The organism is Brasilonema octagenarum UFV-OR1, from assembly GCF_963888615.1.
GTDB classification, from domain to species: Bacteria; Cyanobacteriota; Cyanobacteriia; order Cyanobacteriales; family Nostocaceae; genus Brasilonema; species Brasilonema sennae.
Genome location: NZ_CAWPKW010000261.1, coordinates 1 through 47926 on the forward strand (window position 1 = coordinate 1; position 47926 = coordinate 47926).

The 47926-nt window shown below is 41.7% G+C and carries 36 protein-coding genes and 3 pseudogenes; 15 read left to right on the forward strand and 24 right to left on the reverse strand.

All coding sequences use genetic code 11. The annotated features are described in order from the left end of the window. The first annotated feature begins 261 nt into the window (after positions 1-261). Entirely contained in the window at positions 262-1092 is an 831-nt protein-coding gene (locus AC5590_RS21340) for a carbohydrate ABC transporter permease (protein WP_169265433.1), read from the forward strand. Positions 1093-1115: 23 nt separating this feature from the next. On the opposite strand, the gene AC5590_RS21345 is transcribed toward AC5590_RS21340, so the two are convergent. From AC5590_RS21345 to AC5590_RS21360, 4 genes are all read right to left on the reverse strand, one after another. Then, a complete protein-coding gene (locus tag AC5590_RS21345; RefSeq protein ID WP_169265434.1) occupies positions 1116-2012 on the reverse strand; it encodes a hypothetical protein in 897 nt (298 codons plus the stop codon). Positions 2013-2121: 109 nt separating this feature from the next. Continuing rightward, complete coding sequence (locus AC5590_RS21350) at positions 2122-3228, reverse strand: PstS family phosphate ABC transporter substrate-binding protein (RefSeq protein ID WP_169265435.1); 1107 nt, start codon at positions 3226-3228, stop codon at positions 2122-2124. Positions 3229-3267: 39 nt separating this feature from the next. Continuing rightward, the gene (locus AC5590_RS21355; RefSeq protein WP_169265436.1) at positions 3268-3642 is read right to left on the reverse strand and encodes a hypothetical protein; all 375 of its coding nucleotides are present in this window, start codon (positions 3640-3642) and stop codon (positions 3268-3270) included. A gap of 351 nt (positions 3643-3993) precedes the next feature. Further along, positions 3994-8259 carry a hypothetical protein gene (locus AC5590_RS21360; protein ID WP_348982711.1) on the reverse strand — a complete coding sequence of 1422 codons (4266 nt, stop codon included), beginning with the start codon at positions 8257-8259 and terminating at the stop codon, positions 3994-3996. A 442-nt stretch (positions 8260-8701) separates the two neighbouring features. Between AC5590_RS21360 and AC5590_RS21365 the strand changes: the two genes are divergently transcribed. From AC5590_RS21365 to AC5590_RS21380, 4 genes are all read left to right on the forward strand, one after another. Next, positions 8702-9400 (forward strand): Crp/Fnr family transcriptional regulator, encoded by a 699-nt coding sequence (locus AC5590_RS21365; protein ID WP_169265437.1) that lies wholly within the window; start codon positions 8702-8704, stop codon positions 9398-9400. 39 nt (positions 9401-9439) lie between these two features. Next, positions 9440-10099 (forward strand): DUF2232 domain-containing protein, encoded by a 660-nt coding sequence (locus tag AC5590_RS21370; RefSeq protein ID WP_169265438.1) that lies wholly within the window; start codon positions 9440-9442, stop codon positions 10097-10099. A 139-nt stretch (positions 10100-10238) separates the two neighbouring features. Beyond that, entirely contained in the window at positions 10239-11615 is a 1377-nt protein-coding gene (locus AC5590_RS21375) for a nicotinate-nucleotide--dimethylbenzimidazole phosphoribosyltransferase (protein ID WP_169265439.1), read from the forward strand. 379 nt (positions 11616-11994) lie between these two features. Beyond that, positions 11995-13236 (forward strand): RNA-guided endonuclease InsQ/TnpB family protein, encoded by a 1242-nt coding sequence (locus tag AC5590_RS21380; protein WP_169265440.1) that lies wholly within the window; start codon positions 11995-11997, stop codon positions 13234-13236. A gap of 80 nt (positions 13237-13316) precedes the next feature. Here AC5590_RS21380 and AC5590_RS21385 read toward each other — a convergent pair whose 3' ends face one another. Then, entirely contained in the window at positions 13317-13700 is a 384-nt protein-coding gene (locus AC5590_RS21385; RefSeq protein WP_169265441.1) for a hypothetical protein, read from the reverse strand. A 677-nt stretch (positions 13701-14377) separates the two neighbouring features. Here AC5590_RS21385 and AC5590_RS21390 point away from each other — a divergent pair. Continuing rightward, a complete protein-coding gene (locus AC5590_RS21390; RefSeq protein ID WP_169265442.1) occupies positions 14378-15523 on the forward strand; it encodes an extracellular solute-binding protein in 1146 nt (381 codons plus the stop codon). A 26-nt stretch (positions 15524-15549) separates the two neighbouring features. Here AC5590_RS21390 and AC5590_RS21395 read toward each other — a convergent pair whose 3' ends face one another. Further along, positions 15550-19182 carry a response regulator gene (locus AC5590_RS21395; RefSeq protein ID WP_169265443.1) on the reverse strand — a complete coding sequence of 1211 codons (3633 nt, stop codon included), beginning with the start codon at positions 19180-19182 and terminating at the stop codon, positions 15550-15552. A 160-nt stretch (positions 19183-19342) separates the two neighbouring features. On the opposite strand from AC5590_RS21395, the gene AC5590_RS21400 reads away from it, so the two are divergent. Together AC5590_RS21400 and AC5590_RS21405 are read left to right on the forward strand one after the other, a co-directional pair. Beyond that, positions 19343-20068, forward strand: a complete 726-nt coding sequence (locus AC5590_RS21400; RefSeq protein ID WP_169265444.1) for a Nif3-like dinuclear metal center hexameric protein — start codon at positions 19343-19345, stop codon at positions 20066-20068. 439 nt (positions 20069-20507) lie between these two features. After that, positions 20508-21773 (forward strand): NAD(P)/FAD-dependent oxidoreductase, encoded by a 1266-nt coding sequence (locus tag AC5590_RS21405; RefSeq protein WP_169265445.1) that lies wholly within the window; start codon positions 20508-20510, stop codon positions 21771-21773. Positions 21774-21868: 95 nt separating this feature from the next. Here AC5590_RS21405 and AC5590_RS21410 read toward each other — a convergent pair whose 3' ends face one another. From AC5590_RS21410 to AC5590_RS21420, 3 genes are read right to left on the reverse strand one after another with little or no spacing between them, the layout of a single operon-like run. Continuing rightward, entirely contained in the window at positions 21869-22588 is a 720-nt protein-coding gene (locus AC5590_RS21410) for a DevA family ABC transporter ATP-binding protein (RefSeq protein ID WP_211178467.1), read from the reverse strand. 8 nt (positions 22589-22596) lie between these two features. Next, on the reverse strand, positions 22597-23835 hold the full coding sequence (devC, locus tag AC5590_RS21415) for an ABC transporter permease DevC (RefSeq protein WP_169265446.1): 1239 nt from the start codon (positions 23833-23835) through the stop codon (positions 22597-22599). Continuing rightward, a complete protein-coding gene (locus tag AC5590_RS21420) occupies positions 23832-25019 on the reverse strand; it encodes an HlyD family efflux transporter periplasmic adaptor subunit (protein ID WP_169265447.1) in 1188 nt (395 codons plus the stop codon). Before AC5590_RS21420 ends, devC begins: the two co-directional genes overlap by 4 nt. Positions 25020-25689: 670 nt before the next feature. Between AC5590_RS21420 and AC5590_RS21425 the strand changes: the two genes are divergently transcribed. Then, positions 25690-26322 (forward strand): TetR/AcrR family transcriptional regulator, encoded by a 633-nt coding sequence (locus AC5590_RS21425; protein WP_169265448.1) that lies wholly within the window; start codon positions 25690-25692, stop codon positions 26320-26322. A gap of 366 nt (positions 26323-26688) precedes the next feature. Here the strand turns inward: AC5590_RS21425 and AC5590_RS21430 are convergent, their stop codons facing one another. Further along, positions 26689-26949 (reverse strand): hypothetical protein, encoded by a 261-nt coding sequence (locus AC5590_RS21430; RefSeq protein WP_169265449.1) that lies wholly within the window; start codon positions 26947-26949, stop codon positions 26689-26691. 84 nt (positions 26950-27033) lie between these two features. On the opposite strand from AC5590_RS21430, the gene AC5590_RS21435 reads away from it, so the two are divergent. After that, on the forward strand, positions 27034-28173 hold the full coding sequence (locus tag AC5590_RS21435; protein WP_370460795.1) for an IS4 family transposase: 1140 nt from the start codon (positions 27034-27036) through the stop codon (positions 28171-28173). A 179-nt stretch (positions 28174-28352) separates the two neighbouring features. On the opposite strand, the pseudogene AC5590_RS21440 reads toward AC5590_RS21435, so the two are convergent. From AC5590_RS21440 to AC5590_RS21480, 9 genes and pseudogenes are all read right to left on the reverse strand, one after another. Continuing rightward, positions 28353-28613: pseudogene (locus AC5590_RS21440) on the reverse strand (transposase domain-containing protein); the annotation flags it as partial. Between the two features lie 49 nt (positions 28614-28662). After that, the gene (locus AC5590_RS21445; RefSeq protein ID WP_169265451.1) at positions 28663-28899 is read right to left on the reverse strand and encodes a hypothetical protein; all 237 of its coding nucleotides are present in this window, start codon (positions 28897-28899) and stop codon (positions 28663-28665) included. 263 nt (positions 28900-29162) lie between these two features. Then, complete coding sequence (locus AC5590_RS21450) at positions 29163-31703, reverse strand: U32 family peptidase (protein ID WP_169265452.1); 2541 nt, start codon at positions 31701-31703, stop codon at positions 29163-29165. 92 nt (positions 31704-31795) lie between these two features. Next, on the reverse strand, positions 31796-32179 hold the full coding sequence (locus tag AC5590_RS21455) for a DUF1634 domain-containing protein (protein ID WP_169265453.1): 384 nt from the start codon (positions 32177-32179) through the stop codon (positions 31796-31798). Between the two features lies 1 nt (position 32180). Next, complete coding sequence (locus AC5590_RS21460; RefSeq protein WP_169265454.1) at positions 32181-33017, reverse strand: sulfite exporter TauE/SafE family protein; 837 nt, start codon at positions 33015-33017, stop codon at positions 32181-32183. 120 nt (positions 33018-33137) lie between these two features. Next, positions 33138-33515 (reverse strand): sulfite exporter TauE/SafE family protein, encoded by a 378-nt coding sequence (locus tag AC5590_RS21465; protein WP_169265455.1) that lies wholly within the window; start codon positions 33513-33515, stop codon positions 33138-33140. A 105-nt stretch (positions 33516-33620) separates the two neighbouring features. Then, positions 33621-34619, reverse strand: coding sequence for an RNA polymerase sigma factor, RpoD/SigA family (locus AC5590_RS21470; protein ID WP_169265456.1), 999 nt, complete (start codon positions 34617-34619; stop codon positions 33621-33623). 235 nt (positions 34620-34854) lie between these two features. Further along, the gene (lepB, locus tag AC5590_RS21475; RefSeq protein ID WP_169265457.1) at positions 34855-35409 is read right to left on the reverse strand and encodes a signal peptidase I; all 555 of its coding nucleotides are present in this window, start codon (positions 35407-35409) and stop codon (positions 34855-34857) included. A gap of 677 nt (positions 35410-36086) precedes the next feature. Beyond that, on the reverse strand, positions 36087-36800 hold the full coding sequence (locus AC5590_RS21480; protein WP_169265458.1) for a biliverdin-producing heme oxygenase: 714 nt from the start codon (positions 36798-36800) through the stop codon (positions 36087-36089). 366 nt (positions 36801-37166) lie between these two features. On the opposite strand from AC5590_RS21480, the gene glmM reads away from it, so the two are divergent. After that, entirely contained in the window at positions 37167-38639 is a 1473-nt protein-coding gene (gene glmM / locus AC5590_RS21485) for a phosphoglucosamine mutase (protein WP_169265459.1), read from the forward strand. Here glmM and AC5590_RS21490 read toward each other — a convergent pair. Next, positions 38632-38871, reverse strand: a complete 240-nt coding sequence (locus tag AC5590_RS21490; RefSeq protein ID WP_169265460.1) for a hypothetical protein — start codon at positions 38869-38871, stop codon at positions 38632-38634. The two genes, glmM and AC5590_RS21490, sit on opposite strands and share 8 nt — an antisense overlap. An 857-nt stretch (positions 38872-39728) precedes the next feature. On the opposite strand from AC5590_RS21490, the pseudogene AC5590_RS21495 reads away from it, so the two are divergent. From AC5590_RS21495 to AC5590_RS21510, 4 genes and pseudogenes are all read left to right on the forward strand, one after another. After that, positions 39729-41235: pseudogene (locus AC5590_RS21495) on the forward strand (SulP family inorganic anion transporter). A 229-nt stretch (positions 41236-41464) separates the two neighbouring features. Beyond that, positions 41465-41596: a hypothetical protein gene (locus AC5590_RS21500; protein ID WP_256379316.1), complete on the forward strand. Its 132-nt coding sequence runs from the start codon at positions 41465-41467 to the stop codon at positions 41594-41596. A 613-nt stretch (positions 41597-42209) separates the two neighbouring features. Further along, complete coding sequence (locus AC5590_RS21505; protein ID WP_169265461.1) at positions 42210-43379, forward strand: acyltransferase family protein; 1170 nt, start codon at positions 42210-42212, stop codon at positions 43377-43379. A 3-nt stretch (positions 43380-43382) separates the two neighbouring features. After that, a complete protein-coding gene (locus AC5590_RS21510) occupies positions 43383-44834 on the forward strand; it encodes a VanZ family protein (RefSeq protein ID WP_169265462.1) in 1452 nt (483 codons plus the stop codon). A gap of 131 nt (positions 44835-44965) precedes the next feature. Here AC5590_RS21510 and AC5590_RS21515 read toward each other — a convergent pair. The 4 genes and pseudogenes from AC5590_RS21515 to AC5590_RS21530 form a co-directional block, all read right to left on the reverse strand. Next, a pseudogene (locus AC5590_RS21515) lies at positions 44966-45193 on the reverse strand (DapH/DapD/GlmU-related protein); the annotation flags it as partial. Between the two features lie 249 nt (positions 45194-45442). Continuing rightward, entirely contained in the window at positions 45443-45658 is a 216-nt protein-coding gene (locus AC5590_RS21520) for a hypothetical protein (RefSeq protein ID WP_248277243.1), read from the reverse strand. A gap of 443 nt (positions 45659-46101) precedes the next feature. Beyond that, a complete protein-coding gene (locus AC5590_RS21525) occupies positions 46102-46230 on the reverse strand; it encodes a hypothetical protein (protein WP_256379315.1) in 129 nt (42 codons plus the stop codon). A 267-nt stretch (positions 46231-46497) separates the two neighbouring features. Next, on the reverse strand, positions 46498-47730 hold the full coding sequence (locus AC5590_RS21530; protein WP_171978080.1) for a DUF445 domain-containing protein: 1233 nt from the start codon (positions 47728-47730) through the stop codon (positions 46498-46500). Between the last annotated feature and the right edge of the window lie 196 nt (positions 47731-47926).

The following is a 47926-nucleotide window of genomic DNA, read 5'->3' on the forward strand; positions in this document are numbered from 1 at the left end:
CGTCTCCGTAGGAGATACGCGTAAGCGTGTCCCTTTGGGACTTACAAAGTAGCGTCTGTGCAGGAGATACCCGAAGGGGGAAGTGAAATGTATCAGGATTTTCGTGAAAGGGTATAACTTTTTGTGTTGAGGCTGCAATCCATGAATTGGATTCTCATCGCCGAAGACGATCCCCGTATTACTTGCCTTTGCGGGAAACGAGAAATTGGTTGCCGTCTGCGAACATGAGAATAGAACCAACAGACATGAAATTCTTGGCAGATGACTAATTTAAAAATCCAAAATCGTTTATTAATCTACGTACCATTGGTGGTTATAGCAGTATTAACGCTATTTCCCCTGTTTTGGCTAATCAGTACAGCGTTAAAATCATCAACAGAAAATATATTTCAATCCCCCCTGCAGTTATTGCCAAGTCAACCAACCATCGAGAATTTTGTCAATGTTTGGCAAACAAATCCCTTTGGGCAATACTTATTTAACAGTACCTTGGTGGCGGTGCTGACTGTATGCTTAAATCTAATTTTTTGCGCTTTAGCTGCTTACCCGCTGGCAAGATTGTCTTTTCCAGGCAGAGACTGGATTTTTCTTGCCATTGTTTGCACGATTATGATTCCTTTTCAAATCGTGATGATTCCGCTGTACATTTTGACAGTCCAGTTGGGTTTAAGAAATACTTATTTGGGAATCATTTTTCCTGATTTAGCTTCTGCTTTTGGGATTTTTCTGTTGCGACAAGCTTTTATGAGTGTCCCCAAAGAGATGGAAGAAGCAGCACGTATGGATGGCTGTTCGGAGTTAGGCATCTGGTGGCATGTTATGATTCCGGCAATTCGTCCAGCACTCGTCACTCTGTCAATTTTTGTATTTATTGCTTCTTGGAGCGACTTTCTATGGCCTTTAATAGTTATTCAAGATGAAAACTTATACACTCTTCCTTTAGGAGTTGCCAAGCTTGCGGGTACATTTTCCTTGAACTGGCGGTTAGTCGCCGCAGGCTCAGTCATTTCTATCGCTCCAGTACTATTACTATTTCTGTTTTTACAACGCTACATTGTCCCCACAGAAACTGCTAGCGGTGTCAAAGGTTGACGCTCCTTGTGGCACAAAAATGATTAACGTACAAAATTGCCAAAATGCTCTGGTTGTGGAGTCGTTGGAGGTGAAGTATTTTGCCAGAGTGATTTATTTGGTTGGTTCTGAGAGGATGTCATCTGAAAAAATACGTAGATGAAAACTATCACTGCCAAACTCGTTATTACACCAAAGCCTATTCCCAACAGCAAAATAAAATTTCTACGAAGTACCAAAAGATCATTCTCAGCGCTTTTGTCAGCAGTAAATAGTTCTTGAGATTCGACTGGTAACGACACTTCGCTAATCCTTCGTTTTTCTGTGACTGGAATCAAAGGAAGCAAAGTAGGGTTAAGAGCGCTTTTGTCAGCAGTAAATAGTTCTTGAGATTCGACTGGTAACGATAGTTCGATAACCCCTTCGTGTTCCTTCGCCGGGATAAATAAATCTATGAATTTTCCCTGCTTAAGGTTCATATGAATTTGCTGACGGGTTTCCCAGGAAATCAACACTCCTGGCTTCGCCTCCTGATAACTACTCACGTCTTTTAGAATCAGGGGTTTTAAAGAATTTGAAAACTTGTGGCGTTCCACCAGTGTTAATGGTCCCTTTTGCAGGCAAGCACAAACTTTTTCAACCTGGAAAGAGTGTAGTGGTTTGGTTAGGTGGTAGCAAATAAAGTACGGTATGTGACTGTAATTAGTGTTATCCCACTCATCGTTGTACAGCCAGCCAAACAACCAATCCTCTAGAGTAACCTGAAGAAGATAAGCAGCTCTGTCACTATGGTTTCTACACTCAAAAGCCTTCCAGTAGCGGAAAACCACCTTTTTAAGAAACGTTTGCTGAATGTCCAAGGGAACCTGCTCACTGGTAAGCAGCTCAAAGCCCACATTAGTAAAGCTAGTATAAACTAGTAAATTGAGAGGCAAATCCATGTTTAATAGGATTCATTGCGGAGGTTTATATATTCTTCCTTTGTGTCTTGTGAAGTATGCATGCTGCTTTCATCTAATGTAACTGTATACACAAAGGAATCATACAAATTTAAGGAACTCTAACGAATCCAGCCTGCTCAATTGCCTTTTGCCCTTGCTCAGTTAGTAAAAGTTTGGCATAGGCTTCTCCTGCTCGCTCTTCGGGACCATTGTTATGCTTAATAATCACAAACAGGTTTGTGGTGAGTGGATAGCTGCCATTTTTGATTGCTTGAGTATTGAGCTGATTACGCTTGCGTATGCACTGCTCGTTTGGCACTTTGGGTTGGCGGTAGGGGGGAATGAGCGAAGTAGGAGTCTGACCAAGTGGCAAAGACCTCACACTACATTGAGGGACTAGTGTACGAGCAGAAGCGTAATACAAACCGCCTGGAATTTTATTGAGTTGGCGCAGCGCTTGTGTAGTAGAGTGGACATACTCGACGTTAGAGCTAAATCCTTGATTATTTAAGTCTTTGTTGGTTGATGTGCCGCTTGATTTGTTGGTTGAAAATATTAGTGTATCTGCGTCTTCTGGATGTTGGGCAAAAGGAGTGATGGGTAAGTCTGGTCCATCAACTTGTTTCCAGTTTGTAATTTCTCCATGATAAATTTGTTGCAATTGGTCAACTGTTAAACCGGGCACCGTGAGTGATGGGTTCACCACTACGGCTATTCCATCAATACCAACTTGACGTTGTTCAAGCGTGAAGCCTCGCTGCTTGGCTGTGTTCAACTCTTCAACTGTTACCGGACGAGAAGACTGTGCAAAATCCAATTGCCCGTTAAGCAACATACGAATGCCTGAACCGGAACCAGGACTGCCGTTTGTCGGTCTTACGTAATTTAACTGCAATTCTGGATGAGCATTTTGAATTTGAGAATCTATTAATTGTCGAATAGGTGCCCAGGCTGTACTGCCACCGTATTTGAATGAACCGATAGGAATATCAGCAGTTGTCTCAAAGGCTAATTTAGGACTAGAGCTAGAGATAGTGTTTGTACTTTGACTAGGCAAAGAGTCAATGCTGTTGGTAATCAACAAGCGTGGGCGCACTAGCCACCAGAACAGTCCACCAATAACCACAAGTGTCAATATTTTACCAATAATTAAGCCTCGTAGAAGGAGTGCCATTTCTCCTTGAATGACGATTTTTTTTCGGTTTGTATTGTCCATAATTTTTTATAGACCCTCCTAGAGAGAATCTGAGAGTATTCAATAGCCATCATGTACTTGTGTACACCAGAAGGAATGAAAAAACTTTTCTTCCCTTCTGCCATCTGCCACGGCAGTTACTAACTCCTGCACGCCTACGCTGCTTTGTATGTCTACGAGACGCCTTACGGAAGAGCGCATGATTGCGTGCGCTTTGCGCTTACAAGTCGGGCATTGCCCACTGTTAGCACCTGCCTCCTCTGCCTTTTTCAAGTCGAGCTTGCAGACTGTTGTTTCTCCTTGGCTGAAAATGTCAAGCAGAATGAATTGGTTACCCTGAATCGTTGTAAATATTTCTGTATTAATATGGCTGTTATTTATAAGATTAGTATTTTTCGCCCAGATCCATACAGAAATATTTTTTGTAAAAAACAAAATTTAGGTAAAGTTGAAAACTATGATTTTTGTCCGAAAAGCCACTCTCCAGAGAGAGGTATATGCACACTTTTTTGTTCTGAGACTTTGATTTGGTAGATGCTTTCGAGGTGATTGGCAATTAGCCTACTTTGATTTGCTATAGATATACGAGATTATCACATCTTGCTTTCAGGAACCAGAAATGATACAAAAAAATGTGGAAAATGACAAAACTGTCTACCGTTCGCCTAAAAGTTCATTTTTCGTTGTCGACACTGCCAGTCCTGTTGCAGGAAGCAAACTGGGCAGTGTCTAACAAAGTTCAACTTTGTCTAACGGTTGTCCAAGTGTTGTGGAACGGACAAAGTGCTAATCAACAACTCCCAACGCGAAATTAACTGTGTAAGGTTCCTCTAGGGATTGCTGAATACTAGGTTTAATGGCGTCGAGATAACGAGCAACAGCCTGGAGTCGTTCGGTATTGGGACGAAAAGTGAGACTTCCTTGTTTTTCAAAAAGTGGTGCGCCTGTGATCGCCTTATAGTTAGAATTTTCACACGAACCTTGGGTGAGCCAGATGGCATCTATGCTGGTGGGGACTAAGCCAGAAGGTAACTCACCTTCCAAGAAAGCCAGCAGACGTTGCTCACAACTGCGGGTATTAATGCCACGATTCTCTAATAACTGGATAACTTCGCTAAAGGATATGGCTCTTGATGGCAAAATTCGCAGCAATTCTGTGAACAGGAAATAGTCGGTGTACTGTTGTCTGGGAACGTCTAAGACTTGAGGATGCAGCGGGAGTACTGCTAAACCATATGCAACCCGACTGCAATTGGGAGAGCCATTTTCACCAAGATACAAATCTTGGATAATTTTAGCGTTGGGCAGTTTCTGCCGCAGCCAACGACTCACCGCCGCAACACAAGCAACCCCACCTGTGAGGATAGCTTGATTTATTGCTTCTGTTGGTATGCCTTTGGCAACAAGTAACCGATTAATTTCTCGGTTGAGGCGTCGAACAAATGGCACAAACACCTGGCTTTCTAAGTCTCGTCGCTGCAAAACCCATTGCTGATCTGCCAGTTCTAGAGTAAAAGATTCTTGGTGTTGCAAAATCAGCTTGAGAGCGATCGCCGCCTCAATAATCGCCTTTCCTAAAAGTGAACTTTCTAAGCGTTGCTGTAGGCGAATGCGTTCTCCAACATCTGGTTCCCCAGCCCGAGGCAAATTCAATTCTTCCAAGCTTAAACTAGAAAACGACATCTGATCTAAACCAGGAATTGATGGTTGCCAATTATTGGATTTTGTGGTATATGTTTTGGTATCTTCTTGAGAAATCGTGCGTAGTTGTCGCCATTTAGATGGCAATAGCAATTGACAAATAATGTCTTGCTCTAATTCTTTGCCAGCATAAGCAAAACCGTGAAGCATAAAATCACTATGGGTGAGGTATTCTAAGTTTTGCGGCAAATCAACTAACGCCATTTCTGTTGCAGCATCACCGATATTAAGGACGAAAGTATTACCCACAACAGGGCGATCGCTGCTTCTTGCAGAACGAGTCCCCTGATGATCTGTAATTTTGACGATTTCACCTTCAGCGCCATCAAGTTCTGACAGCAAACAAGCAATCCCTTCCTCCAAGAAAAAGACTTGTTCCGGATGCTGCACTAATTTGCTGATAAGTATAGCTTCTCGGATGTTAAAGCGATATTGTTCCGACCAGTTGGATGGGCAAGTGCAAATAACACCAGTAATTTCATTGATAATACCACGGAAGGTTTCTTGCTCTAGACCAACAGCGGCTGCAGTTAAACCCAACGTCGTGCTGCTGCGATCCGAGGTGAATGTTAACAGCAATTTCGAGAGCGATCGCACAACCCAAACCAATGGAACAGTATAAGATTCGTTTAATTGCAAAACTGGTTCCCATTTTTGTCCTTCACTCTTGTAAGGTAAGGCAATTTGCAGATAGGGTTTCAACTGCGCTGAGAATAAGTTATCCGTTGCAGCACCTAACTGAGGTGATCCAGAACCCGTAGCCATATTCTCAGGTACTTTTTCTTCAGCTACAGCCCCTGGTGGTGTCGCATCTTGTGCAAAAGAGTTTTCTGTTTCGCCGCCACTCACCGAAGCAGTTGGCAGATAAACTTCTGCTGGTAAACGAAACGACCGTTTTATAGAAGTTGCTTCCTCTTGGGTTTGTGCTGCTGACCAGTACAGAGGATACACCTGTGTTGTGGAACGATTTAACAAAGCAGCAGAAATTCCGCTTGTACCCAAATCAATTCCTAAATACCAAACAGATTTACGAGCTTCGTTATTTCTTGAACCATAGATCTTAACAGAAGAAGCTTCGATTTCTTCTGTTACCACATTTTTTTTGAGTTCCGCTTGTGGTTCTATTGTGGTTGAGTTTGACTCAGTCTCTGCTTGTTCTTGATTTTCGCTTTGAGTTAAAGGGTGCAACAGAGCATTTATCTCCCCATCAAAACTTGCTAAATCCAGTTCCAACTGCTCCAACTGCGCTTCTTCCAAGGAAATATCAACCATTTCTGTAGATTGATTTTCTTCTTGAAATAGCACATTCTCTTGTGGCGAACCAGGAACGTTGTTATCTGACGACTCTTGTACATCACGATTTTGAATCTCAGCGGTTGTTGATTCAACAACATTGTGTGGAGGAGTTTCTAGGGTTTCTGAAGTGATAGGTGCTGTGCTTACTGTAAGTGACTGCTCGCGGTTTATATCAGCCAATAAATCAGTCAACACTGTAATTATATTTTCAGTTGTTGGACTAACTGGGCTGGTACTGTCAAAAGAAACAACTTGAGTGTACTCTTCCACAGACGGTAATTCTGGCAATATATTTTCCCGAGGAATGGATGATTGTTCTGTAGTTTCCAAGTTCAGACCTTGTGTCTGTTTTGGCTCATCGGTACTGAGTTTTACAAGATCCGCTTCTAGTTCCTCCAACCAGGGATCTGGAATTTCAACAACAGAATCAACTTGTTGTTCTTGATTTGTTGCAGCGTTTGGATAAGTTTGTGAGAGATTCGACACTGGTGAAGCTGGTACTTGCGGTGCTTCAAAAGTTATCTCATACAGGAACTCTGATTGTGGTTGAGGAGTTACAGTTGGTGGCGAAGTGTTGGCAGATGAGATAAGTGTTGGTTGGTCAGATGATAACTCATTTGTGACATTTGTGTCGGTCTGCGTCACATCTTTGTCATCATCAGTTGTTACCGCCGGTCTAGTTGTTGTTTGTCCCTCAAAAAATTCATCTATAAAAGTTGTCAAATCAATGGCATCAAGTTCAGATAATTTATTTGTGATATCTATAACATTTGTAACTTGACTTTCAGCAGGTGTGGTTGTGGTTTGCTCAAATAACTCATCTGTAAATTCAGGGAATGTAGGAGTAGATGATTTTTCTGTGATATCCGTGACTTCACTGGGCGCTGATACAGTTGGCGTTGGCTGAGCAAAGAAGTCATCCGTGATATCAGTGACTTGAGGTGTTGGCACATCTATGACGTCAACACCAAACAGACTGGCATATAGTTGGTCTACTTGATCACGAATCAATGGAGAACTACCCTGGTGTACAGCACTAATATCAGCAGTCTCTACAAAGCTTTGTGTGTCTTGCCTGTCCAGAAAAACGACTGCATTTAAATCTGATGCATTCGCACTGCCCTGTTGTCCTTCCAAGCTAAGTACTTGGTTATTTGGTGTTACTTCAGATAGTTCTGAAGCTAACTGATTAGATTCTACTAACTGTGTTGTTTCATCTTTTATATTCTCAACAGACGGTTGGTTGATGGAAGTTTGTTGTTGCAACTGCTGCGTAAAATTGGTGATTAAACTTGCCAGTAACTGTTCCCCTTGCACTCCTTTGCTGTGCATTCTCGCCAGCGCCTGGGACAAAGACTCGTGATAAGTGTGAATATTGCCTTGTAATGCCTCAAAAACAACATTCACAGTTCCATCAAGAGCGAGTAACTTTTGATCTAATTTGTTTGTAAGTCTTGATAATCGTTCCACTTGCTCTGGTGACTCAACTACAGGTAGAGTCGAAGAAGTTGCAGGTTCTGTATGATCTTGATGAGTTGTCACCAAATGCTGGATTTGAGAATTGACTCCAGTTTCTGTCGTTGATAGTGTAACATCAGACACAACGCGGCTTTTTAGCACCTGCAAAAATTCGGAAATCATCCGCTCCTGATTCGCCAATTGCTGTGCTAAGGAGTAGTTATGCAGGCGTTTTTGTTCTAATTGCCTAATTTCTTCGGCAAGATTTGATCGCTGTTGCAATAGTACTTTGATTTCTTCTTGTAACGGTGCCAGTACTACGGCAAATGGATTGTTTTCTTGTCCTGCCACAACATTAATATTTTCCTGTTGCTGTAAAGATTGCTGCTGTGGCAAAGATTGTTGTGATTGTAGCTCCTCGTAGGTTTGAACTTGAGGATAACTTTCTGATAAATTGACTAAAAAGTCGCGAATTCGTTCTAAAACTTGCCGTAGTTCTGATCCTTGATTAGAGAAAAGTCTAGGTAGACGCTTGTTGGTGAGTAAGCGGTCAATGTCTGCAATCAGTTGTTGAGTTTCTGTTGCGCGGGAAGTCACGTTAATTTACCTTATCTAGAATTTTAACTCAGGTGGCGATAGAAAATTTTTTAACTGTTGCAACTATGTTAGGCATTAAACGGGTATCCGGCAATATTATTGTAGTTTGCAGCAAAACAGCTAAAGATTATAGGGTAGCAAAAATTCATGACCATGAGTATTATTTATTTAGCTTGCCTATAGTTTTGAGTTGTAAGTATTTAAGTTTACAGTGCTGCTAGTCTTCAATCTGGGAACTGTAAGCTGTAGACTATTTATTATTGCCATACTTTTGCGAATTTTTTTGCGACAACGCAATACTTTTGCTAAAAAACGATTGGCTCGCTTTATTGTGTAACATAGTTTATTCTTAGATTTTAATGCCTGTACTTTAATAGCCTAGGCTTATAAAAGTAGCGTTATTTTTTGTGTATATTACAGCTTTTATCAACAAAATGTCGTAATGGAAGACCGGTATAGCGTACAAGCACTTACCAATCCCTTAAGGTATTTGGCACCCTTTTTCCAAGGGTTACCTGAAACCGTTGTAGAACAAGCACTTACTCATCTAGTAACCCGCACTCATCCAGCAAATCAAGTGATTTTGTTAGAAAATGACTGGGGGGGATCCGTATATTTTATTATAGAGGGTTGGGTAAAAATACGGACTTATAACTTAGAAGGCAAAGAGGTAACACTGAATATTCTTGGCAAAGGAGAATTATTTGGTGAAATGGCAGCTCTTGATGAAGTACCTCGTTCCACTGACGTCATTACGCTAACTTCTACGATCATTGGTAGTATGCCAGCACAAGATTTCGTCAAGTTACTTCAAACAGAACCAATGGCGGGAGTCCGACTGGCGCAACTGATGGCACGTCGTTTGCGTCAAATAAACCGGCGATTGCGCTTAAGGGAATCTGACAGTCAATCGCGGGTAGCAGATACGTTATTGTTTTTAGCAGAGGGGCAGGGAAAGAAAGGAGAAGAGGGAATCAAAATTCCGAATTTACCTCACAGGGAATTGAGTAGTTTAAGTGGGCTGGCAAGGGAAACAGTTACACGAGTCTTGACTAGACTGGAAAAAAAAGGATTGATTAAACGAGAGCAAGAGGTGATTTGTATTCCCGATTTGTCAGCCTTAGAAAAAATGATCGTTTAACAGTTGCTCGTTCTTCTCATCTTACCTCCTTTGAAATTAATGGTCAGGCAAACAAAAGACTCTAACAAAAACTCTATGAAGCTGGAAGTGCCGTTAAGAATGGTGGAAACGGCGTTTTTAGCAAGCACCGCTAGCTTGATTTGGTTTATTAATTTTTACTTTCCTTTAGGACCTGTATTACGAATATTTTTTCCCGTGCCGATCGCCCTAGTATACCTTCGCTGGGGCAAACGAGCGGCATGGATGGCGGCGCTCACATGTGGATTGCTGCTTTCGGTGCTGATGGGACCAGTCCGCAGTCTACTGTTTGTCATCCCCTTTGCCTTTATGGGCGTACTTTTAGGATCAACATGGAATCGTCGGGTTCCTTGGATTGTTTCCATCACCTTGGGTGCACTATTGGGAACCATTGGAGTCTTTTTTCGTATATGGTTGATGTCTGTGCTGACTAGTGAAGACCTTTGGATTTATGTCATCAACCAAGTGACGGACTTTATAGAGTGGGTTATTCTCAAACTGGGAATTTTGGTGAATCCCAGTGTATTTTGGATTCAAGTGGGGGCGATCGCCTTAATTATCTTCAACAACTTTATCTACTTATTTACAGTACACTTAGCAGCATGGCTGCTGTTGGATCGCCTTGGTAACCCCATCCCTCGCCCCCCACGCTGGGTGCAAGTGATCATGGATTATGAATGATGGTCAACAATTAGGGGTGTAAGGGCGAACAGAGAACAGGGAACAGAGAACAGGGAACAGAGAACAGGGAACAGCGAACAGGGAACAGCGAACCCCTACACTCCCTGTGTTTCTTGAAAGTACTAATAACTAATGACTAATGACCAATGACTTTATTCGTATTTATACTCAGACTGATCAGGCTGAGGAATGGATAACAAAATATCGCGGTTGTTTACCGGTATTTGCCTGTGTTTTAGGATTTACTGAAACTGGTTTGATTCCTGGAATTTCCGCAGCTGGTCGTACTTGTGAGGATAGAAAATACACCGCTTGTGCAGATGCTGAGTTTTTATATTATGGTGCAAAACATAAACCGAAATATTCTTTACCACCATTAGCGGCTGGGGCGTCTCCTGTGATCATTTCCCGCGCTGTGCTTGAGGCGCTAAATATTCCACTTTATTTATTCAATGCTGGTTTACCTCAGTCCCCTGCTGTCCCAGCTATTGATTTAGGTGGTTCTTCAGCTAGGTGTTTAAGTCAAGGCGCTGCTATGGAACTTGCAACGGTACACCACTTGTTCAAGCAGGGGTTGCTTTGGGGAGAACGACTGGGTAAAAAAATCCAAAATCGATATTTTATTTTGAGCGAGTGTGTCGTAGGAGGAACGACAACCGCCTTAGCAATTTTAACTGGCTTAGGCATACCAGCAGTCGGAAAGGTTAACAGCTCTCACCCAGTTTGCAATCACGCGCAAAAGTGGGCAGTGGTGGAGGCTGGGCTGGAGAAGATGAGGAGTCGAAGACAAGCAGAGGAGGAAAGGAAGGAAGGAGGGAAGGAAGGAAAAAAGGATATTTTCCCACACCCTTCGGGTATCTCCTGCCCAGACGCTACGCGTTCGCGAAGCGTCTCTGAAAGAGATACGCAGTCGCCTCTGTCGGGAAACCCGTCATTCGCGCTGTCTGACTCCCACACTCCCACACTCGCACACTCTCACACTCCGCTATCCTCATCCCCTGCTTCTATTGATCCCCTTGATTTAGTTGCAGCAGTGGGCGACCCCATGCAAGTTGTAGTTGCTGGGATGGCGATCGCCCTTAGCCGCAGTTGTGGTGTTTTGCTTGCTGGTGGAACACAAATGCTAGCAGTATATGCACTGATCAGTGCTATTACTCAAGTTTATGCTTTGTCCTGGCGACCAGAAGAAGTTCTTATCGGAACAACCCGTTGGGTAGCACAAGACCTTACGGGGGGCACAATTGAACTAGCCCAGCTAGTTGGTAAGAGCAACATGACTCCTAACGGAGTGACTCCACCGCTACTAGCGACTGAACTGAGTTTTGCTGATTCCCGTTATCCTCAACTAAGAGCCTACGAGCACGGTTTTGTCAAAGAAGGTGTCGGCGCTGGGGGCGCTTGTATAGCTGCTCATCTAGTGCAAGGTTGGCAGCAACATCAACTTTTGCAAGCAATTGAACACCAATTAGAGCAATATGAAAAGGAGTCAAAATACACAACTCAGAATTCTCAATGATCCCATGTCTAGAAGCCAGGGGTCAGAATTCAGAATATAGCCAAGCAAAAAACATGCTTTTGTCAAGCTTTAGAAGAATTTTGCATTTGGTTTATATGTAAATCGAACAAGAATGCAATGAAATTAGCTAAAAACTGCGTACAAATTTTCAACCTGAGTTGCTATGGCGGGAGTTTTAATGTTCTTGGTTGGTTAACTGATGGGGAGTTTGAGGGGCTATAAGTCCCGCGCCATACCCTGAGCGAAGTCGAAGGGTTGGCGTCGGGATACATGGATCCCTCATGAAAAAAGGTAGCATTCAATATGCTGCCTTTTTTCTATTTCTAGAAACCTCTAACAGATGAATGAAGTCTGTTAGAATGTCTAAGGAGGTGATTAAATGCTTTCGTTGACTTACAGCTACCGGATTTACCCAGACGCCGCTCAAGAAGCAAGAATCCTAACTTGGATGGAATCGTGCCGTAAGGTGTACAATTATGCTTTGCGAGAACGAAAAGACTGGATAAGTTCTAGAAAGTGTGCGGTCAACGCTTGTTCTATTCGCTCCGAATATATCATCCCTGCTGACACGCCATACCCTGACTATTACAAACAACAGAATGCGCTGACGCCAATTAAAAAGGATAATCCAGAGCTTCAAGATGTTCAATCTCAAGTGTTGCAAGACGCACTGAAACGACTTGATAAAGCATTCAAGTTCATGATGGAGCGCGGTTTTGGATTCCCTCGGTTTAAAAAGTTTGGTCAGTATCGTTCTTTTGTATTTCCACAGTTTAAATCTAACCCTGTTACGGGTTTTCAAATTAAACTGCCAAAAATTGGGGCAGTGCCAATCAATTTGCATCGCCCAATTCCTGATGGATTTGTAGTCAAACAGGTCAGGGTTATCAATAAAGCATCGGGATGGTACGCTCAATTGGTTCTGCAATCTGATGTTTCCGTACCTGACATTCTGCCGAATAGTAGTTCTATAGGCATTGATGTTGGGTTGGAGAAGTTTTTGGCTGCGTCTAATGGATTATTGGTAGAAAGACCCCGGTTTTTCAATTCTTTGCAAAGCGAGCTTAGATGGCTGCAACGCAAGTTGAAAAACAAGACTAAAGGCTCTGCCAATTACCGAAAAGTGCAGCATAAAATACGTAGATTGTATGAACGTATTTATGATACGCGCAAACAGTTCCATATCAATACTGCTCACGCACTTTGCAATGGTGTAGGTATGGTTTTCGCTGAAGACGTCAACCTTAAAGCAACAAGTCGAGGTATGTTAGCAAAGCATTGCCTTGATGAGCCAGTGCGTTGCGGGGGTTCCCCCCGTTGTAGCACCTGGCGTGCTGCTTGGGGTAGTTTCCTAGAAATCCTTTCCTGGGTTTGTTGGAAACGCAGGGTCTATTTCGCTAAAGTCAATCCGAATGGGACTAGTCAAACCTGCCCTCAATGCGGAAACCATACCGGGAAAAAGAAATTGTTTGAACGTGTTCACGTGTGTGATGAATGTGGATATACAACAGACCGCGATGTTGCTGCCGCTATGGTGGTAGAACAAAGAGGTCTTGCAGCTGCGGGACTCGCAGTCAAGCTGCCTGTGGAGGTAACGCTAACGCCGGGGATTTCGGTCTAGGCACGACCAATGAAGCAGGAAAGCCCAACCGCAAGATTGGGAAGTTTGCGCCATAATCTTTGATTTGGCGCAGGAGGATGTCACGAATGAATTCTTTTGAGCAGTAATTGTTCTTCCAGAGCAGCGATGCGATTGTATGCTGCTGTTAATTGGGCTGTCAGCCGTTGGATTTGAATTTCTGGTGTTATACTTTTATCTCCGCCTTGAAAATTCGTGCTGTCTGGATAAATGCCATCTATGATGACATCCTTATGTTCAAGCTCTGAACTGAAACTGGTTAGCCCTTTTAACTGATAGCGCTTTGCTTCGCTATTTTCCAAGAAATTACTCTGAGCCTCTTGTCCTTTGACTAGGCAGCCTTCTGATAAAGCTTGAGAAACTTTACTATCAAGCTGCGAAATCACCTCACAGAGGGCATCCAGTTTGTTACTCAGAGTTTGGACCTGCTTTTGTAATGGCTCCATTGAATACCCTCATCCGCTTACTTTATCTATAGTATTCAATCTATTGACCATGTTAACTATACTTATGATTTTTTTAACTTTTAATATGTTCTGTTGAAATGCAATACTTAAATTTTTAATTTTAAATATTTCTATATATTCTCTAGAAGTCTTAGTAACATTTTTTATTTACAAAAATTAAATTAGCAGATTTTTTTGGAAAAATACTTACGCTTAACGTTTTCTTGGTGCTGAGTGCATAGGCTGAGTTCTCAGTAAATCCCTCCTGATAAATCCTTTGGATTCTGCGATGATCGCCCATGCTTGGGCCATAAATAAATTCACGATGTAAAACCTTGACCTCAGCACCTTCATTTTTAGGGACTGTAAAACAAAAAGTCAGACACTGCGTACTCAATAACTGGCTGTTTCGGTGAATAATTACTTACGTAAAATATAACTAATAGCTTACATCGGTATCAAGTAAAAAAAGGAAATTTCAAATCGGATTGTCAAAAAACTCTGACAATTCGCGATATTGACTAGTATGCCCTAAAAATAAATATCTTTTCATATAAAAATAGAAATTATAAATCAAGCGATAGAGATATCTTTGAATGGTCTAAGTTAATTCTTGCTACACTTAGGTTTGTAAAACTGCTACTATTAACGCTTTTCCAAGCTAAAAGTCAAAATCAATGGAGCGACGGTCTTTTTTGCTAGGTACAAGTACACTCGCGCTTTCACAACTGCTTGTTGGGTGTGCTAACAACAAACAAGTGTTAAACGTGGAAATATTGCAAGGTTCAATCCCTGGTCAGATAGTTAATCAATTCAGCCGCTTGCAACCCAAAGTGCAATTAAAATTTACTCCTGTAGAGCAATTACACGATTTATTTCAACAATTGCAAACTTGGCAGAAAAAAACGAATAGCACTGATGAGGAAGGATGGCGTCGCTTCGTACCATTTGTGAAATCTCAAAAAGTTACCAAAGCTGATTTAGTCACTTTAGGAGATTACTGGATAAGTTATGCAATTGAGAAGAAACTCATACAACCACTGGATGTGACAAAGATAAAACAGTGGTCTGGTTTGCCCAAAAAATGGCAGGAATTGGTAACACGTAACGACAAAGGTTTGGTGGATACCAAAGGAAACGTTTGGGCTGTTCCTTACCGTTGGGGTAGTACGGTGATGATTTATCGCCGAGATAAGTTCCAAGAATTAGGTTTGACGCCGCCGAGAGATTGGAGTGATTTATGGAATGAGAAACTCCAAGGGCGCATTTCTCTTTTAAATCAACCACGGGAAGTTATTGGTCTAGTTTTAAAAAAGGTGGGAAAATCTTACAATACAGAAAACTTAAATACAGTTCCAAATTTAGAAAAGGAATTACAACTATTAAATCAACAGGTAAAATTTTACGATTCTACTAGATACTTGGAACCTCTACTTATTGGGGATACTTGGTTAGCAGTTGGCTGGTCAAGCGATGTTGTATCAATGATTGGGCGCTATCCACAACTTGAGGTGGTAGTTCCTCAGTCAGGTACAGCACTTTCGGCAGATGTATGGGTAACTCCCGCAGATCAAGGTAAGCAATCTTTTTTATATCAATGGATAGATTTTTGTTTAAACCCTGACGTTGCTGAAAAAATATCTTTACTAACTAAAACAAATTCACCAATTCCCACAAAAATTACTGCTGCTGATTTTCAAGAACCTTTACGCAGCTTGTTACCTATGAAACCTGAAGTGTTTGAGAAAAGTGAATTTTTACTTCCTTTTTCTCAATTAGTAACGGATCAATATGAATCTTTATTCGCCAAAATGAAGGGGTGATCATAGAGTGAGGAGGACAAAGAAAACTATCGATATAGCCAAACACGTAAAAGAGAAACCAACTGCTCGGTGTCAACAGGCTTAGAAATATAATCGGATGCACCAGCTTCAATACACTTGTCGCGGTCGCTTTGCATAGCTTTGGCAGTCAGAGCAATAATCGGCAAGGATTTGAATTGATTCTTTTGCCGAATCAGACGAGTGGTTTGGTAACCATCCAATTCTGGCATCATCATATCCATCAAAACCATATCAATGTCTGGATTGTTTTGCAGAACTTCAATGCCATCTTTACCGTTTTCGGCATACAAAACCTGCATTTGATAACGTTCAAGCATACTTGTCAGAGCAAAGATATTACGCACATCATCATCGACAATCAGCACTTTTTTACCTGCGAGTACAGGATCAGACGATTGCAATTGTTCAAGCATTTGTTGTTTAGGTATCGGTAAGTTTGCCTGTACTCGATGCAAGAATAAAGCGGTTTCGTCCAGCAGACGTTCGGGTGAGCGTACATCTTTGACAATAATCGTTTCTGCAATGCGTCGCAGTTGAGTATCTTCGGCTCTGGTCAGTTCTCTGGCAGTATAGATGATTATGGGCAATGCTTCACCATTTGGTTGCTGCTTAATTTGTTCAATCAGTTCAAACCCACTCATGTCTGGTAGTCCTAAATCCAGCACCACACAGTCATAATGCTGTGAGCGAATCGCCGCTAGTGCTTCTGCTCCCGTTGCAACACCAGTCGTTTCAACATCGCCGTTACCTATCAATTCCACAATGCTGTACCGTTGAGTGGAGTCATCTTCCACGATTAGCAGATTCTTCACACTGCGATCCACAAAACCCTTCATTTTTGTCAATGCTTGCTGCAACGTTTCATTACTAACTGGCTTTTGTAGATAGGCGATCGCCCCTTGTTGCAAACCGCGCTGTCGCCCCTCCTCAACTGTCATGATATGCACTGGAATATGACGCACAGAAGGATCATGCTTGAGGCGATCCAGCACTGTCCAACCATCCATTTCTGGTAAGCGGATATCCAGGATGACTGCTGAGGGCTGAAATTCCTGTACCAATCTCAAACCGGTACTACCGTTGTGGGCAAGGATGACCTTAAATCCTTTTTGGCGTGCCATGTCTAAAAGGATACGCGCAAACATCAGATCATCTTCCACAATTATAAGCAGGCGATCGCCTTGTTGGATGTTACCTCTATCGTCAATTAAGGGACTGGGCAGATCCGGTGTTCGTGTCTGTGCTTCAAAGTTTGGCATAATTGAAGGAGTCAGGGACAAACTCAGAGAACTTTCCATTTCTCTGTCTCTGCCTCCTGCTGCTTGGGGTAAGTAAAGCGTAAACGTGCTTCCTTGACCTAAGTGACTCTCAAGTTTGATTTCGCCACCCAATATCTCAGTGATTTTACGGCTGATTGACAAGCCTAGCCCTGTACCCTCATACTTCCGACTCGTACTACCATCTGCTTGTTGAAATGCCTCAAAAATAATCTTTTGCTTTTGTGAGGCAATACCTATACCTGTATCTTTGACAGCAAAGGCTATAACCATAGGGGCACAATTCAAAGTTTCTTGGTCGGAACTCCACCCCTGGTTTGCCACAAACATCCGTAAGCTGACTTCTCCTCGCTCTGTAAATTTAAAGGCGTTTGCTAACAGATTTTTCAAAACTTGTTGTAAGCATTTTACATCGGTTTCAATTGTTGTTGGCAGTTCTGGAGCTAATTCAATGGTGAAAGAAAGTTTTTTGTCAATTGCGACTTGCCTAAATATGCTTTCTATGCTGTCGCGCAATTCTAGAAATAACATCTGGTTAATGTTAATTGACATAGTTCCAGATTCAATTTTTGCCAAATCTAAAATGTCGTTAATTAACACCAGAAGATCACGACCTGCTGAGTGAATTGTACGGCTATATTCTACTTGTTTTGCACTCAAGTTCCCCTCAACGTTATCTGCTAATAAGTTCGCCAAAATCAATAAGCTATTGAGCGGTGTCCGCAATTCGTGGGACATATTCGCCAGAAATTCTGATTTGTATTTTGACGATAACGCTAGTTGCTCTGCTTTCTCTTCTAATGATTGCCTTGTTTCTTCAAGTTGCTGATTTTTGCGTTCAACTTCCTTTTTTTGCGTTGATAATAGCTCCGCTTTTTCTTCTAAATTGGCAGTTAGCTCTTGTAATTCTTCGTTAGATTGCTGCAACTCTTCCTGCTGCTGCTTCAAAAGTTCTTCTGATGCTTGCAACGTCTGAGCCTGTTCTTCTAATATCTTATTACTGTGCTTAAGTTCTTCTTGCTGAACTTGTAGCTGTTGTGTCAAAGCTTGTGACTTTTGGAGTAGTTCTTGAGTGCGGATATCGGCTGCAATTATGTTCAGTACCACACCTATGGTTTGTGTAACTTGCTCTAGGAAAATCAGATAAATCTCTCCAAAGCGTTGAAAAGAAGCTAACTCAATCACTGCTGTCACCTGATTTTCAAACAACACAGGTAACACAATAATATTTAATGGTTTGGCTTCGCCTAAACCAGAACTGATATGAATGTAATCACTTGGTACATCTGTGAGTATAATTTTTTGTTTTTCTAGGGCACATTGTCCCACCAGTCCTTCACCTAAGGAGAATCGGTTCGACAGATGTTTACGCTGTTGATATGCATAGCTACCGATAAGCTTGAGCATTGGCTGTTCATCAACAGAGTCCATGATGTAGAAAACACCATGTTGTACATTAACCAATGGGGCAAGTTCAGAGAGAATTATACTAGCGACAGTTTCCAAACTTCTCTGACCTTGCAGCATCTGGCTAAATTTAGCTAAATTGGACTTTAACCAGTTTTGTTCATTATTTGTCTGAGTTGTTTGGCGTAAATTGGCAATCATCTCGTTAAACGCCTGCGCTAACGTACCAATTTCGTCCCGGCGATTGTCAGCAGTCGTACTCACAGATAAGTCTCCCATTGCCAGCTTTTCTGTGACTTGAGAGAGTTCTTGAAGAGGTTTAGAAATGTTCCTACTTAAATAAATACCAATTAAAGTTAAGAGTACAAAAGCCAGAGGAATACCATAAGTAATAGTATTCATTGCCTGATGAGTTGCTGCTTGAGTTTGCCGAGAGCGCTGTTCTAATAAATATCGCTCTTCGCTTTCCATGTTTAACATTATGCGACGGATTTCATTGCTCGAATTGTTGCCATTATTCGTCAACGTCTGTTGCCTGACCGCATTTAATCCTTGAGTGTCACGCAAGGAAATAAAGCTTTGCATTGTTGCTATTTTTTTTTGAAGCTCTGGCTGTAGAACATCAATTCTACGCTGCTGATTCATGTTATCCGCCGTTAATGTTCTCAAAGATTTGACACTTTTTTCAATGACTTGAATTGCCGTTGTGTAAGATTGTAAATATCTTTTATCTCCTGTAAGCAGATAAATTTCTTGTGCTTTCTCGGCGTTTTTTAGCTGATAGGTTAAATTATTCAATTGGCCAACAACTTGATAGGTATGACTTTCCCGACTAGAGCTTTCAATAAGATGTTTTGTCGCTTGGTATGAAAGAACTCCAATAGCGACAAGCATCGTTAACCCAAATCCAACGCTTGCACCTATTTTTTTACCTATTGTCAGATTATTAAGCATCTCTATTTAGTTATATTTAGACAATCGCCGCTATTTTTAGTTAACTGTTTGATTACTATTGTAGAAAAATTATTATTTATAATTTTTTTTTGTGTTACTGCTTACAAAAAATATATAAATAATAATTTTTTGTTAAAATCTTCCTAAGAAGACATGATGAATGATAACTGAAAGCAACTTGATTCTTTTACAAGAAATCACAGAATTTTTAGACCAATTCTTTGCTGTTGAGCGATACTCTCAAGAGGAAAGAGGAGGTGTATATTTGCCTTCAACACGCCCTATTAAACGTTTTGGCTTGGTACTAGAACCTGGGGCGCAATTACAGGAATGGGCAAGCACTCAACATATAGATGCACTGTTCTTACATCGTCCTTGGAAACTAGAACCAGGACAACTAGCACCAGATATTGGTGTTATATCTTATCATTTACCATTTGATCAGCGCTTAACGTTTTCTTTCAATTCCAGGTTAGCGTTCGTCTTGGGAATGTCAGGTTTAGAAGTGTTGGGAAACAAAGACGGCAGAGCGATCGGTATGATAGGAGATATTCCGACTCAAAGTTTTGCCCGTTTGTGTGATAGTGTCAATCAAATATTTGGTGGATACGAGCAGGTACGTGCAGCCCAAAGCACTGAAGTCACACGAGTTGCTGTTGTTGGTGCAATGACTGACTCGCTTGTGCGTGAAGCCGCAACTGGTGGTGCGAATGTCTACATAACCGGACAGTTGCGACAGCCTGCTGAACAAGCATTACTAGAAACAAAAATTAGTGCGATCGCCGTTGGTCATCGTCGAGGTGAAGTATGGGGTTTGCGCGCACTTGCTGGAGTCCTACGCGAACGCTGGTCTGACTTAGAGGTGGTTGTGCTTCACCATTCATGAAATGATTAGGGTTTGAGACGTTTTTACAATTCTTTACATAGTTCGGTTTCTTTCTACTGATCTACTTATAGAACTTTTCCAGAATCTCTAGTCTGCAATTTCGTCATTTTGTAAAAACAGGACTTACGCAAGGGAAACGTAGTTGTGTCATTGCGACGTAAGGAAGCAATCTCACAGTCAAGTTCATTAGTAACTCGTGCGTAAGTCCTAAAAAAAGTAGGAGAGTAACAGAAATTTTTTAAAAAAAAATATAATATTTCAAAGTATCAACTACCTAAAGCAAGCTCACGATTCGTGTATCAGGGTAAGCGCATCTTGTGAATAAAGCTTTAGTACATTTCATTAATATTTGGTTCTTGACAAGATTTAGGCAAGCGCTTTCACACTTATAAAATCAATAAAACGAGAAATTTTGATTTTTAAAGCAAATAAAAACATCATGTCCTCAGCACTAGTTAAGCCATTAGATGGTGAATCAGCCATTCCAAGTGACTCAGTGAGTGTGCAGCACCAAGTCGTAGTCGTCGGGGGTGGAGCCGCAGGTATCACAGTTGCCGCCCAACTGCTGAAAAAAAATAAACAGCTTGATGTTGCCATTATTGAACCAACAGACAAGCACTATTACCAACCAGCTTGGACTCTAGTTGGCGGTGGTGTTTACAAAGCTCTTGATACTGTAAGGGATGAAAAAGACTATATTCCTGATAGTGCTACTTGGCTCAAAGATTATGTAGCTAAGTTAGATCCAGACAACAATACAGTTATTACTCAGGAAGGAAAGCGTATTTGTTATGAATATCTGGTATTAGCTCCAGGTATTCAAATTGATTGGCATTTGGTTAAAGGGCTAAAAGAAACAATTGGGCAAGATGGCGTTTGCAGTAATTATGCTTATGAATACGCCCCTTACACTTGGGAACTCATCAAGAACTTCAAAGATGGTAATGCTATATTCACTTACCCTAATACTCCGGTGAAATGTGGAGGGGCACCACAGAAAATTATGTATTTGGCTGATGATGCCTTCAGGAAACAAGGGATACGCCCTCAGTCAAAAATCATGTTTTGCACAGCTATGGGAGTAATTTTCGGCGTTAAAGAATTTGCGGAAAAACTGCTTTCTGTAGTAGAGCGTAAACAGATAGACGTGAGATACAAACACAATCTCAAAGAAATTAAAGCAGATACCAAAACAGCAATTTTTGATGTTTTAACAGATTCGGGTGTCGAAGAAGTCGCTATCCAATATGACTTGCTCCATGTCACACCACCTATGAGCGCACCAGACTTTATAAAACAGAGTAAATTAGCTCTACCAGATGGGGCAAGTCAAGGCTGGGTTAATGTAAACAAATATACGCTACAGCACAATGTTTACCCTAACGTTTTTAGCTTGGGTGATGTGGCGAGTCTCCCAACATCGAAAACAGCGGCTGCTGTGAGAAAACAAGCGCCAGTTCTTGTTCATAACTTACTGGCTTTAATCAACTCAAAAAACCTCACTCAAAAATACAACGGCTATAGTTCCTGTCCAATAACTACAGGATATGGCAAGGTAGTACTTGCTGAATTTGGTTATGACAACAAGCTTTCCCCCACATTCCCAATTGATCCAACTAGAGAACGGTACAGTATGTGGCTGCTAAAAAAATATGGCTTCCCCTATCTCTACTGGAATATAATGTTGAAAGGTTACCCGTTATAAGAGAAGATCTTAGGAATTTACTCTGGAATTTCGGAAATAATTTGTCTTATTGAAGATCTGAATTGTTAAAAGTGGGGAAGAACCCATCTTATCTGTTACTCGACAATTAAACGCCCATCCTCCATGTAGATAATGCGATCAGCCACATCTAAAATTCGGTTATCGTGCGTCACCATCAAGATTGTGCAGCCCTGTTCTTTTGCCAGTTTTTGCATCAGTTCCACCACATCGCGCCCTGATTTTTTGTCAAGTGCTGCTGTTGGTTCATCAGCTAAAACGATTTGAGGATGGCTGACTAGGGCACGGGCGATCGCCACCCGCTGCTTCTGTCCGCCGGAGAGATCCGCTGGATAGTATTGAATGCGTTCCGCTAAACCCACCACTGACAGCATGTTCAAGGCCAGATTACGTCGTTCTGAACGAGAATAGGTGCCGTGTACTTCCAGACCCATCATCACATTTTCTTGGGCAGTCAAACTGCTATGCAGATTGTGTGCCTGGAAAATATAGCCACAGGAGCGACGCGCCTCCACTGCAACGGCTTTTGCAGCACCCACCAGTTCTGTATTCAACATGCGAAGACTGCCTGATTGGGGCGATCGCAAACCACCCATCAGCGACAGCAGCGTTGTTTTGCCTGAACCAGAGGGGCCAGTCAAGATGACAATTTCTCCAGCATTGATGGAAAGATTGATGTCAAAAAGAACCTGTTTTTTCAGTTCACCTTCGCCAAAAAAGTGATCTAACTGCTCAACTTGAATAACTGAAGATGGAACAACTGTGGAATCGTTTGCAATCATAGAAACTGGATTCATCCTGACTCCTAAAAATTATCGGCTGGATCAGCAGATTGAAGCTTGCGAGTCGCAATCATGCCCGACACCATACACATCACAAGCGTTAGAGAAAAGACAAGAGCCAGCCGAGTAAATGTCATTGAAATTGGCAGAGCACCGAGGTTACGAATGAGCGTGTATTGCCCTAATGCTAGTCCCAAGCCAGGGATAAATCCGAGTGATGCCAGAATCAGAGATTGTTCTAACACAATTAGCAGCAAATAGCGATCACGATACCCCATTGCCTTAAACGTGGCATATTCGCTCATGTGATCATTCACGTCAGTCGAAAGAATCTGAAATACGATGACAGTACCGACTACAAATGCCATCACCGTACCGAAGGTAAAGACAATTCCAATCGGTGTAGTCTGCTGCCAGTAGGCTTGCTCGTAGTCCACATATTGCTGTTTTGTGGAGGCGATCGTATCGGGCGGCAAGATGGCTTTGATTTCAGCAAGCACCTGCTCAGGATCAACACCAGGATTGACCTTGACTAACCCCAATGTTATTTGTCCTGGACTACGTTCAGGAAAAAAGCGCAGAAAATTTTCTGGACTGGTGACGAGTGTTCCATCAGTAGCAAACGAAGCGCCCAGTGAAAACAGCCCTGCTACTTTAATGGTTCGACGTTGAATTTCAGTTTTGGCTGATTGCCCTGCTGCGACTTGGGCAACGACATCCGCATACTGCCCTCGACTAAGGCGATCAAACAAAAAGGTATCCGGCTGCTTCAGCTTATGGAGATTCTGGTTGATTTCATCAAAGGTGAATGCGGGGCGATCAAGACTTTGCCCCACCAGCGTTAGTTGAGTTCTGCGACGAGTCTGAGGATTTTTCCAAACGACCCTCGAAATATAGAGCGGTTCGGCAGATTGCACTCCTGGTACATTTTTAATCTGATAGAGACGACGCCGGGGTAAAGTATCTGCCAGATTTAAGTCCCGATACTGAGCGCTGCGAATGATGATGTCTGCATCCATGCCGCGATTGAGCATCGTATTGCTGTCAAACAATGCCGCCTGAATGCCGAGTTGAGCAAACATCAATAGATCGGCAAAACCAATTCCAGCCACCGCAACTAACAGCCGTGATTTGCTTTTCTTCAGTTGCAGCCAGCCTAAGGGAGTTCGGTCTCGCAGCGCCTGCCAAATGCCCTTGTGTGAAGGGCGAGCAGTTGGCAAACTTGGTGGAGTTGAGGGCTGTTTAGGCAATATCAACGTCATAGCTGAATTTCTCCTGTTACTTGCAAATTTGTGAGTCCAGCGACCTTTCGAGTAGAGGCGGCATCAAGCCGCACACGTACTTCGACAACGCGAGCATCTATATTGGCTGATGTGTCAGAGTTGATTACATTTTGGCGCTTGACCTGCATACCAATTTCAGTGACTTCCCCAGAGAGTCCATTAGGCTGACTATCCGCAAATAGTTTCGTTGACTGCCCTAACTTCACCTTACTAACGTCCGTTTCGTAGACCTCCAACAAAGCAATCATTTGCTGCGTTTGTCCTAGTTCAACAATGCCCTCGCTAGAAATGAGTTCACCTGGGCGGGTATGAATCTCCAGCACCATACCGTCCTGGGGAGCGCGAACCGTTGCCAGATTTAGTTGTGCTTGCGCCTGTTTAACAGCGGCGATCGCCTCATCTACTTGCGCCTGGACTGCCGCTACATCGATAGGGCGTACTTCGGCAATACGATCAAGTGTGGCTACAGCGGAGGCTAGCTCTGGCGATCGCGTCGTTTGAATTCGTCGCAGTACCACCTGTGCCTCTTGCAGACTGCGCTGTGCGGTTGCCAGTGTTAGAGCTTTGCTGTCTCGTAACGACGCTGAAACCGCGCCCTGCTGATACAGCGATTCATAGCGCTGTGCCTCTGCTTGAGCATTTTGCAGTTCTGCTTGAAGACGAGCGACTGTTGCTTCCTGCGCCTGAATGTCGCCCTGACGCTGCGCCTCCAGTCGTGTGATCTCGGACTGCTGCGCAGTTATCTCGCCCCTTTTGGCTCCTGCTTTAACCACCGATAGATTTGACCGAGCCACAGCAACTTGCTTCTGTGCTTGAACCAGAGATGCTTGCAGACGAGCGTAACTGTCCAAAATAGCAATCACTTGTCCTGCTTTAACTGGCTCTCCCCGCTTTACTAGAAGCCGCTCGACACGATTCGCACTACCTCCAGAATTGGGGGCAGACAGCCTGATTACCTCGCCACGCGGTTCCAGGTAGCCCAGAGCAGTTATAGTTTGAACCCTGGGAGCCGCTGCTGGTTGGGCGGTTTGGGTGGAAGTGGTCTGTGATCGCCACAGGGAATAAGCCCCGCCTCCACCCAAAACAAGCACTGCACCAACGACTAAAAGCCGTCTGAAAGGTAACCGCTTACTAATGATTTCGACCCTTTGACTCTGCATCATGTTAAACCTCCTGAGTTTAAGTAAACGATTTAGTGTTGTCTGGCGATCGGCAAACCGAAAATCAGTATATTCCGCAAATGCCCAGACTTATCCAGAGACGAGTATACTGTCGTAGCGGCTGTCGCAAGTCAAAGGGCGCTGTTGGTGTTTCCACCGGATCACAGTTGAAAGGCATGGAGTGAAAAGTTATGGCTGTACTCAGTGAATTAGCAAAGGATGAATGGTATCAATTTCAATCAAAGGTACGTGTTAATTATCGAGATTTAAATTATACATTTCTAAACGATCCTCAAAGTCCTCAAAAAGCTCTTATAAAATGTCACTCCAAGGGTTAATTTAAGTTTCTGTTTGAGTGATACTCATTCAAACGTTCGTTTGATATGATTGAAACATATATCTTAATAAATTGCAATGCGCGAATCTGAAATAGCTAGAAAGCTTAATTCATCTGGTGACTGGCAAGCTCTCAATTATGTATCTTCCAAACTTCAAAGAGTAGTATACTAAGTTTCAAAAAAAATTACTATTAGTACTTACAGTTTAAGTAAAAATACTTACAGGCAGGAAATTTGTGATTATTATTTAGCCTCCATTAAGCAAATTTTGGAAATCTACGTATATTACATCATGAAGGACAAAAAGTTGGTTATAATTTATAAAGGTTGAACCGATGAAGAAAATTGTGGTTACTCCAACAACTGATACCAAAGAACAAATCATCAGTGTTGCTGAGCGCCTTTTTGCCGAGCGAGGCTTTTCTGGAACCACATTACGTAATGTAGTGAGTGAGGCACGAGTCAACTTGGCTGCTGTTCACTACCACTTCGGTTCAAAGGAAGATCTGTTTCGAGCCGTGGTTGCGCGGTTTGCTCGTCCAGTCGTTGAGCAAGAATTAGCACTGCTAGAACAACTTCAGGCGGGTAATGAAGTGCCATCGGTGGAAGCGATTTTGACTGCACTACTAAAACCTTGCCTAGAAATTTTGGCTCAAGATAAAGACACCCTGCTCGTCCGCGCTCAATTTATGGGGCGTTGTCGAACAGAACCTGAACCGATTAAGAGTATTGCGACCGATGAATTTGCTGTGTCTAGTGAGGCATTTTTGGATGTGTTGCAACGCGCACTCCCTGAGCAGTCGCGATCGCAGCTCCACTGGAAGTTGGATCTGGTAATTGCAGCGTTAATTCGAGTGCAAACTGAAGCTGGGCAACCTTTTGCACTGCTCCAGATGACAGATCCCGAACATATTCAAAATGCAACAGAGCAACTAGTTAAGTTTCTCAGTCCGGGGATGCGATCATGAATTAACCTGAGTTCTGGTGAATTATTTAGCTTCAAACAAATGTTAGCTTTATTACGCCAAGCTGTTGAAAGAATATATGAAGTTGTTGAAGGTATTTATCTTCCGTCGGGGTAGCTTCGGAGAAACCTAGCCTCTCATTTACTATAAGTAATACTTATCAAAATCCGTTTTAGGTGCTTAAGCGCTATCGAAGAAAAAGTATTACAAGCTACAAACAATGGTAACGATTCCCGTAGTGAAAGAAGTTTGTGATCTACTGAATTTAGGGACTTTAAATTAGAACTATCCGGAATCTAAAAAAAAAGAAGCAATTAAACTCAGCAAGGCTGAGTTTAATCAAAAAAACAAGATGTATGTGAGGTTGGTTCACAGATTTTTTTTAATCCAGTGTTGTACCTTATCCAGCCCAATTTCTAGATCCTTCCCCCAGTCTTTTGATATAGATTCGGTTTCGCGTATAGTTGGAATTGCTCCGACAAGGTAGGTAGATTCTTGATTAGCTCGATGTTTCTGTTTGGATTTTAGAGCATTTTTGAGATATCCCAGATGAGTAGGCAATACGGTTCGGTTAAGCTCAAAAGCAGGTAGACTGAGGTTGTCACTCAAGTGTACTGATGTTGAATGCAACTCAAAGAATTCTCAGTGATCTCGTCAGCAATTGAGTCGGGTACAGTACTCAAAGCTTTAGAAACAGCTATACACGCACAGGCAATCACGCAGGCGATCGCAGACACAGACAGTAATGAGGAACGGAAGCGGGGTTTACCAACACATTTGGTGATTTGTTTGGTGATTGCAATGAGCTTGTGGTCAAAAGCATCAATGAGAACAGTACTGAAAAATCTGGTGGATGGGTTGAGTGAAGTGTGGATCACAGTTGGGCAGTATTGGCGAGTACCTAGCAAGTCGTCAATAACGGAAGCCAGACAGCGTGTAGGATGTAGGGTGATGAGCCGCTTGTTTCATTTGGTAGTTCGTCCTTGTGCCACAGCCCAAACCCCAGGGGCTTTTTTGGGAGGACTGCGGTTGATGGCACTAGACGGGACAGTATTTGATGTTCCAGATACAGTGACAAATGCAAGAGTATTTGGCTACCCAGCAACACGCCCAGGTACGGTAGCTGCTTTCCCCAAGGTTCGTTTGGTACTGTTGATTGAAGCCGGAACACATTTAATCGTTGATGCACTGATGTGTCCGTACCGCATTGGCGAAAGAGCCAGGGCAAAAAAGCTCTTACGCTCTGTACAAAAAGGAATGTTGTTGATGTGGGATAGAGGGCTAGATTCTTACAAAATGGTACAAGCAACCCTAAAACAAAAATGTGATTATTTGGGAAGAATACCAAAGAATGTCAAATTTACCGTAGAGAAAGTCTTGCCGGATGGTTCTTATCTGTCTTGGATTGCCCCGGACGGTAAATCTAAGAAAAAAGGTGGCACAAAAATAAGAGTTCGGGTAATTGAGTACACAATTGATACTGATGCCCAAGGGCAAACTTACCGTTTAATTACTAGTTTGACTGATATTGAGTGCTTTCCCGCTTTATTGCTAGCTACAGAATACCATCGGCGTTGGGAAGTTGAGAGTACTATTGATGAACTTAAAGTCCATCTTTTAGGGCGTAAAACTCTGATTCGTTCTCTCAATCCCCGTGAAGTTGTTCAGGAAATTTATGGCTGGCTGCTTGGTCATTGGGCCATACGTTCTCTCATGTTTCAAGTTGCCGAATCTGCTGAAATCTCTCCTCTACGATTGAGTTTTACTGGCACGCTGAATATTGTTCGTCGGGCTGTTCCTAAATTCCAAGGGCTCCAAATTGACGAATTTCCCTTTTTTTCGCCTGGCTCGTAAGCGAAATTCTGGATGAGCAGATCCCAGAGCCTGAAGGTCGAAGCAATCCTCGTGTTGTCAAAAAAACTAGAGCCAAATTTCCCAGCAAAAAACCCATACATAAAACTCAAACAGCTAAATTACAAACACTCACTTTCTCTGTACTTAACACCGCTTAGAACTTAACCGAACCGTATTGGCCCAACTGTGATCCACACTTCACTCAACCCATCCACCAGATTTTTCAGTACTGTTCTCATTGATGCTTTTGACCACAAGCTCATTGCAATCACCAAACAAATCACCAAATGTGTTGGTAAACCCCGCTTCCGTTCCTCATTACTGTCTGTGTCTGCGATCGCCTGCGTGATTGCCTGTGCGTGTATAGCTGTTTCTAAAGCTTTGAGTACTGTACCCGACTCAATTGCTGACGAGATCACTGAGAATTCTTTGAGTTGCATTCAACATCAGTACACTTGAGTGACAACCTCAGTCTACCTGCTTTTGAGCTTAACCGAACCGTATTGGATGAGTAGGTATCTCTTTTTTCATTTGTCCTCCCATTGGTTCGGGCAGTTTGGGAAGAACTTCGTTAAAGTGTTTCTCAACGTTTTTTATTGTGGCATCCACTTCGTATGCTTCTAGGTTTTCATGGAGTAAATCACCCTCTAGAATCTCCTCCTTCCCAGATTTATCTAATTTTACTGACACTTTTTTAAAAAAAAGACCTTGCGTCTCACCAGTCACCTTGCCATGTTGATCCTTGTATGATCCACTCTTCACAAATACGCGATACGCCCTTGGCGTCTGCGCTCTGCGCAATCGCCAGGTTTAAATGTATCACTAATAACCAGTAGTACACTTAAGTTCAATTACTATCTGCTACATTCTCATCTAGTGTTATTCCGGTTTAAACTCATAAAGATTTTTTTCACTCTGCATGAATAGTCGCCCTTGTCTTGCTAGATTTCTACAGCAAGACAAGGGATTTTGAGCAAGCAGGTTGACAATCACCGAGTTGCATTCACTCCCATTGGACCACGAGTGACACCAAGCTGATTTTGTAACTTTAACTCCCGCCACAGTTGAGAGCCAGTCATTTCACCTTGCAGCAGTTCTTGATAGCGATGTATCGTTTGCATCACTTTTTCATGAGTCTCATTGACAAATTCAATCCGAAAATTGTGTACTCCAAGCTCTATCAGGTGTTGTACGTATTCGGCTCCGGTTTGACCAGTGCCATTAAAGACAGTATTTCGACAACCTGCATCAGCTTGAAGAATGTGTTCTGTTCCCACCCTGTCCCGCAATTTCACTTCATGTTTCTCACAGGGGCGTCCGCAGTTGGTATAGTCAGTCCCTTGAGATAGAAACGCACAAAAGACACAATGCTCCATATGAAACATGGGCATATGTTGATGAATTGTCACCTCAAACCACTGGGGTGGACAACTTGTCAGCAAGTCTTCCAACTGAGTAATGTTCAAATCGTAAGATGCACTTACCCGTTCTAAACCAAGTTGATTCTTAAAATAATCTGCTGTTAAGGGATTAGCAACGTTGAGCGAAAAATCCCCTATGCAACGCTCATTGGCAAAAAACTGGAGATGGTCATAGTTGCGTATCAGATAGCCATCCGCCTCGCAGGAACGCACCTGTTGCAAAATCCAATTTTCCCCAGGTTTGGTAATTCTTGGAGGCGCAACCCAGATGGAGTGCTGAGTATTTCCTTTGTTTGCTTGGCGTACGATCTGCACTGCTTCCCGATAAGCGCGGGGATCTTCAAATTCACAGTAGAGTGTTTCGATTCCCGCTTCCAGTGCAGCTTGTAGTTGCTTGAAGTTTCGCACTAGCACAATGAGGGAGGGGGAGTTGAGAGTTGCTTGCACTTCTACAGTGGAAGGGAGCAAGTCTTGTAGAGAAGCATGAGAGTTAAATAGCCAGCGTTTGGGTTGGGAACGCAACTCTTCCAACTGCGCTACAATCTCTCGTCGTAAACGGTTCAACTCACTCACGGCTAACGTAACTGCACCATTAAGGTAATTTGTCAAGGTTCCCAAACAAAAGGGTGTGTTGCCTAGACGACCAAACTGTTCTTGTAAACGTTCTGGGGTGAGGGGTTTGGTGTGCGCTTCTTCAAGGGGGATTGTAGATTCTACCTGGACAATGTGACCTAGTTCGTCGCGGGCGATCGCACTCAAAAATTGACCAACTTCTCCATACACCTCTATGTAAATTGGACGCTGAAACTGCGGATTTTCTCCAGCAAAACTCTGACGTAGTTGCTTATCAAGTTCTGGATCGCTGGTTTTCCAAATCTTGTCTCCTACGTGTATTCGTCGCAAGTTGAGATCACGGCGACCAAAAGTCAGCAGCACTTCCTTTCCTTTGTCTTCCACCGCATAAACTCGACCGCCTTGTTCTTGCGCTTCTGGGTGACCGCAGTCAAAAACAACACCGTCTCCTGGTTTGACGGGGGCTTGTAACCGTACTATGACTTTTTCGTTACTGATGCGAGTGACTTCGCCCAAGTAAACTCCGCGCTTTTTCCCGAAACGGGCATGAACGAGTTCCTGATTGTTAACACCGCCAAACCAACCCGTATACTGTCCGCGAGAAAACGCCATCTCTAAGTTGTAGTGTTCTTGAAAAGATGTGGAGAATTTCTCCTTGTCTTCTCCATCCAACTGAGCCATCACCAGATCCAAAGCTTCACGATAAACACGAGTCACATTCGCGACATACTCAGGAGTTTTCAAGCGACCTTCAATCTTGAGACAACTCACCCCCGCTTTCACCAATTCTGGCAGTACTTCTAAGCCAGCCAAGTCTTGAGGACTGAGTAAATATTTGCGATTTCCTAAATTTACACTTTTGCCATCTGAGATTAACTCGTAGGGCATTCGGCAAGCTTGGGCACATTCGCCACGGTTGGCGGAACGTCCTCCTAAAGCTTCACTCGTCAAGCATTGACCAGAATATGCTACACACAAAGCACCATGAACAAAAACTTCCAGAGGAAGTGAGGTTTGTTCTGGAAGCTGGCGCTGGATTTTCTCAATTTCCTTCAAAGAACATTCACGCGCAAGTACTACCAACTGACACCCCAAGGATTTGGCAAATTCCACCCCTGCTGCACTGGTGATAGTCATTTGCGTGGAAGCATGGATGGGAAAATTTGGACAAAGGTGACGAATCAGACGACAAATCCCGATATCTTGGACAATGACTGCATCCACGCCAGCAGTAATAATCGTACGAAGATATTGCTCTGCTTCTCTAAGTTCTTGGGGAAAAATCAGTGTATTCAGGGTGACATACCCCTTTACACCCCGACGGTGCAGAAATTCCATCAACTTGGGCAAATCTGCCTCCGTGAAGTTTTGCGCCCGCATTCGCGCATTAAACCGATCCAACCCAAAATAAATAGCATCTGCCCCATTTTCCACAGCAGCTTTAGCACAGTCCCAGTAACCTGCGGGGGCGAGTAGTTCAGGGCGATTAAAGGTAGGCAAAGTCATTTCAGGAGTTGGTTTGCGATCGGCTTTCATCAGGTTGGGAATGGATTACAGAGCACCATTGCGATTCTATCGTTTGTGCTCATTAATGGTGGAGAGAAGTGACGAATACAGTTAATTATCTATTAACCACCTATAAAACTAATAATCAGCCCAGTCAAAACAATCACAGTCAAAATAATATAGGTGATATCTCGCTGACGCATAAAAGCTAATAGAGAAAAAGCAACTCTAGCAACAGGAGTAGCAATTAATAACAATAATCCAAGTTGAATAATGCCACGACGGCGACCTGATAATACTGAATTTGCAACTCCTTCAGGAGAGCGAAATGCTGGAGGCTCACCGCGAAAAATTTGATAATTTGGCGTTTCTTTACCATGATAAATTAGGTACAATACCCCACCCATTAACACAATAGCAGTAGCGATCAGTACCCCATATCTCAACAAATTACCAACCAAAATTTCGACTTGTCTTTCACTCAAATTACGTCGAGTTTGGGACACTTTAAATCCTCCCTAGGAAGCCGTTATAAATCATTTGAATAGCTAGCAGCACAATAACGACACTAAAAATATTTCTTAAAACGCCTACTTTGGCTTTTACCAATACCCTAGCGCCAATCAATGCGCCTAAAAGTACTCCTAACATGACAGGCATTGCTAGTCCAGGATCGATGTAACCTCGTTTCAGGTACACACCCGCGCTAGCTGCTGCTGTCACCCCAATCATAAAATTACTGGTAGTGGTGGAAACCTTAAACGGAATCCGCATAAATTGATCCATCGCTAGTACCTTGAGTGCGCCAGAACCAATACCAAGTAACCCGGAAAGCACTCCGGCGACAAACATGAGACTAAATCCTACAGGAACAGCACGGACATTGTAGGGTTGTTCACCTTCAGGCGTTGGGTAAGTGCTATTTAACTTTAAACGAGTTGCGAGAGAATCAGGTGGAGTGTTATCTAAATGTTCAGAACGAGGTTGACGTGAGAGATAGGCACTATAAAGTAAAACAAATCCAAACACCACAGCGAGTATTCTAGTGGAAACAAAAGCGGCTATAGTTGCACCTGTAATGGCTCCAAATGTTGTTGCTACTTCCAAGAACATTCCCAAACGTAAATTGGTGTAGCCTTCTTTAACGTATGCAGAAGCAGCACCTGAAGAAGTTGCAATTACCGATACCAGAGAAGCACCTATTGCGTAACGAATGTCAACGCCAAAGACTAAAGTTAACAAGGGGACAAGTACCACTCCACCGCCTAAGCCTGTTAGCGCTCCCAAAAAGCCTGCGGTCGCAGAACTTAGCCAAACCAATAGAGTAAATTCTAAAATATTCAAGCAATCGCACCTTCGCTTTTGAATCAAACGTTGGTTATCGAACAGCTCAATGGCAATGTTTGGATTGTATATTAAAACAATTGCCTAATTTTACAGTGAATCAAACAAATGATAAATTATTTATACTGAATCAGCACTAGTCATGAATAAAACTCTAACAGCACTGATAATTAGTAGAAAAGCAAATATTTTAGTTAAAACTCCATTCGGTAAACTCGTTCCTATTTGAGCACCGAACCACCCACCAAAAATAAATCCAAGACAGAGAAGCCCCGCTACTTTTAAGTCTACATATCCCTGCTGATAGTAAGTCCATGCTGCTAATAAATCTATTGGTAGAACTAACAATGCCAATGTAGTTCCTTGCGCTTGGTGCTGAGAAAATCCTAAGAAAAGAATCAAGGCAGGTAAGACTATTATTCCACCACCAATACCTGTCATACCACTCATAGTACCCGCTACGAGTCCCAAAATTAAACAAAGCCAAATGTTAGTCATGATTAAAAGTATTGCTAGAGATAGTTTTCAGTTTGCGGTAATTTCTTAATCAGAAAATGATATAAAGTTGAGCAGCAACTTTATATCTGAATGATTTGGTCAACATTAACTAGTTAGATAGCTGTTTATCTTATCTTTATGTCGTCGTAAGATACCCAAAGCTTGTTGCTCTAGTTGTCGCACTCGTTCTCGACTGATACCCATGCATTGACCAATCTGTACTAAAGACAGTTCTTTTCCATCTGTTAAACCAAAACGTAAAGTTAATATTTCCCGTTGCTGAGGAGTTAGTTTTGACAATAAATTTTGAAGGTTTTGTTGGATAAATTTCTGCTCAGTGTATAATTCGGGAGAGAGTCCGTCATCCTCCAACATATCCTGTAATTCTGTATCTTTTTCTAAGCCAACTCGCAATTCCAAAGAGACAGGGCGACGTGCTAAGAGTAAATAATCTCGAATTTCGTTAGGATCTAGAGATAGTGCTTGGGCGATATCAGTAGCGGTGGGAATACGACCTAATTTTTGAGCTAATTCACGTTGAATAAGTTTGATTTTATTTAATTTTTCAGTAACATGGATAGGCAAGCGGATAGTGCGTCCTTGTTGGGCGATAGCCCGTGTCATTGCCTGACGAATCCACCAATAGGCGTAAGTTGAAAACTTGTATCCTCTGCTAGGATCAAATTTCTCAACCCCTCGCTCTAAACCCAAACTTCCTTCTTGAATTAAGTCGAGAAATTCTAGGTTACGTCTTTGATATTTCTTGGCAATAGATACTACAAGCCGTAAATTAGCCTCAATCATTTTCTGCTTGGCTTGATGTCCTTGCTGGAGTTGTTGGACTAATGAGTCTTCACTAATATTTATATTTTCAGCCCATTCTATTTGTGTTGGTTGACGCTTTAATTGAAGAGCTAATTTTTCTTTTACAGCAAGTAAAGCCATCATTTGTTGGACTTGCTTGCCAAAATCTTTTTCTTGCTCATCAGTTAACAAAGGTGTACGTCCAATTTCAAGAAGATAGATATGCACCAGATCAGCAGTAGATAAATATTTTTCATTTTTATCGCTTACTTTGATAGATTTAGGAGATAGGTTTTTCATAGTTTTTTCAGCATGACTAAATACTTGATAGTTCAGGACTTACGCAAGGGAAACGTTGTTGTGTCATTGCGATGTAAGGAAGCAATCTTACAGTCAAGTTCATTAGTAACTCGTGCGTCAGTTCTATAGTTGATAGACATTCATTTCAATAATATCTAAAATTCTATACGCGCACATTTTATCTCTGATTTTTCCATATTTTTTTTACTTTTATTAATCTGAAAACATAAACAGGTTAATTGATAAATCCAATTCTGTTGAGTGGATAAAAGCGAACAATTGCTCGACCTACGATTTTATTACGGGGGACAAAACCCCAATAGTGACTGTCATAGCTATTATTGCGATTGTCTCCTAAAACTAGATAAGAATTATTTGGTACAATGGCAGGACCCCATTTATAGTCTGGTTTAGCTTCAATATAATTTTCTTTTAAAGGCGACCCATTAATATAAACTAGTCCATTTTTAACTTCCACTTTCTCTCCTGGCAAGCCAATTATACGTTTAATGAAAGCGTCGTGAAAATTTTCAGATTGTAGTGTTTCGGTTGGATTAAAAACAACAATATCATCTCGCTGAGGTGAGGTAAAGTCATAGCTAACTTTATCGATGATTAAGCGATCATTAATCTGGAGTGTTGGCTCCATAGAACCAGAAGGAATATAACGAGCTTCAGCAATAAAGGTGCGAATACCAAAGGCAAGAACTAGGCTTAAACCAACAGTTTTTATTCCTTCTATAAAAACATTTTCTTGTTTTTCTTTTTTTTGTTGAGGAATATGAGACATAGTATTAATCAAAGGTAAAGAGTATGTAAATGTTACATTTCAATTATGTTAAGTCATCAAAAATTCAGTGCTCTTAGTTTTATTCAAAAAGAGGGTCCTTTCCGGTGATATAACGACAGAAGTAAGCTAAAACTGCTATTCTCAGATCTTGCACCTCGACCTGAGTACGCCTTGAACTTCAGTTCAAGGCTTATAGCCAAAGTCCGTTAAAACGGACTCAAACGCATATCCAGTAAGCTTTAGCTTACTTGAAGCTTTGAGCCAAGAAATTTATTTCTTGGCGGACAAGAATTTATGGTGCAAGATCTGAGTATTTCTAATTTAGAATCTCGATGTGTAGGAGTTGTGTCGAACAGATGAAGAATTTTACACCTGTCAAAATAAAGCTGTAATAGATCATTTATTCGCGAACGACTTTCGCGATCAAATCGCCCTTTTTCACATTCTGTGAAAAGTCAGAATAAACTTCTTGCACAAGTCAGGAACGCTTAACAGCAAACAGAACCTCGTAAAATCTCACTTTTGCATGAGATCTAATCTAAACCTGTTAATTTTTGAATGCGTGAATTGTGCTCAAGACGCGACTAGGGGCAACTTCCCCGCGATTCCCCTTTCTACAAAGGTAATCCCAGAGGCGCTGCCCCTAGCAATTAATCAAAAGATTGTGCTAATTGTATTTACTCAGCAGTTGCGAGTTCGGTACTACCGCGTGTACGACGACGTGTGATGCTGTTGTAAAGCATGATTCCAACAGCTTTAATGAGATTGCCTTCCAACTCTTGGAACATCTTCATGTTCATGCCAAAGGCGGCGTTTGCTTCATCGACAATGCGATCAGCAGTCGCATCATCTATAGCTAATTCATCCAAAGTTTGGCGATATTTTGCTTTGAACCCCTTCTCATCTGGAATCTCATCAAATTCATAGAAGGCGGTTCCTCCGTCAGAAAGGTTCATCGCAGTTTCAGCAATGCCTTTGAGAATCTGTCCACCAGACAAGTCACCAAGGTATCGGGTGTAGGAGTGAGCAACTAATAGTTCTGGTTCTTTTTCAGATAGTTCCCGGATGCGCTGCACATAAGCCTCACCCGCCGAAGATAGTCGGATTTGCTCGCGCCAGTTTGCCCCATAGTAATAGGTGAGGTCTTGCTCTAAAGTTTCCTTACGGTGAAGTTGAGGAAAATTGATTTTTGAAATAATCGGATGATTGGCGTGCTTCTCCATCTCCTCTTCCATCGCTGAGTAGATGAAGTAGAAGTTAGCTACCAGCTTCCGATAGGAGGTTTTTTCTACGACTCCTTTTAAAAAACACTTGACAAAACCAACATTTTCTGCCATTGTGTGGGCTTTTTTGGTTCCGACACGTAATTTGGTTGCTAAATTGCTGCTCATGCTAAATTTGCTCGACTATAAAATGTCAACTGCTGAAGTGTAATTTACGAACGGCTACAAAAGCCACTAAAACGTTACAGTAGAACTATTTGATGAGAAATTATATTAAAAATGTTTAAGTTGAGACCATCTGAGATATTTGTAAGTTCCTAGTGATAAGTCTTGAGAGCAATTTTTGATGTAGCCCAGTAGTTTACAATATCTTTATAAATACAAAAAAATACTTAAAATATACTTACAACCACTTTGAGTGAAAAATGAAACAATAAATAGCAAAGTGTGACGATTAAAAGGCGTCCAGCACGAATTGTTGAATAAAAATTAAAGTGCTATTCTCCAGTGTGAGTGTGTGGGGTTTTTCTTCTTATGGTTTCATACATAACTCGAACTCAAGGTACTGCTTCAGAAAATTCAACAACTAATGTTGATGAATCGGAAAAGAAACTTAATGAGGGCGGTTTTGGGTTGAACTTAACATCACTTGTGGGTACACCCCTGTTTGGTACAGATGGTATTCGGGGACGAGTGGGAGACTTGCTGGGTGCACCCCTAGCATTGCAAGTAGGCTTTTGGGCAGGTACTGTTTTGCGTAGTCATGCTTCCAACCCAGGACCAGTTATCCTAGGGCAAGACTCCAGAAACTCCAGCGATATGCTGGCGATGTCCTTGAGTGCAGGGTTAACAGCAGCAGGATTAGAAGTTTGGCATTTGGGGCTATGTCCTACCCCTTGCGTTGCATATCTTACCAGCGTCACCGATGCTATAGGTGGGGTGATGATTTCTGCTAGCCACAACCCGCCAGAAGACAACGGCATTAAATTTTTTGGCGCGGATGGGATGAAGCTGTCCCAAGCTTTGCAAACGGAAGTAGAAGCAGGAGTGCGTGGTATGGCTTCTGCAAACTGTAATCATTGCGGACGGTATTACTCGCGCTTGGACTTAGTGGGAAGTTATGTTGAAGCATTGAAAAAACCCCTGCACGGTGTCATGAATTTTCAGGGCATGAAAATTGTTTTAGACTTGGCATGGGGAGCAGTTGTTGGTCTAGCACCATCGGTATTTCAGGAGATGGGGGCCCAAGTCATCTACTTACATAACGAACCAGATGGCGATCGCATCAACGTCAACTGCGGTTCCACTCACCTAGGAATTCTCCAAGCCGCCGTCCAAGAACACAATGCTGACTTAGGCTTTGCTTTTGATGGTGACGCAGATCGGGTTTTGGCTGCAGATAACACGGGAAGACAAGTCAATGGCGATTACATCCTCTACCTCTGGGGACAAAACCTAAAGCAAAACCAACAACTGCCAAATGACCTCATTGTTTCCACTGTTATGGCAAACTTAGGTTTTGAGAAAGCATGGAAGCAAGTCGGTGGGCAATTTATTCGCACAGCAGTTGGTGATCAGTACGTCCAAGCCCAAATGCTGCGGACTGGAGGAATGCTTGGGGGTGAACAATCGGGTCATATCCTCTGCCGTCACTATGGTATGACTGGAGATGGCTTGTTAACAGCCTTACATGTAGCAGCGTTGGTGAAACAAGCTGGCGTTCCCCTATCGGAAATGGTGACTCAAAGCTTTCAAACCTATCCGCAACTGTTGCAAAATGTTCGAGTGGAAGACAAAGCTAAGCGTTTGGGATGGAAAGAATGTGAACCCTTGCAACAGGCGATCGCCTGCGCCGAAGCAGCAATGGGAGATTCTGGCAGAGTTTTAGTCCGCGCCTCTGGTACAGAGCCACTCATCCGAGTTATGGTAGAAGCCGAAGCTGCTGAACTCGTCAACTACTGGACAAATGAATTGGTGATGCAGGTTCAACAGCACTTGGTTACGTGAAGTACTCACCACTCAACTGATATTCCCCAAGCAAAAAGCACTGATGGTTAGCTAGAGGCGCTTTCAAAAATTTCTTCAACTGCTTTGCTGGGTACAAATTGTCAAAAGGGCGTGGCGTCGCGAGAATGAGTTCTAACTCATCACGTAAAAACGTGGCGATTTTCTGTTTGATGTCCAATGCTACAGCTTCGTCGCGCCTTCGGCGAACAGATTTTGAGCCTATTACTCCCAATAGGCATCAGCATATCTTATATCCGCTTCTCCAGGGAGAAAAGCTCTTACGTTAGGAGTGAAATTAATTTAAACAGCAATTTCTTGATTTGATAGACAAATATGTTAAAAGTTTTATATTTTCCAAATATTTTGTCACTTCATTATATGATAATGTTTACAAATTGATTTTTTGTTTGCATATAAAGGCAATCTAGTGAGGGTGTAAATTGCTTTTGTACATCATGTTTACAGTAACGGACTCTAAAAATTGGCTGCAAGTAAGCCGTTATAGTAGTCGGGGAAGTGTGTATTTATTCGCTCCGATGGTTAACTTCAACATCATGGCTGAAGTTGGCGATGCTCCCCCCTGATGTGCTAGCAAGAAATTGTAAATAATACGAACAATTCAATCATTCATTATATCTTGGTGAAAGTGACTAAATTTCACTTCTGTTTTAGTCTCTCAATCAAGAATATAATTTTTGATTGAAGTGGCTGTATTCTTAACTGCATAACTACAGAACCTAAATTGAATACAGTCTAAAAAATTAGAGGTTTCTAATATTAGAAGTGAAGTTTTAGCAGGGATAACTATAGCATTCGCACCGATAACTGAATTTTTTGCTTTTGCAGCGATCGCTAAACAAGTGAAGCTCAAACCATTTTTCCCTGCATTATAATGCTTCTAATCATCAAGCTACTTCACTCAGTAAAAGATGTAGCAGCGCCTCCCCAACGTAGTAGCTCCCCAAGTAGAGTATAGCCGCGTTGTTCACTTTCGTTGAGCTTTAAATCCACATACTCTTGATTCTGACTCCTGAATTTTGGATTCGGAATTAGCTCTAAATATTTCATACCTAAATAGCAGAGGAACACTTGAATACAACCGTTTTTAAACGAGAATGGTTCTCCAACACTAAAGCAGATATCCTAGCAGGTACTGTAGTAGCGCTAGCGCTGATTCCGGAGGCGATAGCTTCGCTACTGCCTTGGGCAGATCGCATTTTCAATTATTGCAGGCGTTGATCCTAAAGTCGGGCTATACGCCTCGTTTTGCATAGCAGTAGTGACAGCTTTTGCAGGAGGACGCCCTGGGCTGATTTCTGCTGCGACAGGAGCAATGGCGCTGTTAATGACCACATTAGTCAAAGAACATGGGCTGCAATATCTGTTTGCAACGACTATTCTAACTGGTGTGATTCAGATTATCTGTGGCAAGCTCAAACTCGGTCGCCAAATGAAGTATGTGCCACGAGCAGTTATGCTCGGTTTTGTTAATGCCTTGGCAATCTTGATTTTTATGGCTCAGTTACCTCAGTTGGTTGGGGTACCCTGGCAAGTTTATATCATGCTTGCTGTGGGTCTTGGCATTATCTATCTACTACCCCGCTTCACCAAAGCAGTCCCTTCACCCTTAGTTGCAATTGTTGTTTTGACAGCTTTTTCTATCCTCACGGGGATCAAGGTTCCTACAGTAGGTGACATGGGCGAATTACCTACTACCTTTCCCATTTTCAGCTTACCTACGGTTCCATTGACCTTTGAGACACTCTCGATTATCTTTTCCTATGCATTACCTTTGGCTGTAGTGGGATTACTGGAGTCATTGTTAACTGCGTCACTACTCGACGAACTGACCGATACCCCAAGTGATAAAAATAGAGAAGCTGTAGGTCAGGGTATTGCCAATATTGTGACAGGATGCTTTGGGGGGATGGCAGGCTGTGCAATGATTGGTCAGTCGGTCATCAATATCAAATCTGGGGGACGCAGTCGTCTTTCTACCTTATGTGCTGGAGTGTTGTTATTGTTCTTCATTTTGGTATTAGGTGAATGGGTACGGCAGATACCAATGGCGTCCCTAGTTGCAGTGATGATCATGGTTTCGATTGGAACTTTTAGTTGGTCATCTCTAATCAACTTACACCGTATACCGAGAAGTGAAACTGCTGTCATGATTACAACTGTTTTCATGACTGTACTCACACACAACCTAGCAATTGGAGTTGTCGTAGGTGTAGGATTTAGTACTGTCTTGTTTGCCCGCAACATTGGGAAAATTGTGTTTGTAGACACAGTTCTTAGCGATGAGAAAACTTCTCGGATTTACAGCGTTTCCGGTCAACTTTTCTTTGTATCGGTGGAAGAGTTTTTTGCCGCTTTTGATTTTAAAGAAGAATTAGAACGTGTAAAAATTGACCTGACCCATGCTCACATTTGGGATCAAGCAGCAGTTGCAGCCATTGATAGAGTTGTGATTAAGTTTCGCAGAAAAGGTGTAAAAGTAGACTTAGTAGGACTGAATGAAGCGAGTGCTACATTGCTAGAAAAGCTAGCTATTCACAATAAACCGGGTGCCCTAGAAAACCTTAATAACCACTAAATTATTACTAGCACAATCAGGTGGTTTTGTTCCAATTTGCCAGCTTCTACATGATAAATAATGAAAGACAGGGAAGTATGTCGTTTTTTTTGAAATCTTCATAATTTTTGGAAAAAATTTACGGTTTCTTGAAAAATTTTTCGTCATTTCATTCATAACATGGTGACAGTACGCTACTTGTGTCAGTAAAAAGGCGCTTTAGTAAATATGTAAATTATCTTGGCACATCATGATTACAACAGCAGCAAACGACAAAAATTGGCTGCAAAAAAGCCGTTATAGTAGTCGAGGAAGTATTTACTTATTCGCTCCAATGGTTGACTTCAACGTAATGGCTGATGTTGGAGATACTCCTCCTTGATCAGATGTGCTTATCTCTGATTGGAAATTTTATCAGAGACTCAATAACTGAATTTTGATGAAGTAAAAGATGTAGCTCTTTTTTGGAATAGCTTCAATAGATTCAATTGAGTTGAAATAGCTGCTTTGACTTTCGATAACTGAATACCTGAATTCACATCACTTGTTAATCGACTCACTAGTACAAATTGAGAGTTAGATGATTAGTGCTGCTGCGAAGCGTTGATATTCAGTTGTGAATCAGATTGAAAGACAAACAGTAGTTTGTTTGATTTTAAACATAGATGTGAACGCTCAATACTAGCGACAGGATTTACTTGTGAAACAGAGTATTTCTTGTGCAGTTACATCTAACAACTCAACAATATCTGCATTTTAAAATTTATTAAGCTAAATCTTAATGTTTGATAATTCAAACATTTAAGAAAATTTTCTTTGCGATTTCAAGACGCAAAAAAAAGATGATATGAGTTGACATAAAAACTCATAAAAAATGCTGTACAAAAATGTTGATGGTTATCTCCATTGGAGATAACATCAGCACGATGATTTATAGCATTAACAGCAATCAAAGCTATTAAAACACACGTTGTTGTATTAATTGAATTAATCAAATGACGAAGACAACTAATGAACCAAAAATCCGTCTTTCTTTCTTAGATGGTATGCGTGGTTTAGCTGCATTATATGTCGTATCTTGTCACATTTTACCGCATCTAGGGGAGAACTTACCTTTGTGGATAATGTTGCCAACAAAACTCATGAGATATGGTTCTTTTAGTGTTGCAGTTTTCATTGTACTTTCTGGCTACTGTTTAATGCTGCCAGTCACTCGCTCTCAAACAGGTTATATTCCCGGAAACTTATTGGATTACTTTAAAAGAAGAGCGCGAAGAATTTTACCACCTTTTTACGCAGCAGTTATTTTATGTTGCTTATTAGCTGTGGTCATATTAAGTTTAGAGAGATTTACTACTTTCCAATGGTATGAAATGAAATTCGACTGGTTCTCTCCTCGATTTTCTTTTGTAGATGTGATTTTGCACTTTCTAGTCATTTACAATTTTGTTCCAGGAACGGATGTTTATGTAATGAATGTGCCATTATGGAGTGTCGCTTTAGAATGGCAGATTTACTTTTTATTTCCTCTGGTTTTTCTTCCTGTATTACGGCGTTGGGGTTTGTTGTCAGTTATTGCACTCGCTTTTTTAATTGGGCTAACACCTCACTATTTATTGAATGGTTATATGGATGTTAGCCGTCCTTGGTTTGTGGGTTCATTTACTATCGGAATGGCTGCAGCCGAGATTGCATTTTCGCAAAAGCCACAACTGGTGAAACTCAGAAAATCTTTACCTTGGGGTAGACTTGCTACAATTTTTGCTGGTATTGCTGTCATCACTGAGTGGAAGAAATTCGGAATTGATGCTTGGATTTTCGAGACTTTTGCTAGTATAGCGGCTGCTTGTTTGATAATTTATTGCACAAAAATTGTGATTTTGCGCAAAACGCCACCTTTAGTTATGCAGCTACTTGAGCATCCTTGGGCGATCGCACTCTCAACTTTTTCTTACAGTCTCTATCTGACTCACGGACCAGTAGAAACATTAGTGAACCACTGGCTTGTTACCCTAAAAATGTCTCCAGTGGTGTTCGCAGTAACATTGTATCTATTGAGTGTAGGAAGTTCGTTACTTGTTGGTTATTTATTTTATTTAGTTTTTGAGCGACCATTCACATCCAATTTCTTAAAAGAACACAAACTGAAAAATTCAACAAACTGAGGTATGATTCTAGTCATTTTTAGTATATTAGTAGTGCTCATAGCTACACTTTTTCCCTTTAATTTTTCTTTTCCAGACAGTCTTTCTCCACAATTAATTTTAGCCAGTTTCGACAATACGAGTTCTTTTGGAGACTTGGTAAACAATATTTTATTGTTTATGCCTTTAGGTTTCGGTTTAACTGCTCTTTCGCAGAGAAAAATGATGAAATTGATGAGTGTATTTTTAATAGTGATACTCATCAGCGCTGGCTTATCATCAATAGTTGAATTTCTGCAAGTTTTTCTACCTTCAAGAACACCTACACCTGCAGATATTGTCAACAATACCACAGGTGGATTCGTAGGTATAATTTGCTTTTATCTGTGGCATTCACAACACTTTATATACATCTGGTCGCGTGTAGAAAACAGTAGAGTTGGCAACTCTATTACAAAGATAACGTTATTGTTTAGTGGATATATACTTCTTTCATTTCTGATTTCCATTCTCTGGCAAAATTCGATAGAGCTAAGTAATTGGAGTCTGAATTATCCGCTAATGCTTGGTAATGAGCAAACAGGTAATAGACCTTGGCAAGGCTATATTTCAGAAATGCATATTGCTGATAAAGCAATTGCTAAAAGTGATATATCACGATTATTGAATAGTGAAAATGACTTTGACACTATTAGAAATTATCTGATAGCTTCCTATCAGTTAATCAATAACACAAGTTATCAAGATCGTACTGGGCAACTTCCTGAACTCTCGCCGCAAGGACAGTTACCAAATATTGCAGATGAGAAAGGTGTTGCCTTAACTTCGAGCCATTGGCTAAAAACAAGAACTCCTACTACCTATTTGAACAAAAGGATACGTGAATCCTCTCAATTTACAATAATGACTACTGTTGCTACCGCTGATAGAGTTCAGACTGGACCTGCGCGCATTCTTTCAATTTCAAGTAGTACTCTTCATCGTAATTTAACCCTAGGACAGCAAGAAACTAACCTGGACTTGCGGATACGAACACCAATAACTGGAGCAAACGCGGCAGATTTAAAGTTCAGTGTACCTAATTTTTTTACAGATACTAATCCCCATAAAATAGTCATCACTTACTCTCAAGCAAATATCCAAGTATATATAGACAAATTACAGAATTTTTATTCTTTTAATTTACTAGAATTAGTTCCAAAAGAACAGAAGATATTTTACTATGCGTTAACTTTTATCCCTTTAGGAATTTGCCTAACACTCCTTACTATTCTGAAAATTAAAAAGTTAAGTTTTTATAGGTTTTTACTCTTTAGTGGGATATTACTACCTTCTCTAATAGTGGAAAGAATTTTGGTAATTAATACTGGCAAGAGTATCAGTTTAAAAAATATATTGCTTGGTATGTTCTTTACAGGTGTAACTATGCTGATATTAAGATTACGGGCTTCAGCATTGCTTAAAAAGAAGCCTTAAATTGAGTTTTTTTATTCTGTCTGCTGACTTCTTCTTTAATAGAGATGTACTGTTGTATCTAAAACAAAAAGCTTTGACAACAGTACCTGCACTCATTTTAACGAAAATACTCTAGTCCGAATTATAAATCCTCAAGCAGTGCCATTTCCCTTACTAGCTTTAATGACTTTTGCTGGTACTCCAACAGCTATGGAAAAAGGAGGAATATCTTTGTTAACAACTGCTCCAGCACCGATGACGCTTCCTTTACCAATAGTCACTCCATCTAAAATTCTAACTCCAGAACCTATCCAACATTTGTCTTGAATTTCAATCCCTTCACGGCTTAATCCATGCTCTCTATGATTGTTAGCGTAAATGCTTGTATGAGATGCAATCAGACATTCCTTACCAATTTTTATATGACCAGGACCAGCCATACAAACGTAGGGACCTAAATAGGAACCATCACCAATATCAATCAGACAATCAGAAACAGTCGCTTTGATATCAACACCGCGATCAATACAAACCTTATTACCAATACGTAACAAGCTATTTGGCGCTCTCATATCAAAGAATACGTCTCGCAGAATTTTAACATCATCACCAACTTCAATCGAACAGCCTCAAAGAAGCTCAACTCCTGTGTGAATGTAAACTCCTCGACCCATGCGAGCAAATATTGGACGATAAGATAGCCGCCGCAATAGAACACCAACGGGACGAGGAACCCATCCCATGAGACTAGTTATGGCCAACTCTATGGTGCGTGACCAAATTGTAGGTGACGTAGTAGACAATTGGTCAATATCAAGTTGTTGCTCAAGTTGTTGAACTGTCATAGTTTTGACCTTTTACTTGGTAGACGACATCTAAATTAGAGTTCTGTTTTTTAACTGATTGCTTAAAACATCAAATTATTGGTTAATTTGCCCTAAAATATATCCCTGATACAAATTATTTTTTCTTACTCCATAGTTGAGGATAAGAGAACTTCCCGCACATCCTTAGTTGCTTTATGCCAATCAAAGTTTGCGATACGCGTAGCGTCAAGCCTCCGGCTTATCGCCTACTGGTGACATTCCTGTTGAAAAGGAAAGTTACTTCTTGCCCAAAAGCTATAATTTATTTCACCCGATGGAATTCTTTAACCTGATTTTTAACACAACAATTCAAGATCAGATTGGATAGGATGAAGCTCATTTTTTTCTCCATGCACTTACAGAAAAACACATCTGATTGTTATTGAGTTTCTGTTGATGTTTATAATCAGGTGTAACTAGTACTAGGGGGGAGCATCTCCGACTTCTGCCATCACGTTAAAATTCACCATCGGTGCAAACAAATAAGCACTTCCTCCATTGCCATAGCGGCTTTGTTGGAGCCAGTTTTTGAATTGTGCTGCTTTCATCATGTTGCACACAGATAGTTTTTCAACTGATTAGATCACTTAGTAATGGCACGATTTTTTGTGACTTCTATCATTTATATGTTTATGATATACCAAATTGCATCACACCAAAGACCTATATTGACGCTCTCCTCTCATCGTAAGCTAAACCCACTTGAATGATGTAGGGAGCCAACATATAGAGACATTTCATACAACGTCTCTTGCCTTGGTGATCAATTTTGTCATTAGCAACTGTATTTGCTGAAAAATAATCTTGTAGCAAAAAGTCTATTGAGCAAATAACAAAAACGTTGTTTGCACCAATCCAACAACAAAGCCTAAAATGCCGCCCAAATTCACAATTGCCTGCAACTCATTTTTAACAATCCCTTCTATTGCTGCTTCTAAATCAGCAGGTGAAGTTGATTTCACGCGGTCAACAATCACTTGGTCAATTGCCAAAATGGGAATTGCCTGAGCTACAATTGCTTCCAAGTCTTTCTCAAAATACCGCTCTAAAACAAGAGCCAGTTCTTTACTGACTACTTCGAGTGAAGCATTCACAACAGGAGAGGAACTGAGGCGATTCACCAGCAACATAGCGACATTTTCCCAGTCAACGGAACTACCTAATCCTTGGAGTAAGTCACTACCACGCGTTTGCGCGTAATTACGGACAGTTTCGCGTGTCGTCTTTCGCAGCTGTCGTACTGTACCTATTGGTAAACTTTCCAAAGAAAAACTTTGTAGAAGTTGCTTAAGGCGATCCCGCAGCTGTAACTGTTGAATCAATTCCTGCAAGCGAGTATTGGTAGCATCTTTCTCATCCAAGCAGTAAGTCCGTAGGCGCGTCAAAGTATTGCGTAAACCAAACAGATTTGCCACAACCCAATAAGTACCGCTGGTTTTTTCCCGAAAACTTTCGTCAATAGTTTGAATCGTGCGATCCGTCAAAAAGTCAATAACTGCTAGTCGCAAAATGTCCGGCGGTATGACAACCTGTAACAACCAATCACCCAGACGAGTGGCTTGTTCGTCGGTTAATTGAAAGTCCAGTAATATCTGGTCAAAAATTTGATTAACTTGCGCCTCTAAAAAGTCTTCCCGCCGCGCCAACACCTTCAAAAGACGCGGTAAGGATTCCCCTAACAAATCCCGTAAAATTCCCGACAATATTTTAGCAGTTTTCTGCTCTTTATCGGATTTTAGTTGGTCAATTGCCAGTCGCAAGATCCAGAGAATTGCTCCTTGGATGCGTTCTGTTTGCAACAATCGCCGCGCTAGTTTTTGCAACTCTTGGGGTGTCAGTAGCGACCCCATAATCGTATCTGAGACATTCTTAGCAAGCCGTTCTTGGTTGCGGGGAATCAATCCAGGTGTAAAAGGTATCTTTCGTCCACCGATGTAAATTGCACGGTAGGGACGAAATAACATTTTGATGGCTATATCGTTAGTGAAGTAGCCAATAATTCCACCCACTATTGGGGGAGAGACATAAAGCCAAAGATGAGACCAATCCAAAGTCATTAGTCATTACTTATTAGGAACCACTGCGTTGCGGTGAGGCAGTGCGTTGGGGAGCCACTGCCGTGCGCGGGTTAAGCGCGTTGAGGCATGTGGCGTGAGCCAGTACTTGATGAGGGTTTCCCGACAGAGGTATCTGGTGAGACAGCGCTGCAGGAGGTGAGACCAGTGCTGCGGGAGGGTCTCCCTCCGC

Excerpts from the sequence above, each read along its gene's own strand:
- AC5590_RS21340 (WP_169265433.1), top strand. The coding sequence starts at position 262 with ATGACTAATTTAAAAATCCAAAATCGTTTATTAATCTACGTACCATTG.
- AC5590_RS21345 (WP_169265434.1), bottom strand. The coding sequence starts at position 2,012 with ATGGATTTGCCTCTCAATTTACTAGTTTATACTAGCTTTACTAATGTG.
- AC5590_RS21350 (WP_169265435.1), bottom strand. The coding sequence starts at position 3,228 with ATGGACAATACAAACCGAAAAAAAATCGTCATTCAAGGAGAAATGGCA.
- AC5590_RS21365 (WP_169265437.1), top strand. The coding sequence starts at position 8,702 with ATGGAAGACCGGTATAGCGTACAAGCACTTACCAATCCCTTAAGGTAT.
- AC5590_RS21370 (WP_169265438.1), top strand. The coding sequence starts at position 9,440 with ATGGTCAGGCAAACAAAAGACTCTAACAAAAACTCTATGAAGCTGGAA.
- AC5590_RS21375 (WP_169265439.1), top strand. The coding sequence starts at position 10,239 with ATGACCAATGACTTTATTCGTATTTATACTCAGACTGATCAGGCTGAG.
- AC5590_RS21380 (WP_169265440.1), top strand. The coding sequence starts at position 11,995 with ATGCTTTCGTTGACTTACAGCTACCGGATTTACCCAGACGCCGCTCAA.
- AC5590_RS21385 (WP_169265441.1), bottom strand. The coding sequence starts at position 13,700 with ATGGAGCCATTACAAAAGCAGGTCCAAACTCTGAGTAACAAACTGGAT.
- AC5590_RS21390 (WP_169265442.1), top strand. The coding sequence starts at position 14,378 with ATGGAGCGACGGTCTTTTTTGCTAGGTACAAGTACACTCGCGCTTTCA.
- AC5590_RS21395 (WP_169265443.1), bottom strand. The coding sequence starts at position 19,182 with ATGCTTAATAATCTGACAATAGGTAAAAAAATAGGTGCAAGCGTTGGA.
- AC5590_RS21400 (WP_169265444.1), top strand. The coding sequence starts at position 19,343 with ATGATAACTGAAAGCAACTTGATTCTTTTACAAGAAATCACAGAATTT.
- AC5590_RS21405 (WP_169265445.1), top strand. The coding sequence starts at position 20,508 with ATGTCCTCAGCACTAGTTAAGCCATTAGATGGTGAATCAGCCATTCCA.
- AC5590_RS21410 (WP_211178467.1), bottom strand. The coding sequence starts at position 22,588 with ATGAATCCAGTTTCTATGATTGCAAACGATTCCACAGTTGTTCCATCT.
- devC (WP_169265446.1), bottom strand. The coding sequence starts at position 23,835 with ATGACGTTGATATTGCCTAAACAGCCCTCAACTCCACCAAGTTTGCCA.
- AC5590_RS21420 (WP_169265447.1), bottom strand. The coding sequence starts at position 25,019 with ATGATGCAGAGTCAAAGGGTCGAAATCATTAGTAAGCGGTTACCTTTC.
- AC5590_RS21425 (WP_169265448.1), top strand. The coding sequence starts at position 25,690 with ATGAAGAAAATTGTGGTTACTCCAACAACTGATACCAAAGAACAAATC.
- AC5590_RS21450 (WP_169265452.1), bottom strand. The coding sequence starts at position 31,703 with ATGAAAGCCGATCGCAAACCAACTCCTGAAATGACTTTGCCTACCTTT.
- AC5590_RS21465 (WP_169265455.1), bottom strand. The coding sequence starts at position 33,515 with ATGACTAACATTTGGCTTTGTTTAATTTTGGGACTCGTAGCGGGTACT.
- AC5590_RS21470 (WP_169265456.1), bottom strand. The coding sequence starts at position 34,619 with ATGAAAAACCTATCTCCTAAATCTATCAAAGTAAGCGATAAAAATGAA.
- lepB (WP_169265457.1), bottom strand. The coding sequence starts at position 35,409 with ATGTCTCATATTCCTCAACAAAAAAAAGAAAAACAAGAAAATGTTTTT.
- AC5590_RS21480 (WP_169265458.1), bottom strand. The coding sequence starts at position 36,800 with ATGAGCAGCAATTTAGCAACCAAATTACGTGTCGGAACCAAAAAAGCC.
- glmM (WP_169265459.1), top strand. The coding sequence starts at position 37,167 with ATGGTTTCATACATAACTCGAACTCAAGGTACTGCTTCAGAAAATTCA.
- AC5590_RS21500 (WP_256379316.1), top strand. The coding sequence starts at position 41,465 with ATGATTACAACAGCAGCAAACGACAAAAATTGGCTGCAAAAAAGCCGT.
- AC5590_RS21505 (WP_169265461.1), top strand. The coding sequence starts at position 42,210 with ATGACGAAGACAACTAATGAACCAAAAATCCGTCTTTCTTTCTTAGAT.
- AC5590_RS21510 (WP_169265462.1), top strand. The coding sequence starts at position 43,383 with ATGATTCTAGTCATTTTTAGTATATTAGTAGTGCTCATAGCTACACTT.
- AC5590_RS21520 (WP_248277243.1), bottom strand. The coding sequence starts at position 45,658 with ATGACAGTTCAACAACTTGAGCAACAACTTGATATTGACCAATTGTCT.
- AC5590_RS21525 (WP_256379315.1), bottom strand. The coding sequence starts at position 46,230 with ATGATGAAAGCAGCACAATTCAAAAACTGGCTCCAACAAAGCCGCTAT.